50 protein-coding genes and 1 riboswitch (1 of these 51 only partly in view) are annotated in these 56,839 nt (G+C 73.2%); of the genes, 18 read left to right on the forward strand and 32 right to left on the reverse strand.

All coding sequences use genetic code 11. From position 1 onward, the window contains the following. Positions 1 to 304: 304 nt before the first annotated feature. The 16 genes from ACFYYR_RS22280 to rsmH form a co-directional block, all read right to left on the reverse strand. The gene (locus tag ACFYYR_RS22280) at positions 305 to 1,450 is read right to left on the reverse strand and encodes a DivIVA domain-containing protein (RefSeq protein ID WP_351509599.1); all 1,146 of its coding nucleotides are present in this window, start codon (positions 1,448 to 1,450) and stop codon (positions 305 to 307) included. A gap of 49 nt (positions 1,451 to 1,499) precedes the next feature. Then, a complete protein-coding gene (locus ACFYYR_RS22285; RefSeq protein ID WP_351509597.1) occupies positions 1,500 to 1,784 on the reverse strand; it encodes a YggT family protein in 285 nt (94 codons plus the stop codon). Positions 1,785 to 1,844: 60 nt separating this feature from the next. Continuing rightward, positions 1,845 to 2,486 (reverse strand): cell division protein SepF, encoded by a 642-nt coding sequence (locus ACFYYR_RS22290; protein WP_388856139.1) that lies wholly within the window; start codon positions 2,484 to 2,486, stop codon positions 1,845 to 1,847. Positions 2,487 to 2,638: 152 nt separating this feature from the next. Further along, complete coding sequence (locus ACFYYR_RS22295) at positions 2,639 to 3,358, reverse strand: YggS family pyridoxal phosphate-dependent enzyme (RefSeq protein ID WP_388856141.1); 720 nt, start codon at positions 3,356 to 3,358, stop codon at positions 2,639 to 2,641. Further along, on the reverse strand, positions 3,355 to 4,164 hold the full coding sequence (gene pgeF / locus ACFYYR_RS22300; RefSeq protein ID WP_388856144.1) for a peptidoglycan editing factor PgeF: 810 nt from the start codon (positions 4,162 to 4,164) through the stop codon (positions 3,355 to 3,357). The genes ACFYYR_RS22295 and pgeF overlap by 4 nt, the downstream gene beginning before the upstream one ends. Positions 4,165 to 4,176: 12 nt before the next feature. After that, positions 4,177 to 5,412, reverse strand: a complete 1,236-nt coding sequence (gene ftsZ, locus ACFYYR_RS22305) for a cell division protein FtsZ (RefSeq protein WP_388856147.1) — start codon at positions 5,410 to 5,412, stop codon at positions 4,177 to 4,179. Positions 5,413 to 5,688: 276 nt separating this feature from the next. Further along, positions 5,689 to 6,474, reverse strand: coding sequence for a cell division protein FtsQ/DivIB (locus tag ACFYYR_RS22310; RefSeq protein WP_388856149.1), 786 nt, complete (start codon positions 6,472 to 6,474; stop codon positions 5,689 to 5,691). Positions 6,475 to 6,487: 13 nt separating this feature from the next. Beyond that, entirely contained in the window at positions 6,488 to 7,582 is a 1,095-nt protein-coding gene (gene murG, locus ACFYYR_RS22315) for an undecaprenyldiphospho-muramoylpentapeptide beta-N-acetylglucosaminyltransferase (protein ID WP_388856152.1), read from the reverse strand. 6 nt (positions 7,583 to 7,588) lie between these two features. After that, positions 7,589 to 8,929 carry a putative lipid II flippase FtsW gene (gene ftsW / locus ACFYYR_RS22320; protein ID WP_388856154.1) on the reverse strand — a complete coding sequence of 447 codons (1,341 nt, stop codon included), beginning with the start codon at positions 8,927 to 8,929 and terminating at the stop codon, positions 7,589 to 7,591. Positions 8,930 to 8,986: 57 nt separating this feature from the next. Further along, positions 8,987 to 10,438 (reverse strand): UDP-N-acetylmuramoyl-L-alanine--D-glutamate ligase, encoded by a 1,452-nt coding sequence (gene murD, locus ACFYYR_RS22325; protein WP_388856156.1) that lies wholly within the window; start codon positions 10,436 to 10,438, stop codon positions 8,987 to 8,989. Next, positions 10,420 to 11,484, reverse strand: a complete 1,065-nt coding sequence (mraY, locus tag ACFYYR_RS22330; RefSeq protein WP_388856158.1) for a phospho-N-acetylmuramoyl-pentapeptide-transferase — start codon at positions 11,482 to 11,484, stop codon at positions 10,420 to 10,422. Before mraY ends, murD begins: the two co-directional genes overlap by 19 nt. Before the next feature lie 5 nt (positions 11,485 to 11,489). Next, positions 11,490 to 12,920, reverse strand: coding sequence for a UDP-N-acetylmuramoyl-tripeptide--D-alanyl-D-alanine ligase (murF, locus tag ACFYYR_RS22335; RefSeq protein ID WP_388856161.1), 1,431 nt, complete (start codon positions 12,918 to 12,920; stop codon positions 11,490 to 11,492). A 68-nt stretch (positions 12,921 to 12,988) separates the two neighbouring features. Next, a complete protein-coding gene (locus ACFYYR_RS22340; protein WP_388856164.1) occupies positions 12,989 to 14,728 on the reverse strand; it encodes a UDP-N-acetylmuramoyl-L-alanyl-D-glutamate--2,6-diaminopimelate ligase in 1,740 nt (579 codons plus the stop codon). A gap of 106 nt (positions 14,729 to 14,834) precedes the next feature. Beyond that, positions 14,835 to 16,763, reverse strand: coding sequence for a peptidoglycan D,D-transpeptidase FtsI family protein (locus ACFYYR_RS22345; RefSeq protein WP_388856166.1), 1,929 nt, complete (start codon positions 16,761 to 16,763; stop codon positions 14,835 to 14,837). 67 nt (positions 16,764 to 16,830) lie between these two features. Beyond that, a complete protein-coding gene (locus tag ACFYYR_RS22350; protein WP_388856169.1) occupies positions 16,831 to 17,223 on the reverse strand; it encodes a septum formation initiator family protein in 393 nt (130 codons plus the stop codon). Further along, positions 17,220 to 18,176 carry a 16S rRNA (cytosine(1402)-N(4))-methyltransferase RsmH gene (gene rsmH, locus ACFYYR_RS22355; protein WP_351509571.1) on the reverse strand — a complete coding sequence of 319 codons (957 nt, stop codon included), beginning with the start codon at positions 18,174 to 18,176 and terminating at the stop codon, positions 17,220 to 17,222. Before rsmH ends, ACFYYR_RS22350 begins: the two co-directional genes overlap by 4 nt. A gap of 376 nt (positions 18,177 to 18,552) precedes the next feature. Between rsmH and ACFYYR_RS22360 the strand changes: the two genes are divergently transcribed. The 4 genes from ACFYYR_RS22360 (at position 18,553) to ACFYYR_RS22375 (ending at position 24,188) form a co-directional block, all read left to right on the forward strand. Next, entirely contained in the window at positions 18,553 to 19,098 is a 546-nt protein-coding gene (locus ACFYYR_RS22360) for a beta-class carbonic anhydrase (protein ID WP_388856172.1), read from the forward strand. 274 nt (positions 19,099 to 19,372) lie between these two features. Next, the gene (locus tag ACFYYR_RS22365; protein WP_388856175.1) at positions 19,373 to 20,371 is read left to right on the forward strand and encodes an AAA family ATPase; all 999 of its coding nucleotides are present in this window, start codon (positions 19,373 to 19,375) and stop codon (positions 20,369 to 20,371) included. Beyond that, a complete protein-coding gene (locus ACFYYR_RS22370) occupies positions 20,371 to 21,714 on the forward strand; it encodes a DUF58 domain-containing protein (protein ID WP_388856178.1) in 1,344 nt (447 codons plus the stop codon). Before ACFYYR_RS22365 ends, ACFYYR_RS22370 begins: the two co-directional genes overlap by 1 nt. Continuing rightward, positions 21,711 to 24,188: a DUF3488 and DUF4129 domain-containing transglutaminase family protein gene (locus ACFYYR_RS22375; RefSeq protein WP_388856181.1), complete on the forward strand. Its 2,478-nt coding sequence runs from the start codon at positions 21,711 to 21,713 to the stop codon at positions 24,186 to 24,188. Before ACFYYR_RS22370 ends, ACFYYR_RS22375 begins: the two co-directional genes overlap by 4 nt. A gap of 602 nt (positions 24,189 to 24,790) precedes the next feature. Here the strand turns inward: ACFYYR_RS22375 and ACFYYR_RS22380 are convergent. From ACFYYR_RS22380 to ACFYYR_RS22390, 3 genes are all read right to left on the reverse strand, one after another. Next, positions 24,791 to 25,195, reverse strand: coding sequence for a DUF3040 domain-containing protein (locus tag ACFYYR_RS22380; RefSeq protein WP_388856184.1), 405 nt, complete (start codon positions 25,193 to 25,195; stop codon positions 24,791 to 24,793). 772 nt (positions 25,196 to 25,967) lie between these two features. After that, positions 25,968 to 26,729, reverse strand: a complete 762-nt coding sequence (locus ACFYYR_RS22385) for a methyltransferase (RefSeq protein WP_388856187.1) — start codon at positions 26,727 to 26,729, stop codon at positions 25,968 to 25,970. Between the two features lie 85 nt (positions 26,730 to 26,814). Further along, positions 26,815 to 27,432: an SAV_6107 family HEPN domain-containing protein gene (locus tag ACFYYR_RS22390; protein WP_388856190.1), complete on the reverse strand. Its 618-nt coding sequence runs from the start codon at positions 27,430 to 27,432 to the stop codon at positions 26,815 to 26,817. Between the two features lie 172 nt (positions 27,433 to 27,604). Here ACFYYR_RS22390 and ACFYYR_RS22395 point away from each other — a divergent pair, with 172 nt between their 5' ends. The 4 genes from ACFYYR_RS22395 to ACFYYR_RS22410 all read left to right on the forward strand — a co-directional run bounded on the left by ACFYYR_RS22395 (position 27,605) and on the right by ACFYYR_RS22410 (position 33,591). After that, positions 27,605 to 28,795 carry an ATP-binding cassette domain-containing protein gene (locus tag ACFYYR_RS22395; RefSeq protein ID WP_388856193.1) on the forward strand — a complete coding sequence of 397 codons (1,191 nt, stop codon included), beginning with the start codon at positions 27,605 to 27,607 and terminating at the stop codon, positions 28,793 to 28,795. Beyond that, entirely contained in the window at positions 28,767 to 30,854 is a 2,088-nt protein-coding gene (locus ACFYYR_RS22400; protein ID WP_388856196.1) for a YhgE/Pip family protein, read from the forward strand. Before ACFYYR_RS22395 ends, ACFYYR_RS22400 begins: the two co-directional genes overlap by 29 nt. Before the next feature lie 47 nt (positions 30,855 to 30,901). Then, the gene (locus tag ACFYYR_RS22405; protein WP_388856199.1) at positions 30,902 to 31,507 is read left to right on the forward strand and encodes a TetR/AcrR family transcriptional regulator; all 606 of its coding nucleotides are present in this window, start codon (positions 30,902 to 30,904) and stop codon (positions 31,505 to 31,507) included. Between the two features lie 521 nt (positions 31,508 to 32,028). Then, positions 32,029 to 33,591, forward strand: coding sequence for a phytoene desaturase family protein (locus tag ACFYYR_RS22410; RefSeq protein WP_388856202.1), 1,563 nt, complete (start codon positions 32,029 to 32,031; stop codon positions 33,589 to 33,591). Positions 33,592 to 33,736: 145 nt separating this feature from the next. Here the strand turns inward: ACFYYR_RS22410 and ACFYYR_RS22415 are convergent, their stop codons facing one another. From ACFYYR_RS22415 to ACFYYR_RS22435, 5 genes are all read right to left on the reverse strand, one after another. Then, positions 33,737 to 34,660 (reverse strand): hypothetical protein, encoded by a 924-nt coding sequence (locus ACFYYR_RS22415; protein WP_388856205.1) that lies wholly within the window; start codon positions 34,658 to 34,660, stop codon positions 33,737 to 33,739. 30 nt (positions 34,661 to 34,690) lie between these two features. Continuing rightward, complete coding sequence (gene metF, locus ACFYYR_RS22420; RefSeq protein ID WP_388856208.1) at positions 34,691 to 35,608, reverse strand: methylenetetrahydrofolate reductase [NAD(P)H]; 918 nt, start codon at positions 35,606 to 35,608, stop codon at positions 34,691 to 34,693. 232 nt (positions 35,609 to 35,840) lie between these two features. Next, positions 35,841 to 36,497, reverse strand: coding sequence for a thiamine phosphate synthase (gene thiE, locus ACFYYR_RS22425; protein ID WP_388856211.1), 657 nt, complete (start codon positions 36,495 to 36,497; stop codon positions 35,841 to 35,843). Between the two features lie 72 nt (positions 36,498 to 36,569). Next, the gene (locus ACFYYR_RS22430) at positions 36,570 to 36,935 is read right to left on the reverse strand and encodes an Rv2175c family DNA-binding protein (RefSeq protein ID WP_388856213.1); all 366 of its coding nucleotides are present in this window, start codon (positions 36,933 to 36,935) and stop codon (positions 36,570 to 36,572) included. A gap of 295 nt (positions 36,936 to 37,230) precedes the next feature. Further along, positions 37,231 to 38,397 carry an NAD(P)/FAD-dependent oxidoreductase gene (locus ACFYYR_RS22435; RefSeq protein WP_388856325.1) on the reverse strand — a complete coding sequence of 389 codons (1,167 nt, stop codon included), beginning with the start codon at positions 38,395 to 38,397 and terminating at the stop codon, positions 37,231 to 37,233. A gap of 287 nt (positions 38,398 to 38,684) precedes the next feature. Continuing rightward, a riboswitch (TPP riboswitch) is annotated at positions 38,685 to 38,797 on the forward strand. On the opposite strand from ACFYYR_RS22435, the gene thiO reads away from it, so the two are divergent. The 6 genes from thiO (at position 38,795) to ACFYYR_RS22465 (ending at position 44,836) form a co-directional block, all read left to right on the forward strand. Next, on the forward strand, positions 38,795 to 40,096 hold the full coding sequence (gene thiO, locus ACFYYR_RS22440) for a glycine oxidase ThiO (RefSeq protein ID WP_388856216.1): 1,302 nt from the start codon (positions 38,795 to 38,797) through the stop codon (positions 40,094 to 40,096). Its footprint overlaps the riboswitch before it by 3 nt. Beyond that, positions 40,093 to 40,293, forward strand: coding sequence for a sulfur carrier protein ThiS (gene thiS / locus ACFYYR_RS22445; RefSeq protein ID WP_351509536.1), 201 nt, complete (start codon positions 40,093 to 40,095; stop codon positions 40,291 to 40,293). The genes thiO and thiS overlap by 4 nt, the downstream gene beginning before the upstream one ends. A 2-nt stretch (positions 40,294 to 40,295) precedes the next feature. Beyond that, positions 40,296 to 41,141: a thiazole synthase gene (locus tag ACFYYR_RS22450; protein ID WP_388856219.1), complete on the forward strand. Its 846-nt coding sequence runs from the start codon at positions 40,296 to 40,298 to the stop codon at positions 41,139 to 41,141. 132 nt (positions 41,142 to 41,273) lie between these two features. Continuing rightward, entirely contained in the window at positions 41,274 to 41,729 is a 456-nt protein-coding gene (locus ACFYYR_RS22455; protein WP_351509532.1) for an SRPBCC domain-containing protein, read from the forward strand. A gap of 117 nt (positions 41,730 to 41,846) precedes the next feature. Beyond that, entirely contained in the window at positions 41,847 to 43,784 is a 1,938-nt protein-coding gene (gene pknB / locus ACFYYR_RS22460; protein ID WP_388856223.1) for a Stk1 family PASTA domain-containing Ser/Thr kinase, read from the forward strand. 146 nt (positions 43,785 to 43,930) lie between these two features. Beyond that, positions 43,931 to 44,836, forward strand: coding sequence for a deoxyribonuclease IV (locus ACFYYR_RS22465; protein ID WP_388856226.1), 906 nt, complete (start codon positions 43,931 to 43,933; stop codon positions 44,834 to 44,836). Positions 44,837 to 44,899: 63 nt separating this feature from the next. Here the strand turns inward: ACFYYR_RS22465 and ACFYYR_RS22470 are convergent, their stop codons facing one another. Next, entirely contained in the window at positions 44,900 to 45,523 is a 624-nt protein-coding gene (locus tag ACFYYR_RS22470) for a sulfite oxidase-like oxidoreductase (RefSeq protein ID WP_388856229.1), read from the reverse strand. Between the two features lie 158 nt (positions 45,524 to 45,681). Here ACFYYR_RS22470 and bfr point away from each other — a divergent pair, with 158 nt between their 5' ends. Continuing rightward, positions 45,682 to 46,161: a bacterioferritin gene (gene bfr, locus ACFYYR_RS22475; RefSeq protein WP_388856232.1), complete on the forward strand. Its 480-nt coding sequence runs from the start codon at positions 45,682 to 45,684 to the stop codon at positions 46,159 to 46,161. A 94-nt stretch (positions 46,162 to 46,255) separates the two neighbouring features. Here bfr and ACFYYR_RS22480 read toward each other — a convergent pair whose 3' ends face one another. Together ACFYYR_RS22480 and ACFYYR_RS22485 are read right to left on the reverse strand one after the other, a co-directional pair. Then, a complete protein-coding gene (locus tag ACFYYR_RS22480; RefSeq protein WP_388856236.1) occupies positions 46,256 to 46,552 on the reverse strand; it encodes a bacterioferritin-associated ferredoxin in 297 nt (98 codons plus the stop codon). A gap of 178 nt (positions 46,553 to 46,730) precedes the next feature. Next, positions 46,731 to 48,080 (reverse strand): class II 3-deoxy-7-phosphoheptulonate synthase, encoded by a 1,350-nt coding sequence (locus tag ACFYYR_RS22485; RefSeq protein ID WP_388856239.1) that lies wholly within the window; start codon positions 48,078 to 48,080, stop codon positions 46,731 to 46,733. A gap of 300 nt (positions 48,081 to 48,380) precedes the next feature. Between ACFYYR_RS22485 and ACFYYR_RS22490 the strand changes: the two genes are divergently transcribed. Beyond that, positions 48,381 to 50,315 (forward strand): anthranilate synthase family protein, encoded by a 1,935-nt coding sequence (locus ACFYYR_RS22490; protein WP_388856242.1) that lies wholly within the window; start codon positions 48,381 to 48,383, stop codon positions 50,313 to 50,315. A 144-nt stretch (positions 50,316 to 50,459) separates the two neighbouring features. Here the strand turns inward: ACFYYR_RS22490 and ACFYYR_RS22495 are convergent, their stop codons facing one another. The 4 genes from ACFYYR_RS22495 to ACFYYR_RS22510 form a co-directional block, all read right to left on the reverse strand. Next, on the reverse strand, positions 50,460 to 51,488 hold the full coding sequence (locus tag ACFYYR_RS22495; protein WP_388856245.1) for a 6-phosphofructokinase: 1,029 nt from the start codon (positions 51,486 to 51,488) through the stop codon (positions 50,460 to 50,462). A gap of 270 nt (positions 51,489 to 51,758) precedes the next feature. Further along, the gene (locus tag ACFYYR_RS22500) at positions 51,759 to 52,436 is read right to left on the reverse strand and encodes a response regulator (protein WP_388856248.1); all 678 of its coding nucleotides are present in this window, start codon (positions 52,434 to 52,436) and stop codon (positions 51,759 to 51,761) included. Continuing rightward, positions 52,433 to 53,725, reverse strand: a complete 1,293-nt coding sequence (macS, locus tag ACFYYR_RS22505) for a MacS family sensor histidine kinase (protein ID WP_388856251.1) — start codon at positions 53,723 to 53,725, stop codon at positions 52,433 to 52,435. Before macS ends, ACFYYR_RS22500 begins: the two co-directional genes overlap by 4 nt. A 25-nt stretch (positions 53,726 to 53,750) precedes the next feature. After that, positions 53,751 to 54,533, reverse strand: coding sequence for a 1-acyl-sn-glycerol-3-phosphate acyltransferase (locus ACFYYR_RS22510; protein WP_351509509.1), 783 nt, complete (start codon positions 54,531 to 54,533; stop codon positions 53,751 to 53,753). A 234-nt stretch (positions 54,534 to 54,767) separates the two neighbouring features. On the opposite strand from ACFYYR_RS22510, the gene ACFYYR_RS22515 reads away from it, so the two are divergent. Together ACFYYR_RS22515 and ACFYYR_RS22520 are read left to right on the forward strand one after the other, a co-directional pair. Continuing rightward, positions 54,768 to 55,583, forward strand: a complete 816-nt coding sequence (locus ACFYYR_RS22515; RefSeq protein WP_388856254.1) for an alpha/beta hydrolase — start codon at positions 54,768 to 54,770, stop codon at positions 55,581 to 55,583. Then, on the forward strand, positions 55,576 to 56,193 hold the full coding sequence (locus ACFYYR_RS22520) for a hypothetical protein (RefSeq protein WP_388856257.1): 618 nt from the start codon (positions 55,576 to 55,578) through the stop codon (positions 56,191 to 56,193). Before ACFYYR_RS22515 ends, ACFYYR_RS22520 begins: the two co-directional genes overlap by 8 nt. Positions 56,194 to 56,356: 163 nt before the next feature. Here the strand turns inward: ACFYYR_RS22520 and ACFYYR_RS22525 are convergent, their stop codons facing one another. After that, positions 56,357 to 56,839, reverse strand: partial view of an endonuclease/exonuclease/phosphatase family protein gene (locus tag ACFYYR_RS22525; protein WP_388856260.1) — the 3' portion only. 279 nt of this gene lie beyond the right edge of the window; only the last 483 of its 762 coding nucleotides appear in the window; its start codon lies off the right edge, out of view; the stop codon is at positions 56,357 to 56,359.

The following is a 56,839-nucleotide window of genomic DNA, read 5'->3' on the forward strand; positions in this document are numbered from 1 at the left end:
GGGGCGGCCCCCCAGTACCAGTGCGTGCGCCCCCCCCCCCCCCCCCCCACAACAACCCCCCCCCCCCCCCCCCCCCCCCCCCCCCCCCCACCCCCGAAACCCACCACACACCCGCACCCACACAACCGAGGCCCGCACAAACGAACCGCAGAACCCCCAAGCGCGCGCCGCACGGCGACAACACACGGCGACGAAACGCCCCCACCACCCAAAAGAACCGGGCCCCAGGACTGTCGTCCCGGAGCCCGGCCCTTCGATATGCCGACTGCTCGGTAGCCCGGCGCCTAGCGCCGCGAGCCGCCCGTCAGTTGTCGTCCTCGTCGATGAGGAAGCCCCGCATCGGCGACGGCGCCTGCTGCATGGGCTGCTGCCCCTGCGGCCGCACCGGAGCCATCGGCTGGGTCATCGCCGGTGACATCTGCTGCTGACCGCCGTAGGACTGCGCACCGGCACCGGGATTGTGCCCGCCGTGACCGCCCATGGACTGGTTGCCACCCATCGTGTGGCCACCCATCCCGCCGGCACCGGCACCCGCACCCGCCATCGACGGGGACGGCGGCAGCGACGCGGCGGCCGGGGTACGCGGCGGGGCGAGCGAGTCGTCGGACTGGTTCTCCAGCTGACGCAGCTGGCTCTCCAGGTACGACTTCAGTCGCGTCCGGTACTCGCGCTCGAAGCCGCGCAGGTCCTCGACCTTGCGCTCCAGCGTGGCGCGAGCGGACTCCAGCGAGCCCATCGCGACGCGGTGCTTCTCCTGCGCGTCCCGCTCCAGGGCGTCGGCCTTGGCACGGGCGTCCCGCTCCAGGCCCTCGGCACGGCTGCGGGCCTCACCGACGATCTTGTTGGCCTCGGAACGGGCCTCCGCGATCGCCTGGTCCGCGGTCTGCTGCGCGAGCGAGAGGACGCGGGCGGCGCTGTCGCCACCCGGGCCCTGGCCCGGCTGCGGCAGGTGCGGGCCGGGACCACCGGGACCGCCGGGGCCACCAGGGCCACCGGGACCGCCCGGGCCACCGGGGCCGCCCATCGGACCACCCATGGGGCCGCCCTGGCCCATCGGGCCACCCTGGCCCATCGGACCGGGACCGTGCTGCCCCTGCGGACCGCCGTGTCCACCGGGACCTGCGGGCAGCTGAGGTGCGCCACCGGGCAGCTGGGGCGGGCCCATCTGCTGTTGGGGCGGCACCGGCTGCGGTCCTGATATGGCAGCGGGCACGGGTGCGCCGGGTCGCTCCTGACCCTCCGGCTTGCGCATGCCCTGCTGCTGGTTCTGCGCGGCAGCACGGGTCGCGGCGGCCAGCTTGGCCCGCAGGTCCTCGTTCTCCCGGAGCAGACGGGTCAGTTCACCCTCGACCTCATCGAGGAAGGCATCGACCTCGTCCTCGTCATAGCCTTCTCGGAGACGGACGGTCGTGAACTGCTTGTTCCGCACGTCCTCGGGGGTCAACGGCATCTCTTCTTCACCTCTACGTAGTCGTCGGCAATCGGCATGACCGTATCGTTCACAGCCACCTCACGACGGTGATCAGGATGTAGACGATGATCATCAATACGAAGAAGGACAGGTCGAGCGCTACGCCCCCGAGACGCAGCGGCGGAATGACCCGCCGCAGAAGCTTGAGTGGCGGATCAGTGACAGTGTAGGTGGCCTCGAGGAGGACCACCATCGCCCTGCCGGGTTGCCATGAGCGGGCGAACTGGAAGACATAGTCCATGACCAACCGGAAGATCAGCACAATCAGGAAGCAGTACAGCGCGATGTAGATCACCTGCAGTGCGATGTCCATCTCGCGGTGCCTCTCCCCTTACTCGTGCCGGACCCGTGGCTCCGGTGACCATGGTGCGTCTCAGCTCTGATTGAAGAACCCGCCCTCTGCAATACGGGCCTTGTCCTCCGCCGTGACATCGACGTTAGCAGGCGACAACAGGAACACCTTCTGCGTCACTCGCTCAATGCTTCCATGGAGGCCGAAGACCAAACCGGCAGCAAAGTCGACAAGTCGCTTCGCGTCGATGTCGTCCATCTCCGTCAGATTCATGATCACCGGAGTGCCCTCACGGAAGTGTTCCCCGATGGTACGGGCTTCGTTGTAGGTCCGGGGGTGCAGCGTGGTGATGCGGTAGGGCTCCCGCTCGGACACGACCTTGGGCATGATCACAGGTGCGTTCTTCTCCGGATTCTGACGTTCAGGTGTGATGGATGCCACGGGTGCGATACGCCCCCCTCGCCCCCCTTCCGGGAGAAGGGACCCGGAGCGCCCGCTTTCTGCGGTGAGGGCGACGGGCTCGCGCTGGACGGGCGGATGCACCACTCGCACCGGTTCGTCCGGATCCGTCCGGTCCGACGGATGTGACTGGTGTGGCCGACGAGCCCGCTCGGGCTCCGGCTCGGGCTCGAATTCGTCGTCGGGGTCGAATCCCCGGCCGTCGTAACCATCGTCCTCCACGAGGCCGAGGTAGACCGCCATCTTGCGCATCGCGCCGGCCATTCTCTGCGTCCTCCGCTCTGTGGTGGCTCCCCTGCCTCCTGCGGAGAGGCACCGTGGGCTCCGTCACCGGGCGCCCGGGATCCACTCGGCCTGCCCGCCCGACGGGCGGAAATGACCATATTTTCTGCTGTGGTCCGACTTGCTTCGCGACGTTACCGGAGCCGGGTCCGGACTCCGAGTACCGCGGTGCCGACGCGCACATGTGTCGCCCCGGCCGCCACCGCGTCCTCGAGGTCCGAGCTCATTCCCGCGGACACCATGGTGGCAGCAGGATGCCCCGTGCGCAGGCCGGACGAGATTTCCACCAGCCGGTCGAACGCCGCCCGTTGACGCCCCGCGTAGGGGCCGGAGAGCGGCGCCACGGTCATCACGCCGTCCAGCCGGAGCCCCTCGGCCGCGGCGATCGCGTCGGCGATCTCCGGCACCCGGTCCGGCGCGACGCCACCCCGGCCGCCGGCCTCTCCCGCCTCTGCGTCGAGGGCGACTTGGAGCAGGCAGCCGAGCTCCCGCCCGGCGCGCACCGCGCCGGTGGAGAGAGCGCCCACGAGCTTCGCCCGGTCGACGGACTGGACGAGATCGGCGTAACCGGCCACGGAACGGACCTTGTTCGTCTGCAGCTGACCGACGAAGTGCCAGGTGAGGGGCAGGTCCGCGCACTCCGCCGCCTTGGGCGCCGCCTCCTGGTCCTTGTTCTCGGCGACGTGCCGCACCCCGAGTTCGGCGAGCAGCCGGACATCGCTCGCCGGGTAGGTCTTGGTGACCACGATGAGGGTCACCTCGTCCCGGGCCCGCCCCGCGGCGGCGCACGCGGCGGCGATCCGCTCCTCCACCCGGGCCAGGTTCTCGGCCAGTTCGGCCCTGCGGTCGGTCACGTGGCCCCCTCGGCCCTGTCGGCCTCCGCGCCGTCCCGGCGGGCGGCCTGGCCGTCGGCTCCCCGAGGGGCCCCGTCGTCCAGCCAGACGTAGCCGGCGAGGCGGCCGGTCGTCCGGTCGCGGCGGTAGGAGAAGTGGTCGGACGACTCCAGGGTGCAGATGCGGGACTGTTCGCGCATCCGCACCCCGAGCCGGTCGAGTTGTGCGTGGACACCGGCGGTGACGTCCACGGCGGGGGTGCCCCAGCTGGTGGTCGCCCAGGACTCCGGAACGGCGCGCGCCACCTCGGCCCGCATGTCCTGAGGCACCTCGTAGCAACGGCCGCAGACGGCCGGGCCGGTGACGGCGGTGATCCGCGAGACCTCCGCGCCCAGCGAGAGCATCGCCTCGACGGCCGCCGGGACGACCCCGGCCACCAGTCCGGGACGCCCGGCATGGGCGGCGGCCGCGACGCCCGCGACGGGGTCGGCCATCAGGACCGGGGTGCAGTCCGCGGTGAGCACGGCGAGCGGCAGGCCGCGACGCGCGGTCACCACCGCGTCCACCGCCGGGACATCGCCGGCCGGTCCCCACGGTCCGTCGACCACCGCGACGTCCCGGCCGTGCACCTGGTTCATCCAGACCACCCGGTCGGGATCGATGCCCAGGGACCGCGCGGCGCTCCGGCGGTTGGCGACGACGGCGGCCGGGTCGTCACCGACCGCGCCGCCCAGATTGAGCTCGGCGTACGGAACGGCGCTCACCCCGCCCCACCGGTCGGTGAAGGCGAAGTGGGCGCCGCTCGCGCTGACGTTCTGCGTTATCACTGCGTGCTGTGCTTATTTCAGGAAGTCCGGGACGTCCAGTTCCTCGGCCTGGCTGTCCTGGTAGGGACGGGCCGGGGGAACCTGGGGCGGTGCGACCGGGGGAGCGGAGGTCTCGCCCACCGGGGCCGCCTCCACCTCGTCGGGCTCCTCCTCGCGCGGCGTCACCGAGCCGAGGCCGCCGAACGACGAGCGGCCGGCGGTGTCGGAGGACGAGGAGGACGGGCGGCCGGCGGACGGGTAGGGCTCCTCGCGGCTGCCGCCGGACGAACCGAGTACCTTGTCGCGGTTCTTGGAGGGCGGCTGCCCGCCGTCGAAGCCCGCCGCGATCACAGTGACCCGCACCTCGTCGCCGAGCGCGTCGTCGATGACCGCACCGAAGATGATGTTGGCCTCGGGGTGGGCCGCCTCGCTGACCAGCTGGGCCGCCTCGTTGATCTCGAAGAGACCCAGGTCGGAGCCGCCGGAGATGGAGAGCAGCACACCGCGGGCGCCGTCGATGGACGCCTCCAGCAGGGGCGAGGAGATCGCCATCTCCGCCGCCGCCACCGCGCGGTCGTCGCCGCGGGCCGAGCCGATGCCCATGAGCGCGGACCCGGCCTCGGACATCACCGACTTCACGTCGGCGAAGTCGAGGTTGATGAGGCCAGGGGTGGTGATGAGGTCGGTGATGCCCTGGACACCGGAGAGCAGCACCTGGTCGGCGGACTTGAACGCGTCGAGCACGCTCACCTGCCGGTCCGAGATGGACAGCAGCCGGTCGTTGGGGATCACGATGAGGGTGTCGACCTCGTCGCGCAGGCCGGCGATGCCGTCCTCTGCCTGGTTCGCGCGGCGGCGGCCCTCGAAGGTGAACGGGCGGGTGACCACGCCGATGGTCAGGGCGCCCAGCGAGCGGGCGATGTTGGCGACCACCGGCGCTCCGCCGGTACCGGTCCCGCCGCCCTCACCCGCGGTGACGAAGACCATGTCGGCCCCCTTGAGGACCTCCTCGATCTCCTCGCGGTGGTCCTCCGCGGCCTTGCGGCCGACATCGGGGTTGGCGCCGGCGCCGAGGCCGCGGGTGAGCTCGCGGCCGACGTCCAGCTTGACGTCGGCGTCGCTCATCAGCAGGGCCTGCGCATCGGTGTTGATCGCGATGAACTCGACGCCCTTGAGACCGACCTCGATCATCCGGTTGATGGCGTTGACGCCACCGCCGCCGATGCCGACGACCTTGATGACTGCGAGGTAGTTCTGCGGTGCTGCCACGTCGAAGGCCTCTCGCCTCGAGTTACGTGTCCGTGCGTCACGTTGGCCGCGGTGCACGGACTGATGCCGATGTGGGACGGTCCGAACGCCGACCCGAACCCTAACGGTGAAGTTTAGGGTTACCAGTATGTCTGCTCTGTGGAGTCTTCGAACGAGACACTAAGTCGACAAGTGCTGCGCGTTCAACGAACACGCCGAACCTCCCGTTTTTCTTTTCACCCTATGTGATCACGCATAGCGCTAGCCAACCAGGGTGCTGGGGCGCCTCCGGGCACGTCAACTCCCGGATGCGGCAGGGGCGGTGGGAGCACTCACATCGAAGTGCCGGGCGCCCCGGGCGGCTTTCAGCAGCGCGAGCAGAGTCCGCGATTTGGCGCGGCCGTTCTCCCCGCTCCCCCACCGGACGGTCCGTCCGTCCGTCAGCTCCAGCGTGATGGAGTCATATGAACCGACCTTGACCACCCGGGTGTCGCGCCGGACCTCCGCCGGGAGCCCGGCGGCGACGCGGACCGCCTCCCGGCGGAGCCGGTCGGCACCGAAGCGCCGCCGGCTCGGGGAGTCTCCGGCCGCGAGCTCCAGCAGCGGCACCCCGTCCGGACGCTTCCGCACCTGAGCGAACCTGACGCCCTCGGCGTCCACTTCGGTAAATCGTCCGCCCGCTTCGATCAGCAGTTGCGGACGCCTTTCGGTCACCTTCAGATCGATGTTGTCCGGCCAGGAGCGGACCACATCGACCTCGGCGATGCGCGGCAGCGCGGCCCGCAGCCGGGCGGCGACCTCGTCGGTGTCCACGGACACCAGGGGGTCGCCGGCCGGCACGCCGGCCGCCGCGACCACCTGACGGGGCCGGAGCACCGTGGTGCCCTCGGCGTTCACCCGCTCGACCCGGGTCCAGTCGGAGCCGTACAGGACCCAGACGGCGCCCACGCCGAGCAGCACCGCGCCCGCCAGCGAGGCGACCAGGGTGCGGCGGCGGGGGCGCCGGAGGCGGATCCGGAGCAGGGGCGGGCCGGACGGCGGGGAGCTCCGCGCACCGCGTCGGTCCGTCGTCGTTCCGGCCACGCCCCCTGCTTTCTCACGCCTGGCGGCGTGCGGAGATCGCCTCGTACACCATGCCGACCAGCAGGTCGTCCGCGTCCCGGCGGCCGAACTCCGCGGCGGACCGGGACATCTCGTACAGCCGGTGCGGGTCGGCGAGCACCGGGAGCACCTGGCTCTGCACCCACTCGGGGGTCAGCTCGGCGTCGTCGACCAGCAGGCCACCGCCGGCCTTGACCACCGGCTGGGCGTTGAGCCGCTGCTCGCCGTTACCGATCGGCAGCGGTACGTACGCGGCGGGGAGCCCGACGGCGGAGAGCTCGGCCACCGTCATGGCGCCCGCACGGCAGAGCATCATGTCGGCCGCGGCGTAGGCGAGGTCCATCCGGTCCACGTAGGGCACCGGGATGTACGGCGGCATGCCGGGCATATTGTCCACCCGGGGCAGCTCGTTCTTGGGGCCCACCGCGTGCAGGATCTGGATGCCCGAGCGCTGCAGCGCCGGGGCGACCGCCTGCACCACCTCGTTGAGCCGCCGGGCGCCCTGCGAGCCGCCGGAGACCAGCAGCGTCGGCAGGTTGGGGTCGAGCCCGAAGGCGGCCCGCGCCTCGGGACGGACCGCGCCCCGGTCCAGCGTGGCGATGGAGCGGCGCAGCGGGATGCCGACGTAGCGGGCGTTCCGCAGCTTGCTGTCCGGGGTGCTCACGGCGACGCTCGCGGCGTACCGGGAGCCGATCTTGTTGGCCAGGCCCGGACGGGCGTTGGCCTCGTGCACGATGATCGGCACCCCGAGCCGCTTGGCGGCCAGATAGCCGGGGAGGGCGACGTAGCCCCCGAAGCCGACCACGCAGTCGGCCTTGGTGCGCTCCAGGATCTGCTCGGCGGCCTTGATGGTGCCGCGCAGCCGCCCGGGCACGGTGATCAGCTCCGGTGTGGGCTTGCGCGGCAGCGGTACGGCCGGGATCAGTCCCAGTTCGTAACCCCGCTCCGGGACGAGCCGGGTCTCGAGTCCGCGCTCCGTGCCGAGGGCCGTGATCCCCACGGTCGGGTCCTGCCTGCGCAGGGCGTCCGCGAGGGCAAGCGCGGGCTCGATGTGGCCGGCGGTCCCCCCACCGGCGAGTACGACATGCACCGAAATTCACCGCTCTCCGGACGGTCGCTGCTTGACGCGCCGTCTCATCGTCTTCCATCTCACCCCAGCCAGCTTCTTTCTCACAGCAGGCTGCCGCATGGCCAGCGCCGCCCGCGCACCGGGTTCGCTGCGCGCGAAGGCGATCAGCAGCCCGATGGCGAACATCGTCGGCAGCAGGGCGGAGCCTCCGTAGGAGAACAGCGGGAGGGGGACACCGGCGATCGGCAGCAGACCGAGCACCGCACCGATGTTGACCACGGCCTGAGCCGTGATCCAGGTGGTCACACCTCCCGCGGCGTACCTGACGAAGGGGTCCTCCGTGCGTCCGGCCACGCGGATACCCGCATAGCCTAGAGCCGCGAAGAGGGCGAGTACCGACAGCGTCCCCGCCAGGCCGAGTTCCTCCCCCGTCACGGCGAAGATGAAGTCGGTGTGCGGTTCGGGGAGTTGGCCCCATTTCTCCAGGCTTGCACCCAGTCCGGAACCGAACAGTCCGCCGGAGGCGAGCGCGTAGATCCCGTGCACGGCCTGCCAGCACTGATCGTTCGGACCGGGGTCGGTGGCGCCGATGCAGGCGAGCCGGGCCATCCGGTTGGCGCTGGTGGTGATCAGCAGGAGGCCCAGGACGGCGGTGCCGCCGAGCACCCCCGCGAAGAGCCGGGTGGGGGCTCCGGCCAGCCAGAGCAGGCCGAAGAGGATCGCGGTGAGGATGATGGCGGTGCCCATGTCACCGCCCAGCATGATCAGCCCGAGGAGCAGGAAGGCGGCCGGGACCAGCGGCACGAGCAGGTGCTTCCACTGGTTGAGCAGCCGCTTGTCCTGCTTGCGGGCGAGCAGGTCGGCGCCCCAGAGCACCAGGGCGAGCTTGCCGAACTCGCTGGGCTGGAGCTGGAAGGGTCCGCCGAGCTGGAGCCAGTTCCGGTTGCCGTTGACGGTCTGGCCGATGCCCGGGATCTGCACCAGGGTCATCAGGAAGACCGAGACGGCGAGCAGCGGATAGGCCAGCGCCCGGTGCAGCCGCACGGGGAGCCGGGAGGCGAGCAGCAGCAGACCGGCGCCGAGGGCGGCGGCGATCAGCTGCTTGCGGAAGTAGTACGTGGACGGCAGCCCGGACTGCAGGGCCTGGATCTGGGAGGCGGAGAAGACCATCACCAGGCCCAGGACGGTGAGCAGGGCGCTGCCGCCGAGGATCAGGTAGTAGGCGGTCAGCGGGCGGTCCCAGGCCCGCCTGAGCCGGGTGTGCAGCTTCCGCAGGCCGCCCAGGGCGCTGCCGCGCGGACGCTCCGGGGCCGGGCCGCCCCGCCCGCGGGGGCGGGACGCCGCCGGTCTCGCCGTACGGGCCGTCATGTCCCCTCCTGAAGGTCTGGTGCGCCGGACCGGTCCGCGGCGCGGGGACGGGACCGGCTAGCGCTGCTGTGCCCCGGGGGGCGCCTCCAGCTCCCGTACGGCCGCCGCGAAGGCCTCGCCGCGCTTGCCGTAGTTGACGAACATGTCCATCGAGGCACAGGCCGGGGCCAGCAGGACGGTGTCCCCGGGCCGGGCGAGCCCGGCCGCTTCCCGGACGGCCGCGGCCATCGCCCCAGTGTCGGTCCGGTCGAGGTCGACGACCGGCACATCCGGGGCGTGTCGCGCCAGCGCTTCCCGGATCAGGGCCCGGTCCGTGCCGATCAGCACGGCGCCGCGCAGCCGGCCCGCCGCGTTGCTGACGAGGTCGTCGAAGGTCGCGCCCTTGGCGAGGCCGCCCGCGATCCACACGATGTGCTCGTAGGCGGCCAGGGACGCCTCGGTGGCATGGGTGTTGGTGGCCTTGGAGTCGTCGACGTAGGCCACGCCGCCGACGTCCGCCACGTGCTGGATGCGGTGCGCGTCGGGGCGGAAGGAGCGCAGTCCGTCGCGGACGGCCGTGGCCTCGACGCCGAAGGCGCGCGCGAGGGCCGCCGCGGCAAGGGCGTTGGCGATGTTGTGCGGGGCCGGCGGGTGGACGTCGGTGACCTCGGCCAGCTCCTGGGCGTGGCTGTGCCGGTTCTCGACGAACGCCCGGTCGACCAGGATCCCTTCCACGACGCCGAGTTGGGACGGGCCGGGGGTGCCGAGGGTGAAGCCGATGGCGCGGCAGCCCTCCTCGACGTCGGCGGCGCGGACCAGTTCCTCGGTGGCGGGGTCGGCGGCGTTGTAGACGCAGGCGACCTGGTTGCCCTCGTAGATCCGGCCCTTGTCGGCGGCGTACGCCTGCATGGAGCCGTGCCAGTCGAGGTGGTCGGGCGCGAGGTTGAGGACGGCGGCGGAGTGCGCGCGCAGGCTCGGCGCCCAGTGCAGCTGGTAGCTGGACAGCTCGACGGCGAGGACGTCGTAGGCGCGCTCCCCGCCCTCGTCCTCGGCGAGCACCACGTCCAGCAGCGAGACGCCGATGTTGCCGACGGCGGCGGTGCGCAGTCCGGCGGCCTCCAGGATGGAGGCCAGCATCTGCACGGTGGTGGTCTTGCCGTTGGTGCCGGTGACGGCCAGCCACGGGGCGGCGCCCGGCCGCCGCAGCCGCCAGGCGAGTTCGACGTCGCCCCAGACCGGGACGCCCGCCGCGGCGGCGGCCGTGAAGAGCGGCTTGTCCGGCCGCCAGCCGGGCGTGGTGACGATCAGCTCGGTGCCCTCGGGGAGCGTGTCGCCGTCGCCGAGGCGCACGGTGACGCCCAGTTGCTCGAGTTCGGCCGCCTGCCCGCGTGCCCGCTCGTCGTCACCGTCGTTGACCACGGTGACGCGGGCCCCGAGGCCCCGCAGCACGCGTGCTGCGGGGACCCCGGAGACGCCGAGGCCGGCGACGGTGACGTTCTTGTCCGCCCAGGTCACTTGCCTGCCGCCCACCCTGCGTAGAAGAGACCGAGACCCACGATCACGCACATGCCCTGGATGATCCAGAACCGGACCACCACCAGCACTTCCGTCCAGCCCTTGAGTTCGAAGTGATGCTGGAGCGGTGCCATGCGGAAGACCCGCTTGCCGGTGAGCCGGAAGGAACCGACCTGGATGATCACGGACATGGTGATCAGCACGAACAGGCCGCCCAGCAGGGCCAGCAGCAGCTCGGTGCGGGAGCAGATCGCCAGACCGGCCAGCGCGCCGCCGAGGGCCAGCGAACCGGTGTCGCCCATGAAGATCTTGGCGGGCGAGGTGTTCCACCACAGGAAGCCGAAGCAGGCGCCCATCAGCGCGGAGGCGACGACCGCGAGGTCGAGCGGATCACGCACCTCGTAGCAGTTGGGTCCGGCGGTGATCTGGTTGGCGCAGGACTCCTGGTACTGCCAGACGCCGATGAACGTGTACGCGCCGAAGACCATCACCGAGGCGCCGGTGGCGAGGCCGTCGAGGCCGTCGGTGAGGTTCACGCCGTTCGACATCGCGAGAATCATGAACAGCGCCCAGATGGTGAAGATCACCGGGCCGAGGTACCAGCCGAAGTCCTGGGTGAAGGACAGCCGGTCGGAGGCCGGGGTCTGGCCCCGGGAGTCGGCGAAGTTCAGCGACAGGACCGCGAACGCGATACCGACGATGAGCTGTCCGGCCATCTTGGCCTTGGCCCGCAGACCGAGGCTCCGCTGCTTGACGATCTTGATGTAGTCGTCGAGGAAGCCGACCAGGCCCATGCCCGCCATCAGGAACAGCACCAGCACACCGGAGAAGGTGGGCTGGGCGGAGGTGATCACCTTCGTCAGGGCGTACGCGATCAGCGTGGCCAGGATGAAGGCGATACCGCCCATGGTGGGAGTACCGCGCTTGCCGTGGTGGCCGCGCGGGCCGTCGTCCCGGATGAACTGGCCGTAACCCTTCTTGGCCAGCAGCTTGATCAGCAGCGGGGTGCCGATCAGGGACAGGAAGAGCCCGATGACTCCGGAGAAGAGAATCTGCTTCATCGAGTTCATCGGGCGACGGCCTCGCCCTCACCGGCGCTGTCGAGCAGCCCCTGTGCGACCCGCTCCAGGCCCTCGGCCCTGGATGCCTTCACCAGCACGACGTCTCCCGGGCGCAACTCACTGCGCAACAGGTCGATCGCCGCCCGCGCGTCGGACACGTGCACCGACTCCTCACCCCACGAACCCTCATTCTTGGCGCCCATGTCCAGCCAGGCGGCCTCCGGGCCCCCCACCGCCACGAGCTTGCTGACGTTGAGCCGGACGACCAGTCGTCCGACCGCGTCGTGCTCGGCGAGTGAATCGTCACCGAGCTCGGCCATGCGACCGAGTACCGCCCACGTCCGTCCCCCCTTGGCCTGTGCGGCTCCTCCCATGGCGGCGAGTGCGCGCAGCGCGGCGCGCATGGACTCGGGGTTCGCGTTGTAGGCGTCGTTGACGACGGTCACGCCGTCCGAGCGCTCGGTGACCTCCATGCGCCAGCGAGAGAGCTGCCCGGCTTCGGAGAGCGCCTGGGCGATCCCGTCCACGGACATGCCCAACTCATGGGCGACGGCGGCCGCGGCGAGCGCGTTCGACACGTGGTGCTCACCGTACAGCCGCAGCGTCACGTCGCTGCACCCGGTGGGGGTACGAAGGCGGAAAGCGGGCCGGCCGGTGTCGGTGAGCCGGACGTCCTCGGCGCGCACATCGGCGTCCTCGGCCTCGCCGAAGAGCACCGTACGGGCCTTGGTCCGGGCCGACATGGCGCGGACGAGGGGGTCGTCGGCGTTGAGCACGGCGACACCGCCGTCGGCCGCCGCGGGCAGCACCTCGACCAACTCCCCCTTGGCCACGGCGATCTGCTCACGGCCGCCGAACTCGCCGATGTGGGCGGTGCCGACGTTGAGCACGACACCGATCCGGGGCGGGGTGAGCTCCGCGAGGTAGCGGATGTGGCCGATGCCGCGGGCGCCCATCTCCAGGACCAGGTGCCGGGTGGCGTCGTCGGCCCGCAGCGCGGTGAGCGGGAGACCGATCTCGTTGTTGAACGAGCCGGGCGTCCAGACGGTGGGGGCGATCCGCTCCAGCAGCTGGGCGATCAGGTCCTTGGTGCTCGTCTTGCCCGCCGAGCCGGTGAGGCCGACGACCGCGGCACCGAGCCGGGCCACGACGGCGCGCGCCAGGGCTCCCAGGGCGGCTTCGACATCGTCCACGACGATCGCGGGGACACCGACGGGGCGGGCGGCCAGGACGGCTGCCGCGCCCGCCTCGACGGCGCGCTGCGCGTAGTCGTGGCCGTCGACGTGCTCCCCCCGGAAGGCGACGAAGAGGCCGTCGGGCTGCACCTCACGGGAGTCGATCACCACCGGCCCGGTGACCCGGCGGCCGGTGTCGGGTATGTCGTGCGGCTGTCCGGAAACGATCGAGGCGATCTCGGCGAGCGTGAGTGCGATCATCGCTCACCTCCCGGGGTAGCGGTACAGAAGAGCTGCCTCGTGGAGGCGTATGCGCGCATGGAGTTCTGTCATCCCTGGTCGTTGCGGTGCGAAGAGGGGGTGCGGAGCGTTTCCGGCGCGTGGTCGTGGTGCTGGCCCCCGTGGCGGAGGCCGGAGGCGGGCCGGGTGGCCTCGATGGCCTCGCGCAGCACCTGCCGGTCGTCGAAGGGGCGTACCACCCCGGCGAGGTCCTGGCCCTGCTCGTGGCCCTTGCCGGCGACGAGGACGGTGTCGCCCGGCTCGGCGCGGGCGACCGCGGCGGCGATCGCGGCGGCGCGGTCCGGCTCGACGACGACGTCGCCGCGCTCGTGCGCGGGGACCTCGGCGGCGCCGGCCAGCATTGCGGCGAGGATCGCCAGCGGGTCCTCGGAGCGGGGGTTGTCGGAGGTCAGGACGGCCGTGTCGGAGAGCCGGGCGCAGGCGGCGCCCATCGGGCCGCGCTTCTGGATGTCGCGGTCGCCGCCGCAGCCGAGGACGATGTGGATCCGGCCCTCGGTGACCTTGCGCAGGGCGCGCAGGACGGATTCGACGGCGTCGGTCTTGTGGGCGTAGTCGACGACGGCGAGGTACGGCTGCCCCGCGTCGACCCGCTCCAGCCGGCCCGGGACGCCGGGGACGGCGGCGACGCCGTCGGCCGCGGTCTGCGGGTCGATGCCGGCGACGACGAGGGCGGTGATCGCCGCGAGGGCGTTGGCGACGTTGAACGGGCCGGGCAGCGGGGCCTCGGCGCGTACGGACTCGCCCTTGGGGCCGAGCACGGTGAAGGTCGAGCCGAGCGGGCCCACCTCGACGTCCGCGGCCCGCCAGTCGGCGTCGGGGTGGCCCTCGGCGGAGAAGGTGGTGACGGGGACCTCGGAGATGTCCACCAGGCGCTTGCCGTACTCGTCGTCGAGGTTGACGACGCCGGCGCGGCTGCGGCGGGCGGTGAACAGCTGGGCCTTCGCCTGGAAGTAGTCCTCCATGCCGGAGTGGAACTCCATGTGCTCCGGGCTGAGGTTGTTGAAGAGGGCGACGTCGAAGACGGTGCCGTCGACCCGGCCGAGGACCAGGGCGTGGCTGGAGACCTCCATGGCGACGGCGCCGACGCCGCGCTCGCGCATCACGGCGAAGAGGGCCTGGAGGTCGGTGGCCTCGGGGGTGGTGCGCTCGCTCTTGAGCCGGTCGTCACCGATCCGGGACTCGACGGTGCCGATCAGGCCGGTGAGCTTCCCGCGGCCCTCCGCGGGGGAGCCGGCCCCGGAGGCGGCCCGGAGGCCGCCCTCGACGAGGTACGCGGTGGTGGTCTTGCCGGAGGTTCCGGTGATCCCGATCTGGAGCAGGTCGTGGCCCGGCTCGCCATAGATCGCGGCGGCCAGGGCGCCCATCCGGGCCCGCGGCTGGTCGACCACGAGGACCGGCAGGCCGGTGGCGGCGGCGCGGTCGGCGCCGGCCGGGTCGGTGAGGATCGCGGCGGCCTGCAGGTCGGCGGCCTGCGCCGCGAAGTCGGCGCCGTGGAAGCGGGCGCCGGGCAGGGCGGCGTAGATGTCGCCGGGGCGCACCGCCCGGGAGTCGTGGGTGATGCCCGTGACCGTCGCGCCGGCGGATTCGTCGGGCGCCCTGGTGCCCAGCTGATCCGCCAGGGCCGCGAGCGGGGTCGGGCGGACCTGGTCCGGTCGGGGCGCTCCCGGGTAGGTCACGGGAACATCTTGCGGCGTGTGGGGCTGATCAGCATGTGGCACGGCGGTGAGCGTACCGGGCGTACCGGGCCTGCGGCGAAATGAGGGGGGCATTGGGGGAGGCGGTCCGTCCGGGGGTGGCGGTCGGTGGCGGGCGGCGGCGCGGGGCGGGGTGTCCTGCGGCGCGGGGTCGGGGGTGGTGGTCATCGAAAGGATCCGGTCATCCGCCGGGGCGGTATTCGACGGGAAGCCGGGCGGGGCGTTCTCCGGTCGGCGGGACCTGCAGGGTCTTCAGTGCGAACTCCATGACCTGCTTGTACACCGGGCCGCAGACCTGGCCGCCGAAGTAGCTTCCGCTGGTCGGGTTCTGCACGGCGCAGTAGACGGTGATCCGCGGCTTGTCGGCGGGGGCGAAGCCCGCGAAGGAGGCGGTGTAGCCCCGGTAGCGGCCGGTTTCCGGGTCCACCCGGTTGGAGGTACCGGTCTTGCCGGCGACGCGGTAGCCGGGGATGCGGGCCTTGGTGCCGGTGCCCTGCTCGTCGTCGACGACCGACTCCAGCATCCGGGCGAGGGTCGTCGCCGTCCCCGGGCTGACGACCCGGGTCTTCTCGGGCGCCGGGGCGCGGGTGAACCGGCCGTCCGGCCCGCGGCTGCCGCGGACCAGGGTCGGCTCGATCCGTTCGCCGCCGTTGGCGATGGTGGAGTACACCGAGGCGGCCTGGACGGCGTTGAGCGAGAGCCCCTGACCGAACGGGATCGTGTACTGCTGCGAGGAGCTCCAGTCGCCCGGCCTGGCCAGAATGCCCGGGGTCTCACCGGGGAAGCCCAGGCCCGTCGGCTGTCCGAGCCCGAATTTCCGCAGATAGGAGTGGAGGACCTGGTTGGCCTTGCGCTGCGTCCGGCCGAGCTGCTCGACGGAGAGGATGGTGCCGATGTTGCTGGACTTGGCGAGCACCCCGTTGAGGGTCAGGTCCCAGGTGGGGTGGTCGATGTCGTCGGCGAACAGCCGGTCGGCCCGGTGCAGCCGGTTCGGGACGGTGACCCGGGTCCCGGCGGTCGCCACACCCTCCTCCAGCACCGCGGCCATGGACATCACCTTGCTGGTGCTGCCCGGTTCGTACGCGTCCTGCAGGGCGGCGTTGCCGAGGGAGCCCCGGGCCTTGGAGAGGTCGTTGGGATCGAATCCGGGGGCGTTGGCCATGGCCAGGATCTCGCCGGTGCGGGTGTCCTGGGCGATGACGTAGCCGCGGTCCGCCCCCGAGGCCCGTACCTGCTCGCTGATCGCCTTCTGGGCGGCCCACTGGATGTCCCGGTCGATGGTCAGCTCGACATCGGAGCCGGGGACGGCGGGCTGTTCGTGGGAGCCCACGGTGGGCACCTGACGGCCGCCGGACTGAGCGTAGGTGACCTTGCCGCTCTTTCCGGCGAGCCGCCGCTCCAGCTGGGCCTCGAGCCCGCCGCCGCCCTTGCCCTCGGCGTTGACGAAGCCCAGTATCCCGGCGGCGAGGTCCTTGTTGGGGTAGATCCGCTTGCTGTGCGGCTCCTGGAAGACCCCGGCGAGGACGTTGCCGCCCTTGCCCTGCGCGGCCTTCTCGGCGAAGGCGTTCTTGAGGTCCTTGATCTGGTTCCAGACCTGCGGCGGCTGCCGGCGGGCCAGCAGGACGTAGCGGGTGTCGGGGGCGGAGAGCTTCCGGGCGAGTTCGTCCTCGTCCCGGTCGAGGATCGGCGCGAGGAGGGCCGCCGCCTGCCGGGGCGCGTCCTCGGCCTTGCTCTGCTCCGGGGTGAAGCGGAACGGGTCGGCGGTGATGTCGTACGCGTCGACGGTGGCGGCGAGGGCCACGCCGGTGCGGTCGGTGATCGACCCGCGCTCGGCGGCGAGGGTGTGCGTCACATAGCGGTTGACGTCGGCCTTGGCCGCGTAGGTGCTCGCGTCCACGGCCTGCACCTGGAGGAGCCGGACCACGAACGCCAGCATCACGACGGTGAGGCCGAGGCCGACCAGCCGCAGCCGCGGCCGGGGCCGGGCGAGACGGATCTGCTGCGGGCGGGCCGCGGGGCGCGGGCGGCGGGCGTCGCCGCGCGGCGCGGAGGGACGGGGCGCGGAGGGGCGGGGCACACGGCGCCGTGGGGGCTCCTGGGGCGGGGTCATGCGAGGGCCTCCGAGGGGTGGAGCGTCTCGGGACGGGGGCGCCGTGTCACCGGGCGCGGCGGAGGGGTCACGGTGCCGTGGCGAGCCGGGGCGCGTACCCCGCCGAGGCGGGCGACGGTACACCGCGGGCCGTGCCGTCCGGGTTCAGGAACGCCGGGCTTCCGCCGGGCACCAGCCCCAGTTCCCTCGCCCGCTTCTCCAGGGCGTCCGGCGCGGAGTAGGCGTCGACCTCCTGCTGCAGGGCCTGCTGCTGGTCCGTCAGGTCGGTGGTCTCCTTCTTCAGCCGGCTCAGCCGGAAGGAGCCCTGGTTCAGCGAGGCGTTGAGCAGCAGCAGCGAGATCAGGCCACCCGCGAGGAGGACCACGACGAGGACGACGAAGGGCGTCCGGGCGGCCGGGCCGGAGCGGGCCGGCACCAGGTGTGCCAGCCGTGCTGCCCTGCCGCGGACGGCCCGTTTCACGCCACGTCCTCCCGGATGCGCTGGGCGCCGCGGAGCCGTGCCGGGGCGGCCCGCCGGTTCTCGGCGACCTCTTCCTCCGTGGGCAGCTCGGCGCCGCGGGTGAGGAGCTTCAGCCGGGGCTGGTAGCGCTCGGGGACGATCGGCAGGCCGGGGGGCGCGGTGCTGGTGGCGCCTTCCGCGAAGACCTGCTTGACCAGCCGGTCCTCCAGCGAGTGGTAGGAGAGGACGGCGATCCGGCCGTCGACGGCGAGCCGGGAGACGGCGGCCGGAATGGACTCCTCCAGGACCGACAGTTCGCCGTTGACCTCGATGCGCAGCGCCTGGAAGGTCCGCTTGGCCGGGTTGCCGCCGGTCCGCTTGGCGGCCTGCGGGAGGGCGTTGCGGATCAGTTCCACCAGGCGGGCGCTGTTGCTGAAGGGTTCCTTCTCGCGCTCGCGGACGACCGCTTCCACGATCTTGCGGGCGAACTTCTCCTCGCCGTAGGCGCGCAGGACGCGGACCAGTTCGCCGGGCGGGTAGGTGTTGAGGACCTCGGCGGCGCTGATGCCGGTGCTCTGGTCCATCCGCATGTCGAGCGGGGCGTCCTGGGCGTAGGCGAAGCCCCGGTCGGCCTCGTCCAGCTGCATCGAGGAGACGCCGAGGTCGAACAGGACGCCCTGGACGCGCGGGACGCCGAGGCGGTCGAGGACGTCGGGCAGCTCGTCGTAGACGGCGTGCACCAGGGTGGCGCGGTCGCCGAAGGGCTCGAGGCGCTCGCCGGCCAGCTTCAGGGCGACCGGGTCGCGGTCGAGGGCGATGAGCCGGGCCGCGGGAAAGGTGCCGAGCAGGGCTTCGCTGTGACCGCCGAGCCCGAGCGTGCAGTCGACGACGACCGCGCCGGGCTGGGCGAGAGCTGGGGCCAACAGGTCCAGGCACCGCTGGAGCATCACCGGGACATGTCGGGTCTCGCTCATGCGCCCCTCTCAGGTCCGGCGCGCGCCGGGCGTACGCACCGCCGGGTCCCCGCCCGCTCAGAAGGGGAAGTGGCCTGCTGGCGCCGGGGAAGGGACGTCAGCCCGCCGGGAGCGGGAGGAGGCCGAGCCGTGCGTACGCGCAGCGCACGCGGGGTTTTCAGTTCCGAAGGGAGCCTCACGCCTCCCACTTCGCGTCACTTTAGTCCACTCGTCCCCTCGGTCAACCAACGGGCCTGCGCGCCGGGAAACTGTTCGTCACCCGTTCGGCCGCAGGCTTCGCGCTCCTGTGGGTTACCTCACAGCACGGGTGCGTTGGCCTCGTTATGCCCGACCTCACCGAGGGCCGTCCGCGGGGAGGCGGGCTAACGTCAGCACTATGTCGACATCCGCACCTCAGCCCGCTGCCGACCGCCCCTCCGACGGCGACTCGGTCATCGACCGCCTCATCGAGGCCAACCGGACATACGCGGCCGGCTTCACCGACCCGGGGATGGACGCCCGCCCGGTCCTGAACGTCGCCGTGGTCGCCTGCATGGACGCCCGTATCGACCTGCACGCCGCGCTCGGCCTGCGGCTGGGCGACTGCCACACCATCCGCAACGCGGGCGGGGTGGTCACGGACGACACCATCCGCTCCCTCACCATCAGCCAGCGGGCGCTCGGCACCCGCCACGTCATACTCGTCCACCACACCGGCTGCGGCCTGGAGAGCCTCACCGAGGAGTTCCGGCACGACCTGGAGATGGAGGTCGGGCAGCGGCCCGGGTGGGCGGTGGAGTCCTTCCGCGACGTCGACCAGGACGTCCGGCAGTCCCTGGAGCGGGTACGCACCTCCCCCTTCCTGCTCCACACGGACGACGTCCGGGGCTTCGTCTTCGATGTCCGCACCGGCCTGCTCCGGGAAATCGACCCCCGTCCGTGATCACTTGAGTGATCATCTCCGTATGTATCCGCGTGACCGCGCCGGTGGCGACACCGGGGCCGGGAACGACGGGACGGCGATCACCAGGCAAGCCGGTCACTCCTGACGAAACGGCCGCGGTTATCCACAGCCGAGTGACGTAAAGGCGTACGGGCATGAAGAATGCCTGGTGTGACACCGAACCGGTTCCTGTCGGACGCGGTGCGCATTTTCGGGGTGGACCGGGTCCGTTGACGAGGGCTCCGGTCCGACAGGACGGGCCGAGGAGGGCCGGGTGACCACCTATGACGATCGAGCGAGCCTCACGGATCTGACGTCCGCTGCGGAGCGGGTGCGCGGGTCGGTGGAGAGCGTGATCGAGGGCAAGCCGGACGTCGTACGGCTCTCGCTGACCGTGCTGCTCGCCGAGGGGCATCTGCTGATCGAGGATGTGCCGGGCGTCGGCAAGACCATGCTCGCCAAGGCGCTCGCCCGGTCGATGGACTGCTCGGTCCGGCGCATCCAGTTCACCCCCGACCTGCTGCCCTCGGACATCACCGGCGTGAGCATCTTCGACCAGCAGCAGCGGGAGTTCGAGTTCAAGCCCGGGGCGATCTTCGCGCAGATCGTCATCGGGGACGAGATCAACCGGGCCTCCCCCAAGACCCAGTCGGCCCTGCTGGAGTCGATGGAGGAGCGCCAGGTCACGGTGGACGGGCAGACCTACGAGCTGCCCAGCCCCTTCATGGTGGTCGCCACCCAGAACCCGGTGGAGATGGAGGGCACCTACCCGCTCCCGGAGGCCCAGCGGGACCGCTTCATGGCCCGGGTGTCGATCGGCTACCCGAGCGCGGAGGCCGAGCTGCAGATGCTGGACGTGCACGGCGGGGTCTCACCGCTGGACGACCTGCAGCCGGTGGCGCACGCCCACGAGATCGTGAAGCTGGTGGACGCGGTCCGCACCGTCCATGTCGCCGAACCGGTGCGGCGCTATGCGGTGGATCTGGTGGCGGCCACGCGCACCCACCCCGACCTGCGGCTGGGCGCGTCACCGCGGGCCACCCTGCACCTGCTGCGGGCGGCGAAGGCCGCGGCGGCGCTGAGCGGCCGGGACTTCGTGCTCCCGGACGACCTCCAGGGGCTGGCCGTGGCGGTGCTGGCGCACCGGCTGCTGCCGACGCCGCAGGCCCAGCTGAACCGGCGCACCGCCGAGCAGATCGTGGCGGAGATCCTGCAGCGGACCCCGCTGCCCGGCCCGTACGGCCACCAGACGCCCGGCGCGCGGAGGCTGTGATGACCGCCGCGCCCGAGCCGTCGGCGGGCGACGAGGACGGGGGCGGTCTCCGGGGCGCCCTCTCCGGGCTGACGACGCGCGGGCGGTCCTTCCTGGCGGCGGGTGTCGCGGCGGCGACCTGCGCCTACGTGCTGGGCCAGCCGGACCTGCTGCGGGTGGGGCTGCTGCTGGCGGTGCTGCCCCTGGTGGCGGTGACCGTGCTGTTCCGCACCCGGTACCGGGTGGCGGGCAGCAGACGGCTGTCCCCCGGACGGGTGCCGGCCGGCTCGGAGTCCCGGGTGTATCTGCGGGTCGACAACGTCTCGAAGCTGCCGACCGGGCTGCTGATGCTCCAGGACCGGGTGCCGTACGTGCTGGGGCCGCGGCCCCGGTTCGTGCTGGACCGGGTGGAGGCCGGGGGCCGGCGCGAGGTCTCGTACCGGGTGCGGTCCGACCTCCGTGGCCGCTATCCGCTCGGCCCGCTCCAGCTGCGGCTGAGCGACCCGTTCGGGATGTGCGAGCTGACCCGGGCGTTCAGCGCGCACGACACGCTGACCGTGGTCCCGCGGGTGGAGGCGCTGCCCGCGGTCCGGATCGCGGGCGACGCCTCGGGGTTCGGCGACGGGCGGCACCGTTCGCTGGCGCTGGCCGGTGAGGACGACGTGATCCCGCGCGGCTACCGCACCGGTGACGATCTGCGCCGGGTGCACTGGCGCTCCACGGCCCGGTACGGCGAGCTGATGGTGCGCCGCGAGGAGCAGCCGCAGCGCTCGGGCTGCACGGTGCTGCTCGACACCCGGCGGGCCGCGCACCGGGGCTCGGGGCCGGATTCGGCGTTCGAGTGGGCGGTGTCGGGCGCCGCGTCGGTGGCGATGCACCTGCTGGAGCAGGGGTTCTCGGTCCGGCTGCTCACCGACTGCGGCAGCGCGGTGCCGGGGCCGGAGGGGTCCGGCGGGGACAGTTCCGCGGCCGCCGGGCTGCTGCTGGAGACGCTCGCGGTGGTGGAGACTTCCGAGGAGGAGGGCTTCTCCCGGGCGTACGACGTGCTGCGCGGCGGCAGCGAGGGGCTGCTGGTGGCCTTCCTCGGCAGCCTCGACGACGAGCAGGCCGCGGTGGTGGCCCGGATGCGGGCCCGCACGGGGTCCGCGGTCGCGTTCGTCCTGGACGGCGCCGCCTGGGCCGGGGAGAGCCGGCCTGCCGACCGGGCGTCCTTCCGCCACCGGGAGCAGCGGCTGCGCGAGGCGGGCTGGACGGTGCTGGCCGTCTCGCCGGGGGACGCCCTGCCCGAGCTGTGGCGCCGGGCGGACGGGCAGCGGACGAGCGAGGGGGCGCCGGTGGGCGGTCTCACGGGGAGCGGGGCATGAGCGGACGGGGACGGCTGACGATCTGTGCGGCGCTGGCCACGCTGCTGGCGGCGGGTTCGCTGCTGCCACTGGTCGAGCCGACCGGATGGATCCTCCAGGCCGCGTTCCTGCTGGCCGTCGTCTCCGGTGTCGGGGCGCTGACCCGCCGGGTGCCGCTGGCCAGGCCGCTGACGATCGCGGCGCAGGCCCTGGTGGCGCTGCTGCTGCTCACGGTGGCCTTCGCCCGCGGGCAGGCGGTGGCCGGCGTGCTGCCGGGGCCGGACGCGTTCCAGGAGTTCGGCCAGCTGCTCGCCGAGGGCGCCGACGACGTGGGGCAGTACGCCATACCGGCTCCGGTCACCGGGGGCATCCGGCTGCTGCTGATCGGCGGGGTGCTGGTGATCGGCCTGACCGTGGACGCGCTGGCGGTGACGTACCGCAGCGCCGCGCCCGCCGGTCTGCCGCTGCTCGCCCTGTACTCCGTCGCGGCCGGGCTGTCCCAGGGCGGGGCGCGCTGGCTGTGGTTCCTGCTGGCGGCCGGCGGATATCTGCTGCTTCTGCTCGCCGAGGGCCGGGACCGGCTGTCCCAGTGGGGGCGGGTCTTCGGCGGGGCGCCCCGGGGGCCGAGCCGGCTCGGAGCGGGGCTGGAGCCGGCCGGCGGCCGGCCCGGCGCGCCGGTGCGGTCCGGGCGGCGGATCGGCGCGGTGGCCCTGGGCATCGCCCTGGTGGTGCCGGCCGCCCTGCCGTCCCTGGGCGGCGGTCTGCTGGGCGGGCAGGGGCGCGGCGCTGACACCGGACCGGGCGGCGGCACGATCTCCGCCGTGAACCCGCTGGTGTCGCTGCAGAACAGCCTGAACCAGCCGGAGGACCGGGAGGTCCTCTCCTACCGCACGAGCGCCGACTCCACGCAGGACATGTATCTGCGGATCGTCGCCCTCGACCACTTCGACGGCAGTTCCTGGAAGCCCTCGGAGCGGCGGGTCGGCGACGTGCCGTCACCGCTGCCCGCCCCGCAGGGGCTGGCGCCGGGGGTGCGGGCCGGCACGGTCCGGACCAACCTGGTGGCCGCGGACTGGTACAAGCAGAACTGGCTTCCGCTCCCCTACCCCGCCACCGAGGTGCGGATCGGCGGACGGTGGCGGTACGAGCCGGAGGGCCGCACGCTGGTCGGCGACCGGGGGCAGACGACCCGCGGGGCGAAGTACCAGGTGTCGAGCCTGCTCGTGGAGCCGACGGCGGAGCAGCTGGCGCGGTCCGGGCCGCCGCCGGCGGAGCTGGTGGAGGAGTACACCAAGGTCCCGGACTCGCTGCCGGACGTGGTGGGGCGCAAGGCCCGCGCCGTGACCTCGGGCGCCTCCAACCCGTACGAGAAGGCCGTCCGGCTCCAGGACTGGTTCGCCTCGAAGGGCGGGTTCACCTATGACACCCAGGTCGCCGCGGGCAGCGGTTCGGAGGCCATCGCCCGCTTCCTGAAGCAGAAGCAGGGCTTCTGCGTGCACTTCTCGTTCTCGATGGCGGCAATGGCCCGGACGCTGGGCATCCCGTCGCGGGTGGCGGTGGGCTTCACCCCCGGCTCGTCCGGTGCGGACGGGTCGATGTCCGTGGGGTTGAAGGACGCCCACGCCTGGCCGGAGCTGTACTTCCAGGGCATCGGCTGGACCCGCTTCGAGCCCACGCCGACGCGGGGCACCGTGCCCGACTACGCCATCGAGGAGGCGCCGTCCGGCGGAGCCTCCGAACCGGCGGAGCCGCAGCCCAGCACGACATCGGCCCCTTCGGCCGCGCCGACGCCCTCGGACAGCTGCCCGCCGGAGAAGAGGAAGCTCGACGGCGGCTGCGGCGCACCCGTGCAGCAGACGGGCGGCGGCCCCACGGACCGCGGTCTGCCGCTGGGCACCATCCTGTCCACCACGGTCCTGGGACTCCTGGTCCTGGCCCTGCCCGCGCTGCCCCTGCTGTGGCGGGTGCGGGTCCGGCGCCGGCGGCTGTCCGAGCCGGGCGGGAGCGGGAGCGACCGGGACGGACACTCCGGTCCGGCCGGGTCCCCGGGACCGGGCTCCGGTCCGGGCGAGCGGACGCTGGCCGCCTGGCGTGAGCTCATCGACTCGGGGTGGGACTACGGCATCGTGCCGGACGACTCGCAGACACCGCGTCAGGCCTCGGCCCGGATCGCCCGGCAGGGCGGTCTGGACACCGCGGCGACCGAGTCGGCGCACCGGGTGGCGGCGGCGGTGGAGCAGGTGCTGTACGCACCGGCGCCCCGTCCGGCCACCGGGCTGGCGGCCGATGTGCGCCACGTCCGGGACGGGCTGCACTCGGCCGCGGGCCGGAGCACCCGGCTGCGGGCCCTGCTCGCTCCGCGGTCGGCGGCACGGGTGGCCTGGGCCTTCTCCCGGTGGCGGTCGGCGCAGGTCGCGCGGTGGAGCGCCCGATGGGGCGTGGACCGCTGGGCGGAGACCCTGCGGCGCGCCTTCCCCCGACGCCGGCGAGGGTGAGACCGCCGGCCGGGGCGCCCGCCCTGCGGCGTGAGGATGCCGTCCGCGGATGCCCCGTTCCGTGACGCAGCCCCTGAACCCGAGCCGGGAAGCACGAGGAGTCCGGAGCGGACGGGGTGTGTCCGGCGTCGGGCGCGCTCTTGGGGCTGGGGCGTGACGGCATCCCCCGGGCATCCGGGGCGGGCAGCGGGCGCGCGGGCTGGTGGGCGGCGATCGGCGTCCCGCAGAGCGACGCGTTCCGGTCCGGTGGGCGACTGAAGCCCTCGGAACAGCGGGGGTTGCCCGGACTCGTCTGCCAGGAACCGGAACGGGTTTCCCAGGAGTCAGGTCAGGATTCCCACGGGAGAAACGGCTCGGGCAAGGCAGCGGACTCGGGCAAGGCAGTGGAGCCGCTGGACAGACTTCTTCGCCACGAGGCAGTCATCCGGGCCACCAGGCAGTCATCCGGTGACGCGGGACCGGTGTCCTGCGGAGGGCAGGCGTCTGCACGACGCTGCCGACGGGGGCTTGGGCGCGCTGGTGTCGCACCGAGCGGAGGACCGACGAGGGGACGTGGGACGTGAGGCCCGGCGCCGGTCGGCCGACCGGCGCCACGACGTCCGTCAGTGGCCCTGCTCGTCGCGGCGGCGCTGCCACCGCTGCTCGATACGGTTCATCACCGACCGGCGCTGGCGGGTCTGACGGCGCTGAGCGGCACCGCCGCCTTGGCCGCCTGCTGCCGCCTGCTCGCCCGCCTTGGGGGCCTTGCGCCAACCGGTCACCGCGAGCACTGCGCACCCGAGCATGACGAGAAATCCCACCACGCTGACCCAGATCTGCTGCGCGACCATTCCGGCCATGAGGAGCGCGATACCCACCAGGAAGCCCGCGACCGCCTGGTAGACCCGTCGCCGGGTGTACGTACGCAGCCCGCTTCCCTCAAGCGCTGTCGCGAACTTGGGATCTTCTGCGTACAGCGCTCGCTCCATTTGCTCGAGCATTCGCTGCTCGTGCTCCGAGAGCGGCACGGAGTCCTCCTACTCGTCGGTCGCGGGGGGCGACCGGGGTGCGACGCTTTCAGGATAGGCAGGGATTCGCCCCCGTGAAACCCGCCCCTCTGCGCCAATTCGCCATTCCGGGCCGCCCTGGCGTCACAGGTGGTGGGACGTGCATTCCCTGGCCTCCCGTCCGTCATGCCGGACCGTGTCCCCCGATCATACGGGGCCATGCGGCTGATCGGGTGGCGTGTGGCCCACTGCACGCAACCACGTGCGCTGCGTGTGCGATACGAACGCGGCGGCGGGGCGACCGGCGAAGGCCGGACACGCCTGCCCACGCCGCCGGTTGCGTTGGTGTTCCGTCGACGGATGCACCAGTCGGATTCCGGCCATATCGCCGGGCGCATACGGGGAGCGCGACGGCCGCCCCTACGAGCACGGCGACGCTGACGGCTGAAAGTCTCCGCGAGCAAACGGGAACCCACGACGCCGCACCGCACGGGCGGCTCCCTTGCCGGCCTCCGGGCCACGGGCTTGCCGGCCCACAGGCCACGGGCCGACCCGGAGCCGGAGCCGGAGCCGGAGCCGGAGCCGGACGATGGTGCGGGACGGGACGGAGCAGGGCCCGGCCGGAGCGGGGACGGCAGGCAGCGGTCGGACCCGTCAGCCCTGCCGGTCAGCCCGACCGGCCAGCCCGGCCCGACAGCCCAGCCCGACAGCCCAGCCCGACAGCCCAGCCCGACAGCCCGGGCGGAGCGCCCAGGCAGAGTCGCCCGGGCCGCGCGGGCCCGGGCCGGGCGCGTCAGCCCGCCTCGCGCTCCCCCAGCACATGCAGCTGGGTGGCCACCGAGCGGAACGCCGGGAGCTCGGCCGCCGCTTCCTCCAGCTTGAGCAGCGCCTCGACCGCGCCGGGTTCGGTGTCGACCAGGACGCCCGGTACGAGGTCCGCGAAGACCCGGACCCCGTGCACGGCCCCGACGGCCAGCCCGGTCGCGGCGACCAGGTCGGTCAGCTGGTCGGTGGTGAACCGGCGCGGAACCGGGTCCCCCTCGCCCCAGCGGCCCTCGGGGTCGGAGAGGGCGTGCCGGGCCTCGGTGAAGTGCCCGGCAAGCGCCCGGGCCAGGACCGCGCCGCCCAGGCCCGCCGCGAGCAGGCTGAGGGTGCCGGCCGGGCGGAGGGCCTCCACGACGTTCCGCATGCCCTCGGCCGGGTCGTCCACGTACTCCAGGACCCCGTGGCAGAGCACGACGTCGTAGCCGCTGCGCTCGACGACGTCGAACAGGCCGTGGGCGTCGCCCTGGACGCCGTGCACCCGGTCGGCGACCCCGGCCTCCGCGGCCCGCCGCTCCAGGGCGAACAGCGCGTTGGGGCTGGGGTCGACGACGGTCACCCGGTGACCGAGCAGCGCCACCGGCACCGCGAAGTTGCCGGTGCCGCCGCCGGTGTCGAGGACGTCGAGGGTTTCCCGGCCCGCGGCCTTCACCCTGCGGTCCAGGGCTTCCTGGAGCACCTCCCAGACCACTGCGGTACGGAGAGAGGCGCGGGGACGCATCGGGTCGGACACAGCGGGTGGCTCCTCGGCGCGGGACCGCCGCGGACGGCGGGAAGCGAACTGGTGCAAGCGGCTCCCACCCTATTGCCTCCCGAGGTCATCCTGCGTCCGGCCGGGCCCCCGCCCGCGGATGCGGCAGGGCGGGCTGGAGGGCGAGCAGCCGCTCGACGATACGGAGGAACATCCCGGCGTCCCGTATCAGGTCGTCCGCGTCCCGGCGGCCGGCGGCGTCCCGGATGCCCGCCTCGGCCCGGGCACGGCGGGCGGCGCCGGAGGCGAACAGCATGCTCCACTCGGTCAGTTCGGGCGCCACCTCGGGGAGCACCTCCCAGGCGCTGCGGATGCGCTGCCGACGGCGCACCGTCTCCTCGGGGCGGCCGCGCACGGCGAGTACGGCCGCCGCGGTGCGCAGGGCCGCCAGATGTGCGGTGGCGTACCGCTCGTTCGGCATCTCCAGCTCCCGGGCCTCGTCCAGGCCCTGCCGCGCCTGGGACAGCAGGCCGAGGGCCTCGGGCGGCGCCGTGGCGCGGCGCACCACGGGATGGATGTCCACGGCCGGCCCCGCCGAGGCGGGGCCGGGGCGGCCGGAGCGCCGCCGCCCCGGTACGGAACGGTGGGCGGCACTTTTTTCGGCGGCACCCTTTTCGGCGGCGCTGCCTGCGGTGGCGCTGACTTCGGACGGGGCGGTCGGGCGACGGGCGGGCGTACGAGCCATGACGAACCTCCTGTCGTCGCGAACGGCTGCATGCCGTATGCCCACATCGTCCGGCCTCCCACTGACAATCACTCTGAGCTGCGGATTCCCCGGTTCTGGACCCCGAGTTGAGGTGCGCTGGGGGCATGGGTTAACTTTTGAACTGACCAGTCAGTTCAAAAGGGGAGGGTTCGTGGACAGCACCCCGCACGGGGCGGCAGTCACGGCCGTGGGGCTCGGCCTCGAAGGCCCCCGCGGCTGGGCGTTCCGGGATATCGACATCAATGCCGAACCGGGCGCGCTCATCGCCGTGGAGGGGCCTTCGGGTACGGGCCGTACCTGTCTGCTGCTCGCACTCACCGGACGTATGCGTGCCACCGCCGGTCACGCCGAAATCGCCGGTCTGCGACTGCCGAAGAAGATGGCCGCGGTGCGCGGGATCAGCGCGCTCGGCCCGGTTGCGGGCGTCTCGGAGCTCGATCCCGCACTGACGGTCGCCGAGCACCTGCGGGAGCGGGCGCTGCTCCAGCGCCGGTTCAGCGGTTCGCTCCGCGAGTTCCTGCGCCCCCGCACGGAGCGTGCGGCCGAGGGCCGCCGCCGGATCGACGCGGCGCTGCGGGCCGCCGGGCTGGATCTCGACTCGCTGCCCAAGGGCCCCCGGACGGCCGTCCGGGACCTGGAGCGGCTGGAGGTGCTGCGGATGTCCGTGGCCCTGGCGCTGATGAACGGTCCGCGCCTGCTGGCCGTGGACGACACCGACCTGAAGCTCTCGGACGCCGAGCGCGAGCAGGCGTGGGCGATGCTCCGGGACGTGGCGGGCGGCGGCACGACCGTCCTGGCCGTGTGCAGCGAGGCGCCGAAGGACGCGCTGATCGTCTCCACGGGCCGCGAGCGGCCCGCCGGACGGGACACGTCGCCGGACGGCGCGGGCAAGAGCGCCTCCCGTTCCGAGCGGGGTGGCAAGCGGAAGGCGAAGCCCGCCGCGACGGCCGCCGAGCGGACCGGCGAGGACGCATCGCGACCCGCGGGCCGGACGGCGGACCTGACCAAGGACCGGCCCAAGGACCGGACCGAGAACCGGACCGAGAACCGGGCATCGGCAGGTGACGGGACTCAGGGCGCCCTGCGGAAGGGCACGGCGAAGAAGGCCGCGAAGAAGACCGCCGAGCAGGACGGACCGGCCTCCCCGGCCCGTACCGAGGAGCCGGCCCCCACCGAGGACCGCGCCACCACCGACGACCGCGCCGCCGCCGAGGACACCGGCCGGACACCGGCACAGACCGCGGACGAACCGGGCGAGGACCGGCCGGCCGAGGCGCAACCGACCAGGAACGAGAAGGAAGAGGGGGCGGCGGATGCGCTCGCCGAAACTGGCCGCGCTTGAGCTGAAGCGGTTCGGCAGGGGGAAGCTCCCGCGGGCGGCGCTCGTCGCCCTGCTGCTCCTGCCGCTGCTCTACGGGGCGCTCTACCTGTGGTCCTTCTGGGACCCGTACGGCCATCTGGAGAAGATCCCGGTCGCCCTGGTGAACAGCGACCGGGGTGCCACCGCGAAGGGCGAGAAGGTCACCGCGGGCCACGACATCGTCGACGGGCTGCGCGACAGCAACACCTTCGAGTGGCACGAGGTGAGCCCGGCGGAGGCGAAGAAGGGTGTCGAGGAGGGGAAGTACTACCTCTCCATGACGGTGCCCGGCGACTTCAGCAAGCGGGTCGTGTCCAGCTCCGGCGAGCACCCGGAGACCGGCGCCCTGCAGGTGCGCACCAACGACTCGAACAACTACATCGTCGGGCAGATATCCCGCAGCGTCTTCTCCGAGGTGCGGCGGGCGGCCTCGACCAAGTCCTCCCGCAGCTTCCTCGACAAGATCTTCGTGGGCTTCTCGGACATCCACGGGAAGACCGTGAAGGCCGCCAAGGGCGCCGACAAGCTCGACGGCGGCATCGGCAAGGCCAAGAAGGGCTCCGGGGACCTGGCCCGGGGCCTGGCCGACGCCAAGAAGGGCAGCGCGTCCCTCAAGGAGGGCCTCGCCAAGATCGACGTCAACACGGGCCGGCTGGAGACGGGGTCCGGCAAGGTCGCCGACGGCACCCAGCAGTTCGCCGACAAGGCGCAGCGGGTCAAGGCGGTCGAGCCGTTCCTCAAGGAGCACGGAGCCGAGATCGGCCGGTACTCCCGGATCGTCGCCGACGCCTCCCTCACCATCCGCGGGCGGCTCGACGAGCTGCCCTCCCCCACCACGACCCAGAAGGTCGCCGAGGACAGCCGCGAGGCCGCCGACTACCTGGCCCAGGACTACGAGAAGCGGTGCACGAGCGCCCTGCTGCCGGAGACGTCCTGCGCGAACCTCAAGAAGGCCGCGGACGCGGCCGAGAAGGCGGCGAAGGCCGCCGCGGCGGTCGACAAGCTGGTGCAGAACAAGAACGGTGAGCTGGACAAGCTCAGCCGGGACCTGAACACCATCCACGACATCGCCGACCAGCTCGCGGACCGGGCCCCGACGCTCTGGAAGGACATCGACAGCGGCGTCAAGCAGGTCAACGCCCTCAACACCGGAGCCCACAAGGTCTCCCGGGGTCTGGACGCCCTGCACACCGGGACGGGCAAGGCCCGCAACGGCATCAACGAGCTGGACACCGGCATCGGCAAGCTGTCCACCGGCGCCAACTCGCTCAACGGCGGCATGTTCAAGCTCGCCGACGGCTCCGGGAAGCTCGCCGGCGGCCTGCACGACGGTGCGGAGCAGATCCCGGACTACGGCAAGAAGGAGCGGGACGCCCGGACCGAGGTGATGGCCGACCCGGTGCGGCTCGCCTCGAACTCGATGCACAAGGCGCCGAACTACGGCACCGGCTTCGCCCCGTACTTCATCCCGCTGTCGCTGTGGGTGGGCGCGATGGTCGCCTACATGCTGATCCAGCCGCTGAACCGGCGGGCCCTCGCCGCGGGCGCCTCCGCCTGGCGGATCGCGCTGGCCGGCTGGCTGCCGGTCGCGGTCCTCGGCATCGCGCAGATGGGCGCCCTGATGGCCGTCCTGCACTGGGGCCTGGGTCTGGAGATGGCCCGCGCGGGCGGCACCATCGGCTTCCTCGCACTGGTCACGGTCTGCTTCGCGGCCATCGTGCAGTGGCTCAACGCACGCTTCGGGCCCGCGGGCCGGATCCTGGTGCTGGCGCTGCTGATGCTCCAGCTCACCTCGGCCGGCGGTACGTACCCGGTGCAGACCAGCCCCGGCTTCTTCAACGCCATCCACCCGTTCCTGCCGATGACCTACGTCGTGGAGGGCCTGCGCAGGCTCATCACCGGCGGCGGGCTGGGCCAGGTCTGGCTGGGCTCGGCCGTGCTGGCCACCTACACCGTGGGGGCGCTCGCGCTCACCGCGTGGTCGGCCCGCCGCAAGCAGGTGTGGACGCTGGACCGGCTGCACCCCGAGCTGAGCCTGTGAGCGGGGTCGCCGCTCCCGCGGGCGGCATCCCGAGGAGAATCGTGGGCATGGACACCAGCACCCGCCGCCAGGCGACGCGTACCAAGCTCTACGAGGCGGCCGTCACCCTGATCGCCGAGAAGGGCTTCTCCGCCACCACGGTGGACGAGATCGCCGAACGCGCCGGGGTCGCGAAGGGCACGGTCTACTACAACTTCGCGAGCAAGACCGAGCTCTTCGAGGAGCTGCTGCGGCACGGCGTGGGGCTGCTCACCGCATCGTTGCAGCGTGCGGCGGACGAGACCGCGGCACGCGGCGGCAGCCGGGTGGACGCCCTGGACGCGATGATCCGGGCCGGGCTGGGCTTCATCGAGCGCTACCCGTCGTTCACCCAGCTGTACGTGGCCGAGCTGTGGCGCACCAACCGGGCCTGGCAGTCCACCCTGATGGTGGTCCGGCAGCAGGTCGTCGCGGTGGTGGAGAACGTCCTGCGGGAGGCCGTGGAGCGGGGTGAGCTGACCGAGGAGCTCGATGTGCAGCTCACCGCCGCGGCTCTGGTCGGCATGGTGCTGGTGGCCGCGCTGGACTGGCAGGCGTTCCAGCCGGAGCGGTCGCTGGACGATGTGCACGCCGCGCTCACCCGGCTGTTCCAGGGCAGGCTGGGCCGGGACTGATTCCCGGCCGCGGGCCGCTTCCCCGGGGTTGCAACGGTGCTTCGAGGCGCCGGGGCAACCCCGGCGGCATATCTACCGCCGCCGGCGGTCCGGCGCCGGGCGGGGTCGAGGCGCCGGGGCAACCCCGGCGGCACATCCGCCGCCGGCGTCCGGCGCCGGGCGGCCGAACACAGAAATGCGCTGTCCGTCGCGGCTCGATCCCCCCGAGCCGCGACGGACAGCGCTTCCCCCCGTCGTCCCCCGTGTCCCCCCGTCCGGTGAAGCGCCCCGTTCCCCCGTGACGCTCCCCGTACGGCCGGGGTGCCGCGCCGTTCCGCCGCCCCGTGTCGGCAGTGCCGGCGCCGCGCCCCTTCCGTGGCCTCCACTCTTCCGTCCGGAGGGGCCGCGGCCCATCCGCGCCGCTACTCATCTCCCGTCCTGAGTACGGGTACTCAGGGCTGCGCACTCCTGCCCAGAGGGCCGCGGGGGCCCTCCTCCGGGCCGGGGCCGGGCTGTCGGTGGCGGCGGATAAGGTCTGGTCCATGGCACGGATTGCGGTGATCGGCGCCGGGACGGGCGCGATGGCGGCCGCCGCCCGGCTGGCCGTGGCAGGCCACCGGGTGACGGTGTACGAGCGCACGGAGACCTTCGGCGGCGGCGTGCGGCGCCTGGAGCGGGACGGCTTCGGGTTCGACACCGGGCCCGGTCTGCTCCGGCTGCCCGCGGTGTACCGCGATCTGTTCGTCAAGACGGGCAAGGAGCCGCTGGAGCGGTGCGTCCGGCTCACCCAGGTGGACCCGGCGAGCCGACACGTCTTCCCCGACGGGACGGCGGTGGCGCTGCCCAACGCTTCCCGGGCCGGGGTCGTCGAGGCGCTGGACGCCGCCCTCGGCGCCGGCGCGGGCGAGCGCTGGAGCGACCTGATCAACCGGGCCCGGGACGTCTGGGACGCGACGCGCAGGCCGCTGCTCGAGGAGCCGTTGTGGCAGGACTGGCAGGTCCTGGGCCGCGACCCGTATCCGGCGGTGCGCCGGCGCGGGCTGTTCGGGCGCGGCAAGCGGCCGGACACCCTGGCCACGGTCGCCCGGCGCGAGCTGCGCGATCCACGCCTGGTGGCCCTGCTGGAGAGCCACGCGCTGGCGCACGGCTTCGACCCGGTGTCCGTGCCCCCGAGCGCGACGGTGCTGCCGTACGTCGAGCAGACCTTCGGCTGCTGGTACGCCGAGGGCGGCATGCGGGCCCTGGCGGAGGCGCTGTACGAGCGCTGCCGGGCCCGCGGGGTGGAGTTCGTGTTCGGCGCGGGCGTCACCGGCATTCCGGAGAAGGACGGCCGGGCGGCGGGCGTGGAGCTGGCGGACGGCACCGTGGCGGAGGCGGACCAGGTGGTCGCCGGAGTGGACCCGTCGCTGCTGGCGGAGATGCTCGACGGCACCGCGGGGTCACCGTGGCGGGGCCGGGCCCTGTGGCAGGAGGGCGACAAGCGGCCGGACCCGGCCGCCCGGGCCCGGGTGCCGGGCCGGTTCACGGTCTGTCTGGCCCTGCGGGGCGCCCGGCCGGACGGGGTGGCCCACCGGACGGTGATCCACTCGGCCGACCGCGGCGAGGAGCTGGGCTGGCTGTTCGATCCGGAGCCGACGCTCCAGGAGAGCCTCTGCGAGTTCCCGACGGTCACCGTGCTGCGGCCGGACGACCGCTCCCTGGTGCCCGACGCGGAGCACGAGGCGGTGACGCTGTCCGTCACGGTGCCGCCGCACGGGCCGGTGGACTGGCGGGACGACACCACGGTCCGGCGCAGTGCCGACCGGGTCGTGGCGATCGCCGAGGCCGCGATACCGGGCCTGCGGGAGCGGGTCCTCTGGCGGGAGGTGCGCACGCCGGCCGACACGGCCGCGCAGACCGGCGCGGAGGGCGGTTCGGTGCCGGGCCCGGTGCTGGCCGGGGCCGGGGGGCAGCAGCTGCGCCCCGCCAACACCAGCCGGATTCCCGGGCTCCATCTGGTGGGCGGCTGGTCGCACCCAGGTGGCGGGCTCGCTCACGCCGGAATGTCGGGGGCGCTGGTCGCCGGGCTCATCGTGGAAGGGGCCGACTGGCGCGGCTCCCAGTGACGGCCGCGGGCGGCGGCCGGACGGCCGTCGTCCGGCCCGTTCCGGGGCGCATGCGCCGACCGGGGGCACCGCCGACGGTGCAGCCGACGGTAGCCGGGGCCCCGGCCGACGGTGCAGTCGGCGGCCGGCGGTCAGGAGTCGGCGCTCAGTAGCGGTACTCGCCGTAGCCGGGCTGGTAGCCCTGCTGGTAGTACGCCTGCTCGTCCTGCTCGGGGGTGGCCTGGCCGTCCTCGCGCTGCTGCGGGACCCACACGCCGCCGGGCGGGGTCTCGGGGTGCGGCTGCTGACCGGCCGCCGCGTACGGGTCGGCGTACTGGCCGGTGCCGTAGTCGTACTGCTGCTGGCCGCCGTAGCCGCCGTACGGGTCGTAACCCTGGGGGGCGCCCGCCGCGTTGTAGGGGTCGGAGTAGGCGGCGTACTGCCCGTTCCCGTAGTCGTACTGCGCCGCGTAGGCGCTCTGGTCGGGCTGGGGGTTCTGACCGTAGTCGCCATAGGTGGCGAAGGGGCTCTGCGGTTCCGCGCCGTACCCCGGCTCCTGGTAGGCCGTGGCCCCGTAGCCGGGGGCACCGGCGGTGAAGACGGAATCGTCGTAGCCGGTCTCCCCGGCGTAGGGCTCCCGGCCGTAGGACTCCCGGCCGTAGGGGTTGGCCTCGCTGCCGTAGACGCCGTACTGGCCGGTCTCCTCGGGTATCGGCTGCGGCTGGTGGACCTCCGGGGCGCCCTGGTCCTCGGGGCCGTCCACCGCCTGGAGGTCCGAGACCTCCAGGGTGGGCTCCGCGGAGGGGGCGTCGTCCTTGGTCCGGCCGAAGCGGCCGAGGCCCTTGAGGGCCCAGCCCCGCGAGAAACCGCTGCGGAACGACAGCGTGACGTACGTCTGCCCGATCGCGAAGGCGATGGCGCCCACCGCGATCACGAGCACCGACGGCATCAGCACACCGATCACCACGCCGAGGAATCCGACGAAGGCCAGCAGTCGCCAGCGCAGTCGCGCCTTGTACTGCAGCAGCACCTCACCGAGCAGCCACAGTGCAACGATGCCGAACGCGATGTAGAGGATCGTCCAGCCCATTACCGCCCCGATTCCGCCGCTTCCCGGCCGTCAGGACTGCTGATGCAGTCCCAGATTCTCGTAGATTTCCAGCGTCGCCGTGGAGTGATTCAGGGTAATGAAGTGCAGCCCGGGAATGTCCTCGGACATCAGCCGCGCGCACAGCTCCGTGGCGTACTCGATCCCCAAGGAGCGTACAGCCGCTGGATCGTCCTTGACCGTCAGGATCCGCTCGGCCAGCTCCGGAGGGAACGCGGCGTTGCTGAGCTGGGCGAACCGCTCGATCTGCCGGACGTTGGTGACCGGCATGATCTCCGGAATGATCGGGGTGTCGCAACCCGCCGCCGCGACCCGGTCGCGCAGCCGGAGGTAGTCCTCCGCATAGAAGAACATCTGGGTGATCGCGAAGTCGGCTCCGGCCCGGCACTTGTCCACGAAGTGCCGGACGTCGCTGTCCCAGTCCGTCGAGCGCGGGTGCATCTCCGGGAAGGCCGCGACACCGACGCAGAAGTCGCCCGACTCCTTGATCAGCCGCACCAGGTCCGCCGCGTACTCCACCCCGTCGGGGTGCCGCACCCACTCCCCCATCGGGTCGCCCGGCGGGTCGCCGCGGAGCGCGAGCATGTTGCGGATCCCGGCGTCGGCGTAGTGCCCGATGACGTTGCGCAGCTCCGCGAGCGAGTGGTTCACCGCGGTCAGATGGGCCACCGGAGTGAGGGTGGTGTCGGTGGCGATCCGCGCGGTGGCCCGCACGGTGCCCTCACGGGAGGAGCCCCCGGCGCCGTAGGTCACGGAGACGAAGGTCGGCGAGACCGCCTCGATTCTGCGGATGGCGTTCCACAGAGTGCGCTCGCCCTTCTCGGTCTTGGGTGCGGCGAACTCGAACGAAAAGGACCGCTTGCCCGAGGCAAGCAGGTCGCGGACCGTCTGTGCGCGATCCGTGCGGGTGGATGCAGTGCCGAGGGCCATACCGGCAGGTTATCCATCGGCAGGGCCGAGCCCCAATCAAAGCCGACGATATGACCGATTCGCTACGCTCCCGTCCACATGCTGGGCCGGTGACGCGCACCGGCCACGCCGGTCACACACCGCGTTCACGCACCGGTCGCGTTCTCTCACCCGCTGCGTTCATCAACCAGACGGCCTTCGCTCACACGCGGCATTCGTTCACACGCCGCCTTCGCCCAGGCGACGCGTTCGCTCACGCGTCGCGGGCGCGCACCCGCTTGGCGAGATCCGCGGCGGCCGCCCCCGGGTCGTCCGCCTCGGTGACCGCGCGGACCACCACGACCCGCCGGGCCCCGGCGTCCAGCACCTCGTCGAGGTTGGACGCGTCGATGCCGCCGATCGCGAACCACGGCCGTGCGGGGCGCAGCGAGGCGGCGTAGCGGACGAGCGGCAGGCCGGGCGCGGTACGGCCCGGCTTGGTCGGGGTCGGCCAGCAGGGGCCGGTGCAGAAGTAGTCGACGCCGGGCTCGTCGGCGGCGGCCGCCACCTCCGCCTCGGCGTGGGTGGAGCGCCCGATCAGCACGGAGTCGCCGAGGACGGCGCGGGCGGCGGGCACCGGCAGATCGCCCTGGCCCAGGTGCAGGACGTCGGAGCCGATGGCGTGCGCGACATCGGCCCGGTCGTTCACCGCGAGGAGCTTGCCGTGCCGTCGGCAGGCGTCCCGGAACACCTCCAGGTGCTCCAGCTCCTCGCGGGCCTCCATGCCCTTGTCGCGCAGCTGGACGATGTCCACGCCGGAGGCGAGCACCGCGTCGAGGAACTCCGGGAGGTCGCCCTGGCGCTTGCGCGCGTCGGTGCACAGATAGAGCCGGGCACCTTCGAGCTGCGTCACGGCGGTGGTGGTGGCCATGGCGTGGTCCCCCCGGGGTTGGGCGGCGTGCGGGCCGGGTCTCGCCGGCCCGCACGCCCGAGCGGTTCTCGGTCAGACGGCGAGCGCCTGAGCGCGGCGCTTCACCTCCGTGCCGCGATTCTCCCGCAAGGCCTGGGCCGGGGTGCCGGGGAGGGTCGGATCCGGAGTGAAGAGCCACTCCAGCATCTCCTCGTCGGTGAAGCCGTCGTCCTTCAGGAGCGTCAGTGTGCCGGCGAGGCCCTTGACGACCCGGCCGTCGCCGATGAAGTCGGCGGGCACCTGGAGCACCCGGTTCTCGCCACGGCGCACCGCGATCAGCTGGCCTTCCTTGACCAGCTGCCGGACCCGGGTCACTTCGACACCGAGCCGCTCGGCGATGTCGGGGAGGGTGAGCCAGGAGGAAACGAGGGCATCGGTCTTTGTGTCAATCTCGGTCACGGGGACAAGCCTGCCATCTGGGGCTGACAGCCGGTAGCCGAGCGCCGCCGAGCCGGTGCCCACCGGTCGGGCGACGGGCCGCTCCGACGGCCCCGCTCAACGGTGGGCCGTGCGGTGCGCGGCCGGGCCGCGCACCGGTCCGGACGGGCTGCCGCTCCGGCCGGGGATCCGGCCCCCGGCGCCCCGGCGCGCCACACAAGGGGCGGGGAGCACGGGGCAGGAGGCGCCGGCCGGGGATGCCGGGCCGGGCGGAGTGTTCCGGTGGCCGGGAGCAGCCGCGGTACGCCCCGGCGCCTCAGAGAACCGCGGACTTCAGCGGCACCGCCGGGTCCGCGGCCCGCTCCGGGTCGATCCGCGCGCCCCGCTCGATGAGCTTGCGGCCCTGCGCGAGGTCACGCGGACGGCCCACCGCCAGCAGCGCGACCAGCACGCCGTCCCGCAGCCAGCACACCGACCAGGAGGCGCCGTCCGGATCGCCGCGCCGGACCGTGGTGTCCGCGGCGGCGTGGTGCCCCGCGTACTGGACGAACCGGCCGAACTGCTCGGACCAGAAGTAGGGCACCGGGTCGTAGACCTGCGCCTCGGCCGCTCCGCCGATGATGTCGGCGGCCACCGTGCGGGGCCCCTGGAGCGCGTTGTCCCAGTGGTGCACGAGGAGCCGCTCCCCGTACCGGGCGGAGGGGAAGGAGGCGCAGTCGCCGACCGCGTACACATCCGGTGCGGAGCTGCGCAGCCGGTCGTCGGCGCGGACCGAGCCGTCGGGGCAGAGCTCGATGCCCGATCCGGCCAGCCAGCCGGTCGCGGGGCGGGCTCCGATGCCGACCAGTACGGCGTCCGCGGGGAGCCGCGTGCCGTCCGCCAGCAGTACGGCGCCGGGCTCCACCGTCTCCACGCGCGCCCCGGTGATCAGCCGGGCGCCGCTCTCCTCGTACCAGCCCCGCATGGGCTCGGCGACCTCGGCGGGCAGGGCCCCGGCGAGGGGGCGCTCCGCGGCCTCGACGACGGTCACCGTGCAGCCCGCCTCCAGCGCCGCGGTCGCGAACTCCGCGCCGATCCAGCCCGCGCCGACCACCACGACGTCCTGCCGCGCCGCGAGCACCGGGCGCAGCGCCTCGGCGTCGTCCAGGGTGCGCAGCAGATGCAGGCCCGGCGCGTCGCCGCCGGGGAGGGTGACGGGGTCGGCGCCGGTCGCGATGACGAGCCGGTCGTACGGCACGGGCCCGGCCGCGGTCTCCACCACGTGTTCACCGGGGCGCACGGCGGTGACCCGGCGGCCGAGGAGCAGGTCGATGCCGAGGGCGGCGAAGTCGATCTCGAAGGCCGAGCCGTCGGCCTTGCCGAGCAGGACGGCCTTGGACAGCGGCGGCCGGTCGTACGGCTGGTGCGGCTCGGCGCCGAGCAGCGCGACACCGCCGGTCCAGCCCTGTTCCCGCAGCGCGACGGCGGTCTGCACCCCCGCCATGCCCGCGCCGACGATGACGACCCGGTCCCCGGTGTGCTGCCTGTCCTCACTCACACGGTCACTCTAGGTCCGCGGCGGGGGCCCGCCGCAGACCCGCGCACCGAGATCTCTGACACAGCATCATGCGGGGCTTCCGCGGGAAGGCGGCTTGTCCCGTCCGGCCTCGGGCCACCTGCCGGTCCCGCCGCCGGCCGTCCGCGGCCCGGCCCCGGGGCCCGGTACGGGGGGCCGTTCCGGTTCGCCGCTCCCTTCATGGGCCGGAAGGCGGCACGTTAAGGTGACGGCCGTAGAGCACTCGCGGGAGCCCGGACGGACCGGGCTGAGAGGGAGGCTGACCGGCCTCCGACCGTACGAACCTGATCCGGGTCATGCCGGCGAAGGGAGGGGCTGGACGCCCATGCACGCGCCCGAGAACGGCACCCCCGAGAAGAGCGCCCCGGCGCACGGGACCGCACCGCACACCGTCACCGCACAGCGCGGGACCCCCCGGCACACCACCGCGCAGCACCGTCATGACGTCCTCGTCGTCGGGGGCGGCATCATCGGCCTCGTCACGGCCTGGCGGGCGGCGCAGCGGGGGCTGCGCACCGCGGTCGCCGATCCGGTGCCCGGCGGGGGCGCCGCGCAGGTCGCCGCCGGGATGCTGGCGGCCGTCTCCGAACTGCACTACGGCGAGGAGACCCTGCTCGGCCTCAACCTCGCCTCCGCGGAGCGCTATCCGGAGTTCGCCGCGGAGCTGGTGGAGGCGAGCGGCCAGGACGTCGGTTACCGCGCCTGCGGCACCCTGGCGGTCGCACTGGACGCCGACGACCGGGCCCATCTGCGGGAGCTGCACGCCCTCCAGGTCCGCTGCGGGCTGGACTCGCAGTGGCTGACCGGGCGCGAGTGCCGGCGCCTGGAGCCGATGCTCGCGCCGGGCGTGCGCGGGGGGCTCCGGGTGGACGGCGACCACCAGACCGACCCCCGGCGGCTGGCCGCGGCGCTGGTCACCGCCTGCGAGCGGGCCGGCGTGGTGCTGCACCGCGGGTGGGCCCGGGAGCTGCGGGTGGTCCGGGACCGGGCGGTGGGGGCCGTGCTGGAGGACGGCACCGAACTGGCCGCCGGTCAGGTCGTCCTGGCCGGCGGCAGCCACAGCGGCCGCCTCGCCGGGGTCCCCGAGGCCGTCGTGCCGCCGGTCCGCCCGGTCAAGGGCCAGGTCCTGCGGCTGCGGGTGCCCGGGGCGTACGCGCCGTTCCTCTCCCGGACCGTACGGGCCGTGGTCCGCGGCGGGCAGGTCTATCTGGTGCCCCGGGAGAACGGCGAGCTGGTGCTCGGCGCCACCAGCGAGGAACTGGGCTGGGACACCACGGTCACCGCGGGCGGGGTGTACGAACTGCTGCGCGACGCCCATGAGCTGGTGCCGGGCATCACCGAACTCCCGCTGGTGGAGACCCGGGCCGGGCTGCGCCCCGGTTCGCCGGACAACGCCCCGCTGCTGGGACCCACCGCCCTGCCCGGACTGCACCTGGCGACCGGGCACTTCCGCAACGGCGTGCTGCTCACACCGGTCACCGGCGACGCTCTGGCGGAGGTGCTGTGCACCGGTGAACTCCCGCCCGAAGCCCGTCCGTTCAGCCCGCTGCGCTTCACCTCCGGAGGCCCCGCGGCCCCGGTGTCCGACGCATCCGACGCCCCCGTACGGCAGGAGCAGCCCGCGTGACCGTCTCCGTCAACGGCGAACCCCGCGAGGTCCCGGAGGGCACCACGCTCGACCGGATCGTCGCGACGCTCACCACCGCACCGGCGGGTGTCGCCGCCGCGCTCAACGAGGCCGTGGTGCCGCGGGGCCAGTGGCCCGCCACCGCACTCGGCGACGGCGACCGCGTCGAGATCCTGACCGCGGTCCAGGGAGGCTGACCATGACCGACACCACCGCTCCGACCGGCACCACCGCTCCGCCGGACACGGCCGCGGCCGATCCGTTCACCCTGGCCGGCACCACCTTCGGCTCCCGGCTGATCATGGGCACCGGCGGCGCCCCCAGCCTGGACGTGCTGGAACGTTCGCTCATCGCCTCCGGCACCGAGCTGACGACCGTCGCGATGCGCCGGCTGGACCCGACGGTCCAGGGCTCGGTGCTGTCCGTGCTCGACCGGCTCGGCATCCGCGTCCTGCCGAACACCGCGGGGTGCTTCACCGCGGGCGAGGCGGTGCTGACCGCGCGGCTCGCCCGGGAGGCCCTGGGCACCGACTGGATCAAGCTGGAGGTGGTGGCGGACGAGCGGACGCTGCTGCCCGATCCGGTCGAGCTGCTGGACGCCGCCGAAGTGCTCGTCGACGACGGCTTCACCGTGCTCCCGTACACCAACGACGACCCGGTCCTCGCCCGCAGGCTGGAGGACGTGGGCTGTGCCGCGATCATGCCCCTGGGCTCGCCCATCGGCTCCGGGCTCGGCATCCGCAACCCGCACAACTTCCGGCTGATCACCGAGCGGGCGCGGGTGCCGGTGATCCTGGACGCCGGTGCGGGCACCGCCTCGGACGCGGCGCTGGCCATGGAGCTGGGCTGTGCGGCGGTGATGCTGGCCTCGGCGGTGACCCGCGCCCAGGAGCCGGTCCTGATGGCCGGGGCGATGCGGCACGCGGTCGAGGCGGGACGGCTGGCCCACCGCGCGGGCCGGATCCCGCGCCGGCACTTCGCGGAGGCGTCCTCGCCGACGGAGGGCCTGGCGGCCCTGGACCCGGAACGGCCCGCCTTCGGGTAGGCACCGGACCGCCCCGCACCTGCCGGAACGCCCGCCCGGCCACGGCCGGGCTCCGGCACCCCGGTGACCGGCGCGAGCCGCTCCGGCGGGGCCGGCCCGTCAGGCCGTAGCGTGGAACCGGAGGTGGTCCCCGTGGCGCATGAGGTCCCCGACCGCGTCGAGCGCGAGGTGTACGTCCCGGCCCCGGCCGACCGCGTGTGGCGGGTGCTCACCACGGCCGAGCACATCCGGTCCTGGTACGCGTTCGGCGGCGCCGAGCTGGACCTGCGGCCGGGCGGCGCCCTCCGGTTCCGCTGGGACGACCAGGGGGAGTTCCACGGCCGGGTGGAGATGGTCGAGGCCCCCTACCGGGTCAGCTTCCGGATGGCCCTGCGCCCCGATGTGCCGCCGGGCCGGGGCGGCTCCACGCTGATCGAGTTCGATCTCACACCCGAGGGCACGGGCACCCGGGTCACGGTCAACGAGACCGGGGTCACCGCGCTGGACGTGCCCGCGGCGGAGCAGGCCCGGCACGCCGAGTACGCGGCCATGACCTGGGCCACGGCGCTCGAGGAGCTCGCGGCACTCGCCGCGGCCTCGCACGCATGATCCACCGGCCGGGCCGGGGCGGGTGCGCCGGCCGGCTGTCACCGTTGTGCTGCAGAGGTCCGCCGGACCCCGCGGATGGGACAGACCTGCCGGTCATGGCTCGTAGACTGCACTGTCGTGGATACGACCCTGCAGGACCCGCTGGTCGGGCACGTGCTCGACGGACGCTACCGGGTCGAGGCGCGCATTGCCGTCGGTGGCATGGCCACCGTCTACCGGGCCGTGGACACCCGTCTCGACCGGGTGCTGGCGCTCAAGGTGATGCATCCCGGCCTCGCCACGGACGCCCAGTTCGTCGACCGTTTCATCCGTGAGGCCAAGTCCGTCGCCCGGCTCGCCCACCCGAACGTCGTCGGCGTCTTCGACCAGGGCATGGACGGCACCTACGTCTATCTGGCCATGGAGTACGTCGCCGGGTGCACGCTGCGCGACGTGCTCCGCGAGCGCGGCGCGCTGCAGCCCCGCGCCGCCCTGGACGTCCTGGAGCCGGTGCTCGCCGCGCTCGGCGCCGCCCACCGCGCCGGGCTGATCCACCGCGACATGAAGCCGGAGAACGTCCTCATCGGGGACGACGGCCGGGTCAAGGTGGCCGACTTCGGGCTCGTCCGGGCCGTGGACACCCAGACCAACGCCTCCTCAGGCTCCCTGCTCGGCACCGTCTCGTATCTCGCGCCGGAGCAGATAGAGCACGGCACGGCCGACACCCGCGCGGACGTCTACGCCTGCGGGATCGTGCTGTACGAGATGCTGACCGGCGGGAAGCCGCACGACGGCGGGACCGCCGCCCAGGTGCTCTACCAGCATCTGCACGAGGACATCGCACCGCCGTCGGGGCAGGTGCCGGGGCTCGCCCCCGAGCTGGACATCCTGGTGGCCACCGCGACCGCCCGCGACCCCGAGCAGCGCCCGGCCGACGCCGTCGCGCTGCTCGCGCAGGCCCGCGAACTCCGGGCACTGCTCACCGAGGAGCAGCTCGACGCCGTTCCCCCGCAGGCCCTGGCGGACGCGCACACCGGCTCCGAGGACCGGACGAGCGTGATCCCCCGGACCCTGGGGGGCGGGCAGCCGGCCGAGGGCGGTCCGGCGGGCGAGGACGCGCTGAACCGCACCAGCCGGCTGGACCTGCCGCCGTCCGGGCCGCCGCCGTCCGACGGGCCGTCGTCCCGCCGGGCGCCCCGGCGGGGCCCGCGGCGCGGGGTGCTCGCCCTGGTCGCGGCCCTGCTGGCGCTCGGCATCGGCGCCGGGGTCTGGTACATCACCGCGGGGCAGTTCACCCAGGTTCCCGGGGTGCTCGGGCTGTCGCGGACGCAGGCGGAGCAGAAGCTGCACGACGCCGGGCTGGACGTGCAGGTGCGGACGGGCTTCAGCGACGTCGTGGACCGCGGCAAGGTCATCCGCAGCGAGCCGAAGCTGGGCAGCCGGATCCGGGACACCGGCACGGTGACCATCACCGTCTCCCGGGGCCCCGACGAGGTGAAGGTGCCCGACCTGGAAGGCGTTCCGCTGACGAAGGCGAAGCGGCAGCTCAAGGAGCTGGGCCTGGTTCCCGGGATGGTGCGCAAGGAGTTCAGCGACACGCTCTCGCAGAACTCGGTGATCCGGACCGACCCGGAGGCGGGCACCAAGCGGCGGCCGGACTCCGCGGTGGCCATCACGGTCAGCAAGGGCGAGCCGGTCGAGTCCCCGGACGTCACCGGCTACGAGCTCGCGGACGCCAGGCAGGAGCTCCGCGACGCCGGGCTGAAGGCCAAGGTCTCCCCCCGCCGGGTCTTCTCCGAGGAGGACAAGGGCACGGTCGCCACGCAGTCCCCCACCGGGGAGACCGAGCTGGCGGAGGGCGACACCGTCACGCTCACGTTCTCCAAGGGCCAGCAGATGGTCGAGGTGCCGGACGTCGAGGGCCTGAGCACCGACGAGGCGAAGGCCAAGCTGGAGGCGGAGGGATTCACCGTTGACGTCTCCAAGTTCTTCTTCGGGGACACCGTCTTCGACCAGTCCGTCGACGCGGGCGAGGAGGCCCCGAAGGGCAGCTCCGTCACGATCCGGGTGCGCTGACACCACAGCTGCGGAGCTGACACACAGCTGCGGAAAGGGCGGGCCCCTCACGGGCCCGCCCTTTTCGTTGTGCCCGACCGCCCTTTCCGTTGCGCCCGGCCCGCCGGCCGTACGGAGGCGGTTCCACGGCGTGCGACCCTGGTCCGGTGAACAGCCCGCATCCGCGCCACAGCAGTCCCTCCGGCCTCCGCAATCCGGTCGGCGGCCATGTGCCGGTCGCCGGAGGCCTCGCCTCCGTCGGCCTCTCCTACGCCCGGGAGATCGGCGCCGAGGCCGTGCAGGTCTTCGTCGCCAACCCGCGCGGCTGGGCGACCCCTCCCGGAACCCCGCGGCAGGACGAGCAGTTCCGGGAGGGCTGCGCGGCGGGCTCGATCCCGGCCTATGTGCACGCGCCCTATCTGATCAACTTCGGCTCCCACACCGGGGCCACCGTGGACCGGTCGGTGGAGTCGCTGCGGCACTCGCTGCGCCGGGGGCGGGACATCGGCGCGCTCGGCGTCGTGGTGCACACCGGCTCGGCGACCGGCGGCCGGCCCCGTGCGACGGCGCTCGCCCAGGTCCGGGAGCGGATGCTGCCGCTGCTCGACGAGCTCACCCACGACGACGACCCGGTGCTGCTCCTGGAGCCCACGGCGGGCCAGGGGGCGTCGCTGTGCTCGCTGGCCGAGGACCTCGGGCCGTACTTCGAGGCGCTGGACCGGCATCCCCGGCTCGGCGTCTGCCTGGACACCTGCCACGCCTTCGCCGCCGGCCACGACATGGCCGCGCCGGGCGGGATGAAGCTGCTGCTCGACGCATTGGTGGACACCGTCGGCGCGGGCCGGCTCGGGCTGATCCACGCCAACGACTCCAAGGACGTGGTGGGCGCGCACAAGGACCGGCACGAGAACATCGGCGCGGGTCACATCGGGGCGGACCCGTTCGGTGAGCTGTTCACCCACCCGGCGACCGAGGGCGTGCCGCTGGTGATCGAGACGCCGGGCGGCACGGCGGGCCACGCGGCCGACGTGGCGCGCCTCAAGGAACTCCGCGGGGTGGGCTCCCCGGTCTGACCACATGCCGGGGCCGACCGGGGCCGGGGCTCGGCCGACCGGACCGGCCCTGCCGGACAGCCCTCAGAGCTCCGGCCCGTCCCCCGGCTCCTCCTGGTAGGAGTACCGCTGCTCACGCCAGGGGTCGCCGACGTTGTGGTAGCCGCGCTCCTCCCAGAAGCCCCGGCGGTCGGCCGTCATGTACTCGACACCGCGGACCCATTTGGGCCCCTTCCAGGCGTACAGGTGCGGCACGATCAGCCGGACCGGGAAGCCGTGCTCGGCGGTGAGCAGCTCGCCGTCCTTGTGGGTGGCGAACATGGCCCGCTCCGAGGTGAAGTCGGAGATCCGGAGATTGGAGCTGAAGCCGTACTCGGCCCACACCATCACATGGGTGACGTCGGGGGCCGGAGGAGCCAGTTCCAGGACGGTGCGGGCGGAGACCCCGCCCCACTCGGCTCCCAGCATGCTGAACTTGGTGACGCAGTGGAGGTCGGCGACGACCGTGGAGTACGGCATGGCCGTGAACTCCTCATGCGTCCAGCAGTGCTTGTCGCCGTCGGCGGTCGCGCCGAATACACGGAATTCCCAGCGGTCCGCCTTGAACTTGGGGACCGGGCCGTAATGGGTGACCGGCCAGCCGCGCTGCAGCCGCTGTCCCGGAGGAAGCTCGAGCTGTGCCCCTTCACGGCTTTCCGGCTGACTCATGACTCCATGGTGGCAGACGGGGAAGGGTGGTCATGACCAGCGCAGAGCGGGGCAGGAACAACTCGTACTAAGCGTGCACTTACTGGATCGTCCCTGCGGGCGGTGCGAGGATGCGCGCAACCTGCCGTTCTTGTGTGGAAGTGGAAGGAGCCGCTGCGATGCAGGGCGACCCCGAGGTCATCGAATTCCTCAACGAGCAGCTGACCGCCGAGCTCACCGCGATCAACCAGTACTTCCTGCACGCCAAGATGCAGGAGAATTTCGGCTGGCCGAAGCTCGCGAAATACACCCGGGCCGAGTCGTTCGACGAGATGAAGCACGCCGAGGTGCTCACCGACCGCATCCTGTTCCTGGAGGGCCTGCCCAACTATCAGCGGCTGTTCCACGTCCGGGTGGGCCAGACGGTCACCGAGATGTTCCAGGCCGACCGGCAGATCGAGGTCGAGGCCATCGACCGGCTGCGGCGCGGTGTGGAGGTGATGCGGGCCAAGGGGGACATCACCTCGGCCAACATCTTCGAGAGCATCCTCGCCGACGAGGAGCACCACATCGACTATCTCGACACCCAGCTGGAGCTCATCGAGAAGCTCGGGGAGCCGCTGTACATCGCCCAGCTGGTCGAGCAGCCGGAGAGCTGACGGCGGCGCGCGCCCGGCGCGGTTCTTCCTGCGGCTTCGGGGCTCAGGCGGCCCAGGGGCTCAGGCGTGCCAGCGGCTCAGGCGTACCAGGGGCTCAGGCGGCTTCGGCGGCGGCCGGGTAGTGCCGCTCGTCCGGCACGGCTCCGGCGACGCGTGCGGTGTCCGCGGCGAAGGCGGTGTCCGCGGCGAGAGCGGCCGGCTCGCCCTGCTCCACCAGCTCACGCCGGGGGCAGGCACCGCGGCCGAGCAGGGCCTGGATACGGCGTACGCAGTTGCCGCAGTCCGTGCCCGCCTTGCAGGCCGAGGCGATCTGCCGGGGCGTGCAGGCGCCCGAGTCCGCGTGCTCACGCACCTGCTTCTCGGTGATGCCGAAGCATGAGCAGACGTACACGCGATTCACCCCCGCGGGCGGACAGGTCGGTCGGATTGATAGGCAACCCCACTTCCATTGATCAGTGAGGTTACCCTTACCTTACCCGCCCTGGCTTGATCCTTACAACGGCAGTGGGGCACGGATCCTGTGATCCGTGCCCCACTCGTGTTCGGTGCCGCCCCGCGAGGGGTCCGGGCTACTGGCCCCGGTACATCTCCGCGACGAGGAACGCCAGGTCCAGGGACTGGCTGCGGTTGAGCCGCGGGTCGCAGGCCGTCTCGTAGCGCTGGTGCAGGTCGTCGACGAAGATCTCGTCGCCGCCGCCCACGCACTCGGTGACGTCGTCGCCGGTCAGCTCCACGTGGATGCCGCCCGGGTGGGTGCCCAGGCCCTTGTGGACCTCGAAGAAGCCCTTGACCTCGTCGAGCACGTCGTCGAAGCGGCGGGTCTTGTGCCCGGAGGCCGCCTCGAAGGTGTTGCCGTGCATCGGGTCGCAGACCCAGGCCACCTGGGCGCCGGAGGCCGTGACCTTCTCCACCAGGGTGGGGAGCTTCTCGCGGATCTTGTCCGCGCCCATCCGCGTGATGAAGGTCAGCCGGCCCGGCTCACGGTCCGGGTCGAGCCGCTCGATGAGGGTGAGCGCCTCCTCCGGGGTGGTGGTGGGGCCGAGCTTCACACCGATCGGGTTGCGGACCCGGGAGGCGAACTCGATGTGCGCGCCGTCGAGCTGCCGGGTGCGCTCGCCGATCCAGAGCATGTGCCCGGAGACGTCGTAGAGCTGCCCGGTGCGCGAGTCGGTCCGGGTGAGGGCCGACTCGTAGTCCAGGACCAGCGCCTCGTGGGAGGCGTAGAACTCGACGGTCTTGAACTCCTCCGGGTCCACCCCGCAGGCGTGCATGAAGTTCATCGCCCGGTCGATCTCGCGGGCCAGCGCCTCGTAGCGCTGCCCGGACGGGGAGGACTTCACGAAGTCCTGGTTCCAGGCGTGCACCTGGCGCAGGTCGGCGTAGCCACCGGTGGTGAAGGCGCGGACGAGGTTCAGCGTCGCGGCGGACGCGTGGTACATCCGCTTGAGCCGCTCCGGGTCCGGGATCCGGGCCGCCTCGGTGAACTCGAAGCCGTTGACGGAGTCGCCGCGGTAGGTCGGCAGGGTCACCCCGTCGCGGGTCTCGGTCGGCTTGGAGCGCGGCTTGCTGTACTGCCCGGCGATCCGGCCGACCTTCACGACCGGCACCGAGCCGGCGTAGGTGAGGACGGCGCCCATCTGGAGCAGCGTCTTGAGCTTGTTGCGGATCTGGTCGGCGCCCACGGCGTCGAACGCCTCGGCGCAGTCGCCGCCCTGCAGCAGGAACGCCTCGCCCTTGGCGACGGCACCCAGGCTGGCGCGCAGCTGATCGCACTCGCCCGCGAAGACGAGCGGAGGATACGACTCGAGGTCCGCGATCACATCGCGCAGAGCCTCGGGGTCGGGCCACTCGGGCTGCTGCGCCGCGGGAAGGTGTCGCCAGGTGTTGCCCTGGGCGGGGGAATCAGCGTTCACGGTCACCCTGTCAACAGTACGGGGTCTTTCCGGTCGCCCCGTCCACCGCCCACAAAATGAGACACGGTCCGCACCGTGGACGGGTGGCGCGCGCCGCACGGGGCTCGGCTACAGTGCGGGGCATGTTCGCGCAGCCGATCCAGGACTGGTGGTGGCCCGCTTCCCCGGCGGCCCACTGACTGCGCGTATCCACACGACCACGCGAAGGCCGCCCGAGGGGCGGCCTTCGTCGCGTCCACCGGGACGCGCGGCCCGCGGCCGTTCCTCCGCATCCGATCGCCGATCCGATTCCGGAAGGAACCCTCCATGCACCGCGACGCGACCGCGCTCCTGCACCGGCTGGCCACCGACGGCTCCCCGCCCTTCGCGCTGATCCACCGCCGCACCCCCGGCCGCCCGGAGGGAGCCGCGGCGACCGTCGAGGTGCTTCTCGGCCCGGTCACGGACGTGGAACGGCTGGCGGATATCCCGCTGGGCGAGGGCGCGACCGGCGAGGCCGTGACGGACGCGCTCGCCCTGGTGCCGTTCCGGCAGATCCGGGAGCGCGGCTTCGAGGTCCGGGACGACGGCACCCCGCTGACCGTGCTGCGCCCGGACGAGACGTACGAACTGCCGCTCGCCGCGGTGTGCGACGCGCTGCCCCGGCACGCGGTCCGGGTCGAGGACGGCGCGTTCGACGTCTCCGACGACGCGTACGCGGAGATCGTCGGCCGGGTGGTGGCGGACGAGATCGGACGGGGCGAGGGCGCGAACTTCGTGATCCGGCGGACGTTCCGCGGCAGCATCCCGGGGTTCTCGCGGGCCGACGCGCTCGCCCTCTTCCGGCGGCTGCTGACCGGCGAGCGCGGCGCGTACTGGACGTACGTGGTGCACACCGGGGAGCGCACGCTGGTCGGGGCCAGCCCGGAGGTGCACGTCCGGATGTCCGGCGGCACCGTCGTGATGAACCCGATCAGCGGGACCTACCGCTACCCGCCGGAGGGCCCCTCCCCCGAGGGCCTGCTGGCGTTCCTCCGGGACCGCAAGGAGGTGGAGGAGCTGTCCATGGTGGTGGACGAGGAGCTGAAGATGATGTGCACCGTCGCGCCCCGGGGCGGGGTCGTGGTGGGCCCGCGGCTGAAGGAGATGGCGCACCTCGCCCACACCGAGTACGAACTGCGCGGCCGCAGCTCGCTGGATGTGCGGGAGGTGCTGCGGGAGACGATGTTCGCGGCGACCGTCACCGGCTCGCCGGTGGAGAACGCCTGCCGGGTCATCGAACGGCACGAGGCCGGCCCCGGTCGGGGCTACTACGCGGGGGCGCTGGCCCTGATCGGGCGGGACGCCGGGGGCGCGCAGACCCTGGACTCCCCCATCCTCATCCGGACCGCCGACATCGACGCGGCGGGCGGGCTGCGGGTCCCGGTCGGGGCCACGCTGGTCCGTCACTCGGATCCGCGGGGCGAGGTGGCCGAGACGCACGCCAAGGCGGCCGGGGTGCTCGCCGCTCTCGGGGTGCGCCCGGGGCCCGGCGGGGAGCCGGCCGGGACACGGCCGCGGCTGGCGGACGACGTGCGGGTGCGGAGGGCGCTGGACGCCCGGCGGGCGGATCTGGCGCCGTTCTGGCTGCGGATGCGGGCCGACGAGGGGACGGCTTCCCCGGCGGGCGGTCCGGCCGGGCACGCGCTGGTCGTCGACGGCGAGGACACCTTCACTGCGATGCTGGCGCATCTGCTGCGGTCCGCCGGTCTGGAGGTGACCGTGCGGCGGCACGACGAGCCGGGGCTGCGGGAGACGGCGCTGGCCCACCGGGGGCCGGTGGTGCTGGGGCCGGGGCCGGGCGATCCGGGCCGGCTCACGGACCCGAAGATGCGCCGGCTGCGGGAGCTCGCCGGCGCGCTGCTGAGCGGGCACCGGCACGGGCTGCTGGGGGTGTGCCTGGGGCACGAGCTGATCGCGGCGGAGCTGGGCCTGGACATCGTCCGCAAGGACGTGCCCTGCCAGGGGGCGCAGGAGCGGATCGACTTCTTCGGGCGCCCGCAGACGGTGGGGTTCTACAACACCTTCACCGCGCGCTGCGACGCCGCCACGGAGGAGGAACTGGCGATGCACCGGGTCGAGCTGAGCCGGGACCCGGCCGGCGGGGACGTGCACGCGCTGCGGGGGCCGGGGTTCGCCGGGGTGCAGTTCCACCCGGAGTCGGTGCTGACGCTGGACGGGGCGGGGATCACGGCGGGGCTGCTGTCCGCGGTGCTGGTGTGAGGCTCGCCGACGGCCTGGTGTGACCGCACCGGCCGCCGGGGCCCCGGTGTCGCCCCGGCCCGGTGTTCCGCCGCCGGCCCCACGGTGAGGGGCCGGCGGCGGACCGGGGGCTTCCGGCCGGGCATGCCCCCGCCCGACGTCGGGTCAGCCGAAGAAGACGCCCGCCTCGGCGTAGAGCGCCGGGTCGACCGTCTTGAGCTTCGTGGTGGCGTCCGCGATCGGGACCCGCACGATGTCGGTGCCGCGCAGCGCGACCATCGTTCCGAAGGCCCCGTCCCGGACCGCCTCGATGGCGTGCAGGCCGAAGCGGGTGGCGAGCCAGCGGTCGAAGGCGCTCGGGGTGCCGCCGCGCTGGACGTGGCCGAGCACCGTCGTCCGGGCCTCCTTGCCGGTCCGGCTCTCGATCTCCTTGGCCAGCCACTCGCCGATGCCGGAGAGCCGGACGTGCCCGAACGAGTCCTGCGAGCCGTCCTTGAGGACGAGGTCGCCGTCCCGGGGCACGGCGCCCTCGGCGACGACCACGATCGGCGCGTAGCGGATCTTGAACCGGGACTCCACCCAGGCGCAGACCTGGCCGAGGTCGAAGCGCTGCTCGGGGATGAGGATGGCGTTGGCGCCGCCCGCCAGCCCCGAGTGCAGGGCGATCCAGCCCGCATGACGGCCCATCACCTCGACGACGAGCACCCGCATGTGCGACTCGGCGGTGGTGTGCAGCCGGTCGATGGCCTCGGTCGCGATGTTGACCGCGGTGTCGAACCCGAAGGTGTAATCGGTGGCCGACAAGTCGTTGTCGATGGTCTTCGGGACACCGACGCAGGGGATGCCGTACTCGCCGGAGAGGCGCGCGGCGACCCCGAGGGTGTCCTCGCCGCCGATCGCGATCAGCGCGCCGACCTCCTGCTTGGCGAGGTTGTCCTTGATCCGGCGGATCCCGTCCTCCGCGCCCAGCGGATTGGTCCGGGACGATCCGAGGATCGTCCCGCCGCGCGGCAGGATGCCGCGGACCGCGGGGATGTCCAGCGGGACCGTGTCCCCTTCGAGCGGCCCGCGCCAGCCGTCCCGGAAGCCGACGAAGTCGTAGCCGTACTCCTGGACGCCCTTGCGGACGATGCCCCGGATGACCGCGTTGAGCCCGGGGCAGTCGCCGCCACCGGTCAGTACTCCGACCCGCATGGTTCTTCCCTTCTCCCGCGTCGGCCGCCGTGCGGCCACGCTGTTGGTGACCCCGGCACCGAGAATGGGGGCGGCGGGTGACTCCCGTGCGGAGAAAGGCGGTTGAGGGCCGAGCGTTCACCCGTACGAGCGGACGCGCGCGGTGGGAGCGGCCCGCACCCGCTCCCCCGCCGCGCTCCTGCGCTTCCCGGGCTGACCGTTCCGGAGGAGCGGGCCGGACGCCCACGCCCCGGCGGGAAGCCCGGCGTCCCGGCCGAGCGGCGGCACGGCCTACGCGTCGTCGTCCAGCCCGCGCTCGATCGCGTACCGCACCAGTTCCACGCGGTTGTGGAGCTGGAGCTTGCCCAGGGTGTTCTGGACGTGGTTCTGCACGGTGCGGTGCGAGATGACCAGGCGCTCCGCGATCTGCTTGTACGAGAGGCCCTTCGCCACGAGGCGCAGCACCTCGGTCTCCCGGTCGGTGAGCCGGGGCGCGCCCGGCTCGTCCGCGGCCGCGGGCGGCGGGTCCGCGGCCAGCCTGCGGTACTCGCCCAGGACCAGGCCCGCCAGCCCGGGAGTGAAGACGGGGTCGCCGACGGCGGTGCGCCGGACGGCGTCGATCAGCTCCTCGCCGCTCGCCGACTTCAGCAGATAGCCGGTGGCACCGGACTTGACGGCCTCCAGGACGTCCGCGTGCTCACCGCTCGCGGAGAGCACCAGGACCCGCAGTGTCGGGTCGGACCCGACGAGTTCCTTGCAGACCTGAACTCCCGGCATTCCGGGCAGGTTGAGGTCCAGGACCAGCACGTCGGGGGTGGCCGCACGGGCCCGCCGCACCGCCTGCGGGCCGTCCCCGGCGGTCGCCACCACGTCGAAGCCGGCGGCGGCCAGGTCACGGGCGACGGCGTCGCGCCACATGGGGTGGTCGTCGACGACCATGACACTGACCGTCGGCTGCTGCTCCGTCATCGCTTCGCCTCGCTCCCGCGGTTCCCCTTCGGAACCCTCAACTCGACCTCGGTGCCCTGCCCGGGGACCGACAGCAGTTCGGCGCTGCCGCCCAGGTCCCGCAGCCGGCCGCGGATCGACAGGGCGACCCCGAGCCGGCCCTCCCGTTCGGCGTCGGCCAGTCTCCCCTCGGGGATGCCGGGGCCGTCGTCCCGTACGGTCACGATCACCGCGTCCGGCTCGTCCTCCAGCAGGATCCACGCCTGTGCGTCCTCACCGGCGTGCTTGCGGACGTTGTCGAGTGCGGCGCCGGCGGCGGCCGCGAGCTCCGCCGCGGCTCCCGCCTCCAGGAGCACGGGGGTGCCGGGCTCCGCGAACGACACCCGGGCGCCCGCGTACGGCGCGAGCAGCGCCCGCAGGTCGCACGAGCCGCCGGTGGTGCCCGCGTCGGCGGCCCGGGTGTGCTCCGCCTCCGGAGCGGTACCGGGCTCGTCGTCGGTGGTCTCCGGCAGGACGGGCGCCGTACGGGCCCCGGGGACCAGCCCGTTGGAGATCAGTGTGCGCAGGGCGATCTCCTGCTCCCCCGCCATCCGCCCGAGCCGGGCCGCCTCCCCGCCGATCTCGGCGCCGCGCCGCTGCACCATCGCGAGGACCTGGAGGACGCTGTCGTGGATGTCCCGGGCGAGCCGCTCCCGCTCGCGGGTGGCCGCCTCGATCTGGAGGGCCCGGGCCAGGGTGCGCTCACTCGCGCGGGCCACCTCGACGACGTAGCCGACCGCGGTGCAGGCCACGGAGAGCAGGACGATGCTGTGCACATTGCCCTTGGACAGCTCGCCGCGCTCGATGATGTTGGAGATGCCCACGACGCAGGAGGCCGCCGCCGCCCAGCGCCAGCCGCCCTTGATCGCGTAACCGAGCACCGCGCCCGCGGTCCAGATGGAGGGCAGGGTGGCCTCCCCGGCGGCGACCCGGGCGGGGTCGTCGAGCACCGGGGTGAGCAGGATGCCGGTGAGGGCGACGGTCATGTCGGCGGCGAGGAAGCGGTAGCTGCAGCGGGCCGCGGAGCTCACCAGGTGCGAGGTGCCGAGGGTCCAGACGGTGAGCACCGCGAGGTAGATCCAGCCCCCGAGGGGGTGGGCGTACTCCTCGTGGGCCCAGATGTAGCGGGCCACGGCGTAGGCCATGGTCAGCAGCCGGAAGGCGGTGAGCGCCTGCCACAGCGGCTGCTCCACGGACATCCGGACGACCTTCTCGCGCCGGCCCGGCGTCCGGGCTCCCGGCAGCTCACGCACCTGGGTGCGCAGTGCCATCTCCCCACCCCCCTGCCGGGCGCGGTTACGCCCCGGCCTTCTCCTGCCGGTCGGCCTCGCCGGCCTTCTTCGCCTCGGCCTTCCTCGCCTCGGCGTGCTCCGCCTTCTCGGCCTTCTCCTGCTCGGCCTGCCGCTTGGCGGCGTCCGCGATCTGCCGCTTGGCGGCCGTCGCGTAGATGTCGACGTATTCCTGCCCCGAGAGCTTCATGATCTCGTACATGACCTCGTCGGTCACCGACCGCAGGATGAACCGGTCGCCGTCCATGCCGTGGTACCGGCTGAAGTCCAGGGGCTTGCCGATGCGGATGCCGGGCCGGATCATCTTCGGCACGACCTTGCCGGGCGGCTGGACCTTCTCCGTGTCGATCATCGCGACCGGGATCACCGGGGCGCCGGTGGCGAGGGCCACCCGCGCGAGCCCGCCGGGCTTGCCCCGGTACAGCCGCCCGTCCGGCGAGCGGGTGCCCTCCGGGTAGATGCCGAACAGCTCACCGCGCTCCAGCACGCCGATGCCGCTCCTGATCGCCGCCTCGCCGGCCCCGCGGCCACCGGAGCGGTCCACCGGGAGCTGCCCGACGCCCTTGAAGAAGGCCGCGGTGAGCTTGCCCTTCACGCCGGGCGAGGTGAAGTACTCGGACTTCGCGATGAAGGTGACCTTGCGGTCCAGCACGGCCGGCAGGAAGAAGGAGTCCGAGAAGGACAGATGGTTGCTGGCCAGGATCGCGGGGCCCTCGTCGGGGACGTTCTCCAGCCCTTCCACCCAGGGGCGGAAGGCAAGCTTCAGTGTCCCTCCGATGGACAGTTTCATTGCGCCGTAAAGCAACCGAGGACCTCCTGTGTCCGACGAAGAGACCTTAACCTGCTGCGGCACACCCCTGGTCCCCCAGCCTGCCGTCGGACCTACCCGGTGTCGGTCCCGTCGCGTACGGTGAAGTCCTCACCGTGTCCCGCGCAGGTCCCCGGAGCTCCCGGGGAACCTCACCCGCCGAGAGACGTCTCTCTCCCCGGAACCCACGGACCCACGACGAACAGGAGACCTCTGGTGCCGGTCCTCCCCGGAGCCGAGCCGTTCCGCCACGAGGGCGGGGACATCGGCGTACTCCTCTGCCACGGTTTCACCGGCTGCCCCCAGTCGCTGCGCCCCTGGGCGGAGCGGCTGGCCGCGCGCGGCCTCACCGTCTCCCTGCCGCTGCTGCCCGGCCACGGCACCCGCTGGGAGGACATGCAGCTCACCGGCTGGCAGGACTGGTACGCGGAGGTGGACCGGGAGCTGCGGATCCTCCTGGAGCGGTGCCGCCGGGTCTTCGTCTTCGGGCTCTCCATGGGCGGCGCCCTGACGCTGCGGCTGGCGGCGAAGCACGGCGACGCGATCAGCGGCATCGTGGTGGTCAACCCGGCCAACAAGGTGCACGGTCTGTCCGCGTACGCCCTCCCGGTGGCCCGGCACCTGGTGCGGACCACCAAGGGGGTGGCGAGCGACATCGCGAAGGAGGGGGTCGCGGAGGTCGGCTACGACCGCGTCCCGCTGCACGCCGCGCACTCGCTCCGGCAGTTCTTCCGCGTGGTGGACGCGGAGCTTCCGCAGGTCACGCAGCCGATGCTGCTGTTGCACAGCCCGCAGGACCATGTGGTGCCGCCCGCCGACTCGGCGCGCATCCTGAGCCGGGTCTCCTCCACGGACGTCACCGAGATCCTGCTGGAGCGGAGCTATCACGTGGCCACGCTCGACCACGACGCCGAGCGGATCTTCGAGGAGTCCCACGCCTTCGTCGAGCGGATCGCTCCCGGTACGGGCGGGGCGCCGGGCGCGGGCGAGCCCGGCGGCGGCATGGAGAAGGAGACGGCGAGCGGTGGCTGAGCGCAACACCGGGGCGGGCCGCGAGGACGGCCGCGAGCCGGTCGACGAGGACGCCGCCTGGGCGGCGATCGTGGCGGGGTACGGCGAGGAGCCGGCGGACCCGGACCTGTCGCTGGACGACGACGAGGAGCGGCAGCCGCAGGACACCGCGGCCGGGCGCGACGATCGGAACGACGGGGACGACCGGGACGACGGGGACAGCCGGGACAGCCGGGACGAGGCCGACGGTCCGTCCGGGCCGGGGGCCCCGGGCAGTTCGGGAGTGCCCTCCCGGCCGCTCGGTTCCAGCGTGACGGGGTACATGGCCGGAGTCGGCCCCCGGGACTGGGCGACACCGGAGCCTGCGGAGGGAGACGCCGACGAGGGCCACTTCGTGCCCCCGGAGCCGCCGCCGCTCCCCTCGGCCGACACCACGGCCAAGTTCGCCTGGCTCGCGGTCCTCGGCGGTCCGCTGCTCCTGCTGCTCACCGTGCTGCTGCAGTGGGAGATGACCTGGTTGATCGCCACGCTCGGCATCGGCGGCTTCCTGGGCGGCTTCGGCACGCTCGTCGCCCGGATGCGGGACGACGACGAGGAGGACGACGACCCGGGGCGCGGCGCCGTCGTCTGAATCCCGGTCCGCCGGCCCGGGGTCTGCCGGTCCGGCCGCTGATCCGGATCGTCCGGTCCGGTTCGTCCGGTCCAGGTCGTCGGGACGCGCACGGGTCGGACGGCCCGGTCCGCCTCAGGGGCCGGGGCCGATATCCACCGGGGCCGCACCCGTCCGACCCCCGTCAGGTCAGGGCGGGCACCCGGAGCGCCGCCAGCACCGGCAGGTGGTCGGTGGCCGCCCGCAGGTCCGCCTCCGTGACCCCCCGCAGCCCGCGGGGCACCCCGCAGCCGAGCACCTCGACGCCCCGCGTGGGCAGGACGGCGTCGATGCGCTGCAACGGGTCACCGGGCCGGGTGGTGTGTTCGACGCCCCAGGGGGCCGTGGCCCAGCCGTCCTGCAGTTCGGCGGCGAGCCGGCGGAACGTCCGCCCCTCGGGCCGGTCGTTGAGGTCCCCCGCGGCGACCGCGTGCGGGACGCCCTCGGCGGTGAAGCGGTGCATCCGGTCGAGCAGCAGCCCGCCCTGTTCGTGGCGCTCGTCGGCGTTCATGCTCAGATGGCAGCTGAGCACACCGAGCCGGGCCCCGCCGATCCGCACCACCGCGGTGGCGAAGCCGCGCTGGTGCAGGCCGGGGGTGCGCGGCAGCAGCATGTCCTCGGTGCGCTC

Origin of the sequence: Streptomyces sp. NPDC001922, assembly GCF_042891165.1 — a bacterium.
GTDB lineage: Bacteria > Actinomycetota > Actinomycetes > Streptomycetales > Streptomycetaceae > Streptomyces.

Bases quoted from the DNA above. Each gene is read 5' to 3' on its own strand.
- ACFYYR_RS22280 (WP_351509599.1), bottom strand. From the start codon at position 1,450: ATGCCGTTGACCCCCGAGGACGTGCGGAACAAGCAGTTCACGACCGTC.
- ACFYYR_RS22285 (WP_351509597.1), bottom strand. From the start codon at position 1,784: ATGGACATCGCACTGCAGGTGATCTACATCGCGCTGTACTGCTTCCTG.
- ACFYYR_RS22290 (WP_388856139.1), bottom strand. From the start codon at position 2,486: ATGGCCGGCGCGATGCGCAAGATGGCGGTCTACCTCGGCCTCGTGGAG.
- ftsW (WP_388856154.1), bottom strand. From the start codon at position 8,929: ATGACGGCCCGTACGGCGAGACCGGCGGCGTCCCGCCCCCGCGGGCGG.
- mraY (WP_388856158.1), bottom strand. From the start codon at position 11,484: ATGAAGCAGATTCTCTTCTCCGGAGTCATCGGGCTCTTCCTGTCCCTG.
- murF (WP_388856161.1), bottom strand. From the start codon at position 12,920: ATGATCGCACTCACGCTCGCCGAGATCGCCTCGATCGTTTCCGGACAG.
- ACFYYR_RS22340 (WP_388856164.1), bottom strand. From the start codon at position 14,728: ATGCCCCCCTCATTTCGCCGCAGGCCCGGTACGCCCGGTACGCTCACC.
- ACFYYR_RS22345 (WP_388856166.1), bottom strand. From the start codon at position 16,763: ATGACCCCGCCCCAGGAGCCCCCACGGCGCCGTGTGCCCCGCCCCTCC.
- rsmH (WP_351509571.1), bottom strand. From the start codon at position 18,176: ATGAGCGAGACCCGACATGTCCCGGTGATGCTCCAGCGGTGCCTGGAC.
- ACFYYR_RS22360 (WP_388856172.1), top strand. From the start codon at position 18,553: ATGTCGACATCCGCACCTCAGCCCGCTGCCGACCGCCCCTCCGACGGC.
- ACFYYR_RS22370 (WP_388856178.1), top strand. From the start codon at position 20,371: ATGACCGCCGCGCCCGAGCCGTCGGCGGGCGACGAGGACGGGGGCGGT.
- ACFYYR_RS22375 (WP_388856181.1), top strand. From the start codon at position 21,711: ATGAGCGGACGGGGACGGCTGACGATCTGTGCGGCGCTGGCCACGCTG.
- ACFYYR_RS22390 (WP_388856190.1), bottom strand. From the start codon at position 27,432: ATGGCTCGTACGCCCGCCCGTCGCCCGACCGCCCCGTCCGAAGTCAGC.
- ACFYYR_RS22400 (WP_388856196.1), top strand. From the start codon at position 28,767: ATGCGCTCGCCGAAACTGGCCGCGCTTGAGCTGAAGCGGTTCGGCAGG.
- ACFYYR_RS22405 (WP_388856199.1), top strand. From the start codon at position 30,902: ATGGACACCAGCACCCGCCGCCAGGCGACGCGTACCAAGCTCTACGAG.
- ACFYYR_RS22410 (WP_388856202.1), top strand. From the start codon at position 32,029: ATGGCACGGATTGCGGTGATCGGCGCCGGGACGGGCGCGATGGCGGCC.
- ACFYYR_RS22415 (WP_388856205.1), bottom strand. From the start codon at position 34,660: ATGGGCTGGACGATCCTCTACATCGCGTTCGGCATCGTTGCACTGTGG.
- metF (WP_388856208.1), bottom strand. From the start codon at position 35,608: ATGGCCCTCGGCACTGCATCCACCCGCACGGATCGCGCACAGACGGTC.
- thiE (WP_388856211.1), bottom strand. From the start codon at position 36,497: ATGGCCACCACCACCGCCGTGACGCAGCTCGAAGGTGCCCGGCTCTAT.
- ACFYYR_RS22435 (WP_388856325.1), bottom strand. From the start codon at position 38,397: ATGGCGGGGGTGCAGACCGCCGTCGCGCTGCGGGAACAGGGCTGGACC.
- thiO (WP_388856216.1), top strand. From the start codon at position 38,795: ATGCACGCGCCCGAGAACGGCACCCCCGAGAAGAGCGCCCCGGCGCAC.
- ACFYYR_RS22450 (WP_388856219.1), top strand. From the start codon at position 40,296: ATGACCGACACCACCGCTCCGACCGGCACCACCGCTCCGCCGGACACG.
- ACFYYR_RS22470 (WP_388856229.1), bottom strand. From the start codon at position 45,523: ATGAGTCAGCCGGAAAGCCGTGAAGGGGCACAGCTCGAGCTTCCTCCG.
- bfr (WP_388856232.1), top strand. From the start codon at position 45,682: ATGCAGGGCGACCCCGAGGTCATCGAATTCCTCAACGAGCAGCTGACC.
- ACFYYR_RS22490 (WP_388856242.1), top strand. From the start codon at position 48,381: ATGCACCGCGACGCGACCGCGCTCCTGCACCGGCTGGCCACCGACGGC.
- ACFYYR_RS22495 (WP_388856245.1), bottom strand. From the start codon at position 51,488: ATGCGGGTCGGAGTACTGACCGGTGGCGGCGACTGCCCCGGGCTCAAC.
- ACFYYR_RS22500 (WP_388856248.1), bottom strand. From the start codon at position 52,436: ATGACGGAGCAGCAGCCGACGGTCAGTGTCATGGTCGTCGACGACCAC.
- macS (WP_388856251.1), bottom strand. From the start codon at position 53,725: ATGGCACTGCGCACCCAGGTGCGTGAGCTGCCGGGAGCCCGGACGCCG.
- ACFYYR_RS22510 (WP_351509509.1), bottom strand. From the start codon at position 54,533: ATGAAACTGTCCATCGGAGGGACACTGAAGCTTGCCTTCCGCCCCTGG.